The sequence below is a fragment of the uncultured Salinisphaera sp. genome, assembly GCF_964012375.1.
In the GTDB taxonomy this organism is placed as follows: domain Bacteria; phylum Pseudomonadota; class Gammaproteobacteria; order Nevskiales; family Salinisphaeraceae; genus Salinisphaera.
On sequence record NZ_CAXGSH010000019.1, the window covers coordinates 1 to 43,813 of the forward strand.

General features: G+C 64.6%; 34 protein-coding genes. 15 read left to right on the forward strand and 19 right to left on the reverse strand.

Features of this window, described 5'->3' with window-relative positions:
• From ABNU97_RS05160 to ABNU97_RS05175, 4 genes are all read left to right on the forward strand, one after another.
• Positions 1–946 (forward strand): acyl-CoA dehydrogenase (locus ABNU97_RS05160; RefSeq protein WP_348765680.1); only part of this gene is annotated, 946 nt, incomplete at its 5' end.
• Positions 943–1,611 carry a PIG-L family deacetylase gene (locus ABNU97_RS05165; RefSeq protein WP_348765681.1) on the forward strand — a complete coding sequence of 223 codons (669 nt, stop codon included), beginning with the start codon at positions 943–945 and terminating at the stop codon, positions 1,609–1,611. The genes ABNU97_RS05160 and ABNU97_RS05165, both read left to right, overlap by 4 nt.
• Positions 1,608–2,195 (forward strand): class I SAM-dependent methyltransferase, encoded by a 588-nt coding sequence (locus ABNU97_RS05170; protein WP_348765682.1) that lies wholly within the window; start codon positions 1,608–1,610, stop codon positions 2,193–2,195. Before ABNU97_RS05165 ends, ABNU97_RS05170 begins: the two co-directional genes overlap by 4 nt.
• Before the next feature lie 162 nt (positions 2,196–2,357).
• Complete coding sequence (locus ABNU97_RS05175) at positions 2,358–4,292, forward strand: MFS transporter (protein WP_348765683.1); 1,935 nt, start codon at positions 2,358–2,360, stop codon at positions 4,290–4,292.
• On the opposite strand, the gene ABNU97_RS05180 is transcribed toward ABNU97_RS05175, so the two are convergent.
• From ABNU97_RS05180 to ABNU97_RS05190, 3 genes are all read right to left on the reverse strand, one after another.
• Entirely contained in the window at positions 4,258–4,881 is a 624-nt protein-coding gene (locus ABNU97_RS05180) for a TetR/AcrR family transcriptional regulator (protein WP_348765684.1), read from the reverse strand. The two genes, ABNU97_RS05175 and ABNU97_RS05180, sit on opposite strands and share 35 nt — an antisense overlap.
• A 129-nt stretch (positions 4,882–5,010) precedes the next feature.
• A complete protein-coding gene (locus tag ABNU97_RS05185; protein ID WP_348765685.1) occupies positions 5,011–5,778 on the reverse strand; it encodes an SDR family oxidoreductase in 768 nt (255 codons plus the stop codon).
• Positions 5,779–5,827: 49 nt separating this feature from the next.
• On the reverse strand, positions 5,828–6,745 hold the full coding sequence (locus ABNU97_RS05190) for a LysR family transcriptional regulator (protein WP_348765686.1): 918 nt from the start codon (positions 6,743–6,745) through the stop codon (positions 5,828–5,830).
• Between the two features lie 577 nt (positions 6,746–7,322).
• On the opposite strand from ABNU97_RS05190, the gene ABNU97_RS05195 reads away from it, so the two are divergent.
• The 4 genes from ABNU97_RS05195 (at position 7,323) to ABNU97_RS05210 (ending at position 14,367) form a co-directional block, all read left to right on the forward strand.
• On the forward strand, positions 7,323–7,796 hold the full coding sequence (locus ABNU97_RS05195) for an NAD(P)H-dependent oxidoreductase (RefSeq protein ID WP_348765687.1): 474 nt from the start codon (positions 7,323–7,325) through the stop codon (positions 7,794–7,796).
• A gap of 396 nt (positions 7,797–8,192) precedes the next feature.
• Complete coding sequence (gene atzF, locus ABNU97_RS05200) at positions 8,193–10,010, forward strand: allophanate hydrolase (RefSeq protein ID WP_348765688.1); 1,818 nt, start codon at positions 8,193–8,195, stop codon at positions 10,008–10,010.
• Positions 10,010–13,645: an urea carboxylase gene (gene uca / locus ABNU97_RS05205; RefSeq protein WP_348765689.1), complete on the forward strand. Its 3,636-nt coding sequence runs from the start codon at positions 10,010–10,012 to the stop codon at positions 13,643–13,645. Before atzF ends, uca begins: the two co-directional genes overlap by 1 nt.
• A 2-nt stretch (positions 13,646–13,647) precedes the next feature.
• Positions 13,648–14,367, forward strand: a complete 720-nt coding sequence (locus tag ABNU97_RS05210) for a GntR family transcriptional regulator (RefSeq protein ID WP_348765690.1) — start codon at positions 13,648–13,650, stop codon at positions 14,365–14,367.
• Between the two features lie 51 nt (positions 14,368–14,418).
• Here the strand turns inward: ABNU97_RS05210 and ABNU97_RS05215 are convergent, their stop codons facing one another.
• The 8 genes from ABNU97_RS05215 to ABNU97_RS05250 form a co-directional block, all read right to left on the reverse strand.
• Positions 14,419–15,468, reverse strand: coding sequence for a metal-dependent hydrolase (locus ABNU97_RS05215; protein ID WP_348765691.1), 1,050 nt, complete (start codon positions 15,466–15,468; stop codon positions 14,419–14,421).
• Positions 15,469–15,931: 463 nt separating this feature from the next.
• Positions 15,932–17,572: a PQQ-dependent sugar dehydrogenase gene (locus ABNU97_RS05220; RefSeq protein ID WP_348765692.1), complete on the reverse strand. Its 1,641-nt coding sequence runs from the start codon at positions 17,570–17,572 to the stop codon at positions 15,932–15,934.
• Between the two features lie 366 nt (positions 17,573–17,938).
• Complete coding sequence (locus ABNU97_RS05225) at positions 17,939–18,982, reverse strand: putative solute-binding protein (protein WP_348765693.1); 1,044 nt, start codon at positions 18,980–18,982, stop codon at positions 17,939–17,941.
• A gap of 19 nt (positions 18,983–19,001) precedes the next feature.
• Positions 19,002–20,051, reverse strand: coding sequence for a putative solute-binding protein (locus ABNU97_RS05230; protein ID WP_348765694.1), 1,050 nt, complete (start codon positions 20,049–20,051; stop codon positions 19,002–19,004).
• Between the two features lie 289 nt (positions 20,052–20,340).
• The gene (locus tag ABNU97_RS05235) at positions 20,341–21,390 is read right to left on the reverse strand and encodes a hypothetical protein (protein WP_348765695.1); all 1,050 of its coding nucleotides are present in this window, start codon (positions 21,388–21,390) and stop codon (positions 20,341–20,343) included.
• Between the two features lie 151 nt (positions 21,391–21,541).
• Positions 21,542–22,474, reverse strand: coding sequence for an OmpW family outer membrane protein (locus ABNU97_RS05240; RefSeq protein ID WP_348765696.1), 933 nt, complete (start codon positions 22,472–22,474; stop codon positions 21,542–21,544).
• A gap of 1,013 nt (positions 22,475–23,487) precedes the next feature.
• Positions 23,488–24,006: a hypothetical protein gene (locus ABNU97_RS05245; RefSeq protein WP_348765697.1), complete on the reverse strand. Its 519-nt coding sequence runs from the start codon at positions 24,004–24,006 to the stop codon at positions 23,488–23,490.
• A gap of 249 nt (positions 24,007–24,255) precedes the next feature.
• Positions 24,256–27,399, reverse strand: coding sequence for an Ig-like domain-containing protein (locus ABNU97_RS05250; protein WP_348765698.1), 3,144 nt, complete (start codon positions 27,397–27,399; stop codon positions 24,256–24,258).
• Here ABNU97_RS05250 and ABNU97_RS05255 point away from each other — a divergent pair.
• Positions 27,398–27,700, forward strand: coding sequence for a hypothetical protein (locus tag ABNU97_RS05255; RefSeq protein WP_348765699.1), 303 nt, complete (start codon positions 27,398–27,400; stop codon positions 27,698–27,700). The two genes, ABNU97_RS05250 and ABNU97_RS05255, sit on opposite strands and share 2 nt — an antisense overlap.
• A 967-nt stretch (positions 27,701–28,667) precedes the next feature.
• Here ABNU97_RS05255 and ABNU97_RS05260 read toward each other — a convergent pair.
• Positions 28,668–29,735, reverse strand: coding sequence for an AraC family transcriptional regulator ligand-binding domain-containing protein (locus tag ABNU97_RS05260; protein WP_348765700.1), 1,068 nt, complete (start codon positions 29,733–29,735; stop codon positions 28,668–28,670).
• A 745-nt stretch (positions 29,736–30,480) separates the two neighbouring features.
• Between ABNU97_RS05260 and ABNU97_RS05265 the strand changes: the two genes are divergently transcribed.
• A complete protein-coding gene (locus tag ABNU97_RS05265; RefSeq protein ID WP_348765701.1) occupies positions 30,481–31,647 on the forward strand; it encodes a lipase family protein in 1,167 nt (388 codons plus the stop codon).
• A gap of 31 nt (positions 31,648–31,678) precedes the next feature.
• Here the strand turns inward: ABNU97_RS05265 and ABNU97_RS05270 are convergent, their stop codons facing one another.
• Positions 31,679–32,542 (reverse strand): arylamine N-acetyltransferase, encoded by an 864-nt coding sequence (locus ABNU97_RS05270; protein WP_348765702.1) that lies wholly within the window; start codon positions 32,540–32,542, stop codon positions 31,679–31,681.
• Between the two features lie 196 nt (positions 32,543–32,738).
• Here ABNU97_RS05270 and soxR point away from each other — a divergent pair, with 196 nt between their 5' ends.
• Positions 32,739–33,227: a redox-sensitive transcriptional activator SoxR gene (gene soxR, locus ABNU97_RS05275; protein ID WP_348765703.1), complete on the forward strand. Its 489-nt coding sequence runs from the start codon at positions 32,739–32,741 to the stop codon at positions 33,225–33,227.
• Positions 33,228–33,235: 8 nt separating this feature from the next.
• Here the strand turns inward: soxR and ABNU97_RS05280 are convergent, their stop codons facing one another.
• The 5 genes from ABNU97_RS05280 to ABNU97_RS05300 form a co-directional block, all read right to left on the reverse strand.
• Positions 33,236–33,988: a metallophosphoesterase gene (locus ABNU97_RS05280; RefSeq protein ID WP_348765704.1), complete on the reverse strand. Its 753-nt coding sequence runs from the start codon at positions 33,986–33,988 to the stop codon at positions 33,236–33,238.
• Positions 33,989–34,651: 663 nt separating this feature from the next.
• Complete coding sequence (locus ABNU97_RS05285; protein WP_348765705.1) at positions 34,652–35,065, reverse strand: hypothetical protein; 414 nt, start codon at positions 35,063–35,065, stop codon at positions 34,652–34,654.
• A gap of 83 nt (positions 35,066–35,148) precedes the next feature.
• The gene (locus ABNU97_RS05290) at positions 35,149–36,576 is read right to left on the reverse strand and encodes an MATE family efflux transporter (protein ID WP_348765706.1); all 1,428 of its coding nucleotides are present in this window, start codon (positions 36,574–36,576) and stop codon (positions 35,149–35,151) included.
• 77 nt (positions 36,577–36,653) lie between these two features.
• Positions 36,654–37,193: an asparaginase gene (locus tag ABNU97_RS05295; protein WP_348765707.1), complete on the reverse strand. Its 540-nt coding sequence runs from the start codon at positions 37,191–37,193 to the stop codon at positions 36,654–36,656.
• Positions 37,194–37,220: 27 nt separating this feature from the next.
• Positions 37,221–38,225, reverse strand: coding sequence for an NAD(P)-dependent alcohol dehydrogenase (locus ABNU97_RS05300; RefSeq protein WP_348765708.1), 1,005 nt, complete (start codon positions 38,223–38,225; stop codon positions 37,221–37,223).
• A gap of 213 nt (positions 38,226–38,438) precedes the next feature.
• On the opposite strand from ABNU97_RS05300, the gene ABNU97_RS05305 reads away from it, so the two are divergent.
• Entirely contained in the window at positions 38,439–39,578 is a 1,140-nt protein-coding gene (locus ABNU97_RS05305; protein ID WP_348765709.1) for a hypothetical protein, read from the forward strand.
• Between the two features lie 14 nt (positions 39,579–39,592).
• Here ABNU97_RS05305 and ABNU97_RS05310 read toward each other — a convergent pair whose 3' ends face one another.
• A complete protein-coding gene (locus tag ABNU97_RS05310; protein WP_348765710.1) occupies positions 39,593–40,450 on the reverse strand; it encodes an EamA family transporter in 858 nt (285 codons plus the stop codon).
• Here ABNU97_RS05310 and ABNU97_RS05315 point away from each other — a divergent pair.
• The 3 genes from ABNU97_RS05315 to ABNU97_RS05325 all read left to right on the forward strand — a co-directional run bounded on the left by ABNU97_RS05315 (position 40,449) and on the right by ABNU97_RS05325 (position 43,692).
• Positions 40,449–40,934 (forward strand): DUF6314 family protein, encoded by a 486-nt coding sequence (locus tag ABNU97_RS05315; protein ID WP_348765711.1) that lies wholly within the window; start codon positions 40,449–40,451, stop codon positions 40,932–40,934. The genes ABNU97_RS05310 and ABNU97_RS05315 overlap by 2 nt on opposite strands.
• 139 nt (positions 40,935–41,073) lie before the next feature.
• On the forward strand, positions 41,074–41,685 hold the full coding sequence (locus ABNU97_RS05320) for a 2-hydroxychromene-2-carboxylate isomerase (RefSeq protein WP_348765712.1): 612 nt from the start codon (positions 41,074–41,076) through the stop codon (positions 41,683–41,685).
• Between the two features lie 138 nt (positions 41,686–41,823).
• Positions 41,824–43,692 (forward strand): sigma-54-dependent Fis family transcriptional regulator, encoded by a 1,869-nt coding sequence (locus tag ABNU97_RS05325; protein WP_348765713.1) that lies wholly within the window; start codon positions 41,824–41,826, stop codon positions 43,690–43,692.
• Positions 43,693–43,813 lie beyond the last annotated feature (121 nt).

The following is a 43,813-nucleotide window of genomic DNA, read 5'->3' on the forward strand; positions in this document are numbered from 1 at the left end:
AGGCCTGGCCTTCGACGACCCGGCCGACGCATCCACCTATCGCACCCTGCTGCGCCGCCTCTATGCCGCCGGGCGCTTCGACCTGCCCCTCGGGCGTCTGTTCGAAGGCCATATCGATGCCCTGCAGATCATCAACCGCTATGGCGATACCAACGCGGCGGCCACCCTGCACGCAGCCGCGCGTCAGGGCGCTTGTTTTGGCGTATGGAACGCGCCGCTGGCCGGCGAAGCACTCACGCTCGCCCAGGACCGGCTCGACGGCGGCAAGGCCTTCGCCTCAGGCGCGGGGCTGCTCAGCCATGCACTGGTCAGCGCCGAGGTGCCAGACAGCGACGCCAAGCAGCTGCTGGTCGTGGATCTCGCGCGCACGCCGCCGACCCTCGATACCGAGTGGTGGCAGGTGCTGGGTATGCAGCGCTCGCATACCCATCTCGTGCGCTGGCACGACGCGCCGCTAAGCGACCACGACATACGCATCGGCCAACCCGGCGACTATGAGCGCGAACCCTGGCTCAGCGCGGGCGCGCTGCGTTTTGTGGCCGTCCATGCCGGCGGCATCGCCGGCCTGTTCGACGGCGTACGCCGGCATCTGGTGACCCGCGGCCGCCAGGGCGACCCGCACCAGGCCGCCCGGCTGGGGCGCCTGTTCGGCCTGGCCGACAGCGCGGCCGCCGTGGTCGAGCGCACCGCTGCGCGCCTGTATGAAACCGATGCCGATCATCATCCGGCGCTTGTGGCCAACGCCCGCAGCGCGGTGTTGGACGCCGGCGAACAGGCGCTCACCCTCGCCCAGCAGTGTGTCGGGCTATCCGCGTTTTTCGAAACCGACCCCCTGTGCGCGCATATGGCCGATCTGATGGTCTATCTGCGCCAACCTGCCCCCGACGCCCAGCGGGTGAAAACCGGCACGGCCGCGGCGGCCGGGCATATCGAGCTGTCGCTATGAACGCGCCGGATCTGGAACACATTGCACGCGCCCACGTCGTCGCCCCGCATCCAGACGACGAAGCCATCGGCGCCTTCGGGCTCATCGCCGCCCTGCGGGCACGCGGCACGATGGTCGACGTCACCCTGGTGACCGACGGCGGCGCCTCGCATCGTGAAAGCGAACGCTGGCCACGGGCGCGGCTGCGCGATACCCGCTATGCAGAAACGCAGCGCGTACTGCGCCGCGCCGGCATCCGTCACCAGGACCTGCGCTTTCTCGGCTATGCCGACGGCGATCTCGGCTTCGAAGGCCCGGCCACCATCGCCCGCCTGGCCCGCGATCTCGCCCGCCGGCCGCGCCCCGAGCTGATCGTCACCCCGTCGATGCACGACAACCATGCCGACCACCGCGCCGTCGCGGCGGCGGTCAAACGCGCCTGGCCAGCCTCCATCCCGCGGCTGTCGTATCTGGTCTGGCCGCGTATCGAACCGCACCACCCACGGCCACGCGGGCGTAATCTGCGCCTGCCGCTACGCCGCCGCGCGGCCATGAAACAGGCCGCGCTCAAACTCTATCGCAGCCAGTTCGGCCAGCTCGTCGACGATGCGCAGGGCTTTACGATCGGCCGCGATCTGCGCGTGCGCTTCGGCCATCCCGTCGAACGCTTCGGCCGCCGGCCATGAAATCCGCGCATCGCCAAGCCATCGACCTCGCCGGCTTCGAAGCCAAGTTCCGCGCCGGCCCGGACCCCTGGCACACGTTTACCGCCCGCGATGAAGCCATCAAGCGCCAGCGCATCCTGCGCGCGCTCGGCCACGGCCCCATGGCCCGTATTCTCGAACTGGGCAGCGGCAACGGCTCCAACAGCCAGGCCCTGGCCCGACGCGCACTCAAGCTGCACGCCTGCGACGGCAGCCCCAGTGCCACCCGGCTCACCCGCGATGCCCTGGCCAATGCGCCCCACGCCCACGCCTGGCAGATCGCCCTGCCCGCCCGCCTGCCGGGCACCCGCTACGAAGCCGTGGTCATCGCAGAACTGCTCTACTACCTCGAACCCCGCGCCATGCAACGCCTGGCCCGCGACGTCGCCGCCGTGCTCCCCCCCGGCGCCCGGCTCGTGCTCGCCCATCATCAGATCGAATTCCCCGACAACACCCAGCGCACCGCCGGCATTCACAAGAGCTTCATTCACGCCCTCGGCCGGCCGCTGAAACGGGTGCGAACCTTTCGCGCCCAGCGCTGGCGGGTAGATGGCTACCGCCTTTAGCCAAGCCGCGCCGCGCTAGCCGATACCGGTTCCCCCCGCCCACAAACGGTGGCGACGGCGTTCGCGGCGGCTCCGAGTGCCCGTTTAAATCATCAACAAGCTTGCCAGCAGATTCTTCCACTGCTATAAATTGAACACCGTTTAATTAATTCGGATCGCAGCATGGCTTCCGGGCAGTTCAGGCTTCTTGGCGAGCGGCGGTTTTCGCCGTTCTTCTTTACCCAGTTCCTTGGCGCGTTCAACGACAATCTGTTCAAGAATGCGTTGGTCATCCTCATCGCCTTTCAGGGGTCGAGCTGGGCGATGACCGAGGGCGGCATGAGCACGAACGTGCTGGTGAACGTGGCGGCGGCGTTGTTCATCCTGCCCTTCTTTCTGTTTTCGGCCACGGCGGGCCAGATTGCGGACAAGTACGACAAGGCCACGCTCATGCGCTGGATCAAGGCGCTGGAGATCGTGATCATGGCCGGGGCGGCGGTGGCCTTTGCCCTGCATAGCCTGGTGCTGCTCATGCTGCTGCTGTTCCTGATGGGCGCGCAGAGCACCTTGTTCGGGCCGGTGAAGTACGGCTATCTGCCGGCGCATCTGGACAACCGCGAGCTGACCGGCGGCAACGGCATGGTGGAGCTGGGGACGTTCCTGGCGATTCTGCTCGGCACGATTGCCGGCGGCCAGCTGGTGCATACGGTGGGCGATCGCACGATTGTGATCGGGGCAAGCGTGTTCGTGTTTGCGGTGCTGGGCTGGCTGGTGAGCCTGTTCATTCCGCGTACGGCGCCCAGCGCGCCGGACCTGAAGTTCAACTGGAACCCGATCACGGAGACGGTGCGCATCGTCGGCTATGCGCGCGAGAACCGGACGATCTTTTTGTCGATCATGGGCATCAGCTGGTTCTGGGCAGTGGGGGCGATCTATCTGGCGCAGCTGCCCAACTATGTGCGCGTGGACCTGGGCGGCGATGAAACGGTGGTCACCCTGCTGCTGGCGCTGTTTTCCTTTGGTATCGGCATCGGTTCCATGCTGTGCGACCGGCTTTCGGGCGGGCGGATCGAGCTGGGGCTGGTGCCCTTCGGTGCGGCCGGCCTGGTGTTGTTCGGCGTGGATCTGGGCTTTGCCGGCGTGGCCACCCCCGCCAACGAAGTGGGTCTGGGCGCGTTTCTGGCCCTGGATGGCAGCTGGCGGGTGCTCGCGGACCTGGGCCTGATCGGTCTGTTCGGCGGTTTTTATATCGTGCCGCTGTATGCGCTTATTCAGGAGCGCGCGCCGCGCGAGCGGCTGTCGCGCATCATCGCGGCCAACAGCATCATCAACGCGCTGTTCATGGTCCTGGCCTCGCTGTATGCGGTGGGCGCGCTCGCGCTGGGGCTGAGCATTCCGGGACTGTTTCTGGCCACGGCCATCATGACGGCCGCGGTGGTGGTGTTCATCTTCACGCTGGTGCCCGAGTTCACCATGCGTTTCATCATCTGGCTGCTGGTGAGCACGATCTACCGGGTGCGCAAGCGCGGGTTGGAGAACATCCCCGAGGAAGGCGGCGTGCTTCTGGTGTGCAACCACGTGAGCTTCATGGACGGGCTGATTCTGGGCGGCTCGGTACGCCGCCCCGCCCGCTTCGTGATGTATCACACCATCTTCGATATCCCGGTGTTGTCGTTCATCTTCCGTACCGGCAAGGCCATTCCCATCGCCCCCGCCAAGGAAGACCCGGAACGCCTGGAAGCCGCCTACGACGCCATTGCCCGCGAGCTGGAAGATGGCCAGGTGGTGTGCCTGTTCCCGGAAGGCGCGATCACCCGCGACGGCGAACTTCAGACGTTTCGTGAAGGCGTTGAGCGGGTGGTGCGACGCACGCCGGTGCCGGTGGTGCCCATGGCCCTGCGGGGCATGTGGGGCAGCTTCTTTTCGCGCAAGGGCGGCCCGGCCATGAAGCGGCTGCCGCAGCGGTTTCGGTCGCGTATCGAGCTGATCGCCGGTGAGCCGGTCGCGCCGGAACAGGTGGACGCCGCCGACCTGCAGCAGCGTGTGCAAGGCATGCTCGACAGCGGCGAGCCGGTGCCGGCGCCTAAGCGCGCGAACTCGCCGGCGACGTCCGGCTGACGAGGCCGGCCAGGTAGTGGGTGATCAGGTCGTCGGTCAGGTGTTCGGTCGCCTGGCCGCCGACCATATGCAGCTTGCCGGTGAGCGTGAGGATGCATACGCCGTGCACGCCGCTCCACAGCGACTGGGCCGCGGCATCGAGCGCTGCGCCTTCGGCACCCGACACCCGGGCCAGCGGCGCCATGATGAGCTCCACCAGCTGGGCGATACGGGTATCGATGAAGTCCGGGCCCGCCACGCCTTCCGGCAGGCGATGCTCGAAACAGGCCCGCCACAGGTTCGGGTGGCCGCGGGCGAAATCCGCATATGCCCGCGCGGCGCCCAGCAGCTGTTGTTCCGGGTCGTCGGTGGCGGCCACCGCGGCCTGCATGGGCAGCCGCAGGCGGTCGAGCGTGCGCGCGTTCACCTGCAGGATGAGATCGTCCAGATTGGCGAACACCAGATAGATGGTGCCCGGCGTATAGCCGATCTGCCGGGCGATGGCACGCGCGCTCAGCCCGGCCAGGCCCTTGTTCACGATCAGCTGCTCGGCGGCCTCGAGCATGAGATCGCGCAGCTGTTCGCGGGTGTGTTCACTGCGGCGTGCCATGGATTATCGCCCGACCAAATAGGGCCAGCATAGCGCGATAGTGAACGGCGTTCATTATCGGCACGGCGCCCCGACCCAAGCCGCCGGGCGCAAACCAGGGCGTGCCGTCATATCTTATGACGACACGCCCTACAGCGTAGACTGCAGATGCCCGCCGTCGACCGTGATCGTGCTGCCGGTCATGTAGCGCCCGGCATCCGAGGCCAGTAGCAGCAGCGGGCCGACCAGGTCATCGACATGGCCGAGCTGGCGCTGCGGAATCCGCTTGAGCATCTTCTGCCCGGCGTCGGTTTCGAAAAAGCCGCGATTGATATCGGTGGAGATATAGCCCGGCGCGATGGCGTTCACGCGGATACCGTAGCGTGCCCATTCCAGGGCGAGACTGCGGGTGAGCTGTTCCAGCGCACTTTTCGAGGCCGCATACGGGGCCAGTGCCGCCGCTACCCGATGGCCGAGAATCGACGTGATGTTGATCACGCTGCCCGGCTTGTCGGCCTCGCGCAGCCGCCGGCCGCATTCGGTGGCTACTCGCCAGCAGCCGTTCAGATTCACCTCGATGGTCTTCAGCCAGTCGGCCTCGTCCATGTCCATGGCCGGCGCGGCCGCGGCCACGCCCGCATTGCAGACCACGATATCGACCGTGCCGAACGCTTTTTCCGCGGCGTCGAAGCCGGCGCTAACCGATGCCGTATCGCTGACATCCATGGGCACGACCGTCGCCTCGCCGCCGGCGTCGCGTACCGCGTCGGCGGTGGTCACGAGCGGGCCTTCGCGACGCCCGCAGAGCACGACTTTCGCCCCGGCTTCAGCCAGCGCGGTAGCAAAACCGCTGCCCAGGCCGCCGCCCGCGCCGGTAATAAGCGCAATACGGCCGGTCAGATCGAATCGATCGGTCATGGGTATCTCCTGTTGTTGTTCGAAATCGCGGCAGTCGCCTGCCCGGCCGTCAGCTTAAATGTTCGCGGGCGATGGCGATAATGCGCTCGCGCAGCCAGCGGTGGGCCACGTCGTGGTGGTCGAGCGCGCCCCAGGTCATGCCGATATGAAATTCCGGCAGCTCCATTGGCGGGTCGAGCACGGCCAGGCCCAGATGCCGTGCCTGATAGCGGGCGATGCGTGCCGGCAGCGCCACAATCATATTGCTGTTGGCCACCAGCTCACGCGGCAGCTGATAATGACGGGTAAGCACGCTGATCTGGCGCGAGCGGCCCGTATCGGCCAGCACTTCGTCGATACGCCCCAGCCCCACGCCGGTCTGGGTGATCAGAATATGTTTTTCCGCAAGAAACGTTTCCAGGGTGAGCTCGCCGTTGGCCTTGACCAGCGCCGGATGATCCTTGCGGATCAGGCAGGCCATGCGATCGCTCCAGAGCTGCTGCTGGTGGAAATTGGCCGGCAGCTTGCCGAACCGGTTGACCAGCACGTCCGCCTCGCCCCGCTCGATCTGGTCGATGGCATCGCTGCCCGCGCTGAGAATATTGAGCGCGATGTTCGGCGCCTCGCGCTCGAGCACACCCACCACATGCGGCATGAGCACCGAGGCCGCATAGTCGGTAATGAGAATGGTAAACAGCCGCTCGGCGGTGGCCGGTTCGAATGCGCGGTTGGGCGCGATCGCGCTTTCCAGCTGGGCCAATGCGTTGCGCACCGGGCGCTGCAGTTTGAGCGCACGGTCGGTGGGCTGCATGCCGCTGGCGGTGCGTACCAGCACCGGGTCGCCCAACAGTTTGCGCAGGCGCCGCAGCGCGTTGCTCATCGCCGGCTGGCTCAGATCCATCGCCAGCGCCGCTTTCGTTACGCTGCGCTCACGCAGCAGCGCATCGAGAAAGACGAGCAGGTTCAGGTCGATATCCCGAACATTCATTGCATGAATACGTGCGCCGCAAAATCAGGCGCAAGCATAGCATCCCGAGCCGCGCAGAATCGCTATCGTCGCCGCGCCAAAAAACGGTGGCCGCAGTCGATGCAGCGATAGTAGTTGCGCAGGTTCATCATCTTTCTGAAACCATGTCGACGTAACGGGAGCACGCCAAAGCTTTCGCACTTGGGGCACCGCTCACGATTTTTCTCAACAACTTCGGCCGTCATGGCAGGTATTGACCGGTTGTGGCAACAGCAGACCTCTATGGGCGAGGCACAGGGGCAAGCGTACACCGTTTCCATCGAGCGTATGACAACGATTCATCCACAATTTAACTTGGCCGCGATTCAAATGCGGGCCGGCTCATTGCGGGTCAGATACTTAGGAAACGAATGCTGTATCTGCAAATTAAAATAAATTTCGCTCCACCCTTATTCCGATATTACAGAACGATTACAACGCTACAACAACGCGCATTCCGTGCTGCGCCGCCTGCACATACTGCCAGTCAATAGATCAGCGGGTTGGCTTTCGAACCCTCTTTTCTAAACAGCTTTATTTTCTTATAGGACTACAAAACATGAGCGATACCCGCCGTCACGTCGTCGTGATCGCGCACGCGCCCTCGCCCAACACCCGCCGCCTACGCGATGCGGTGCTGCGCGGCCTGAACAATCCGGATATCGACCACGTCAGCGCACGCTGGATCGCGCCGCTGGAGGCCGGGCCGGACGACGTGCTGGCCGCCGACGCAGTCATCCTCGGCACGCCGGAAAACCTTGGCACCATGAGCGGCGCGCTCAAGGACTTCTTCGACCGCAGCTATTACCACTGCCTCGACCATACGGACGCCCTGCCCTTTGCGGTCTATATCCGCGCCGGCCATGACGGCACAGGTACACGACGCGCCATCGAGAGCATTACCGGCGGGCTGCGCTGGAAGGCCATACAGGCACCGTTGATCTGCCAGGGCACTTTCGATGCGGCGTTCGAAAGCCAGTGTGAAGAACTGGGCCTGATGATGGCTGCCGGCCTGGAGTCGGGCCTTTTTTAACAGCAGGCATGATGAACCTGCACAAAAGATGAGCAGGCTGCACCAGATTGGCCCTGCGTGCCGGCACCCTGGCCACGGACGTCACGCCACCCGTTGCCGGCCTGGCGAACCGTATCCCGTAACCGAATTATCGACCCGACGCAGGAACGACGGCACGTGTCCGCCTGTTTCACCGCCGTCGAAAAACAGGCGTCGGCGCCTGGCCGCCGTGCATTTTCAATAGCTTAGCCGCCGCTGGCGGCCGCGATCGTGTACCCATTCGCGCGTGGCTAGTATGACGACCGGCCGCTTGTGGGGGCGCGTCGGTAGCGTCGCTTCGACCAGCTGAAGTCGGATCGACGCCGGGCTGGCATAGGCGTTGCTAAGCGGTTGTATACACCTCTGTATGCAGCTTCTATGACCATTTCGACCCTGGCCGACTGGCAGGCCACCTACGCCGACAACGCCCATACGCCCCGTAGCGCGCTTCATGCGCTACGCGACAGCCTGGGCAGCGACGACCCGGCATGGATTCATATCGTGAGCGGCGCCGAGCTCGACGCCCAGCTAGATGTCCTGGATGCCCGCCTGCAGGGCGCCGGCGGCCAGCCCTCGGCCCTACCGCTCTACGGCGTTCCGTTCGCGGTCAAGGACAATATCGATGTCGCGGGCCTACCCACCACGGCCGCCTGCCCCGCCTTTGCCTATACGCCCGAGCGCTCGGCCGCAGCGGTAGAAAGACTGCAGGCCGCCGGCGCCATCGTTTTGGGCAAGACCAATCTGGACCAGTTCGCGACCGGCCTGGTGGGCACACGCTCGCCGTATGGCGCCGTGCCCAACGCCTTCGACAGCCGCTATATAAGCGGCGGCTCCAGCTCCGGCTCGGCGTCGGTGGTCGCACGCGGGCTGGTGGCCTTCTCGCTGGGCACCGACACGGCCGGTTCCGGGCGCGTGCCGGCCGGCTTCAACAACCTGGTGGGCGTAAAGGCAAGCTGCGGGGCGATCAGTACGCGCGGCGTGGTACCGGCCTGTCGCTCGCTGGACTGCGTGTCCATCTTCGCGTTGGATATCGCCGACGCCGACGCCGTCCGCGGTGTGCTGACCGGCTTCGATGACGAAGACGCCTACTCGCGTAGCGCCCCGCATAACGTCGCCACGGCCAGCGCGTCGGCTACGCCGCGGCTGGGCGTGCCGAGCCAGCCCGAATTCTTCGACGACGACAGCGCACGGGCCGCCTTCGACGCGGCCGTGACCCATTGGAAAGAGGCCGGCGCCGAAATCGTCGAACTCGATTTCACCCCGTTTCACGAAGCCGCCGCCCTGCTCTATCAGGGGCCGTGGGTGGCCGAACGCTATGCCGCGGTGGGCGAATTCATCGAGTCGCATGCCGATGCGGCCGATCCGGTGGTGGCCGACATCATCACCGGCGGCAAGAAAGCAACCGCGGTCGATGCCTTTCGCGCCCAGTACGCCCTCGCCGCGCTCAAGCACAAGGCCGATGCACTCATCGACGGCGTAGATGCGCTGCTGGTCCCGACCGCGCCGAGCATCTATCGCCAGGCCGAAATCGCGGCCGATCCGGTCGCGCTCAACAGCCGGCTGGGCACCTACACCAACTTCGTCAACCTGCTCGATTATTGTGCGCTAGCCCTGCCGGGCGGTTTTCGCGACGAAGGCCTGCCGGTCGGTATCACCCTCATCGCGCCGGCCTGGCAAGACGACCGCCTCGCTGCACTCGGCGCCCACTGGCAAAACCACCAGCCCTGGTCGCTGGGCACGGGCAAACGCCTGGCCGCCCAGGTCGCGATCACGCCCGGTGCCGCAGCGGCCGACGACGTGGTCCGGGTCGCTGTCGTCGGCGCGCATCTGCGCGGCATGCCGCTGAACTGGCAGCTCACCGAACGCGACGCCCGCTTCGTGGAACAGACAGAAACGGCGCCGAATTACCGCCTGCTGGCCCTGGCCGGCACCACGCCGCCCAAGCCCGGGCTGATCCGCGGCGAGGGGGGCGCGGCCATCCAGGTCGAGCTTTGGGACGTGCCGGCCAGCGCATTTGGCTCGTTCGTTGCACTCATTCCTGCACCGCTGGGCATCGGCACCTTGCAGCTGGCCGATGGCCGGGAAGTGAAAGGTTTCATCTGTGAAGGCTGGGCCGCCGACACCGCCCGCGATGTCACCGCCTTCGGCGGTTGGCGGGCCTACATCGCAGATCAACAAGCAAAGGCGAATGACTGATGCCAGAACTCGATACCGTGCTGATCGCCAACCGTGGCGAGATTGCCGTACGCATCGCGCGTACGCTCAAGGCCATGGGCGTGAAAAGCGTGGCGGTCTATGCCGATTCGGATCGCGACAGCGGCCATGTGGGCGCCGCCGATCAGGCGATCGCCCTGGGCGGCGACAGCGCCGCCGAGAGCTATCTCAACGTCGAGGCCGTGCTGGCCGCTGCCCGCGAAAGCGGGGCCCAGGCGATCGTGCCCGGCTACGGTTTTTTATCAGAGAACGCCGATTTCGCCCGCGCCTGCGAAGACGCCGGTATCGCCTTTGCCGGGCCCACGCCCGAACAGATCGAACAGTTCGGTCTGAAACACACCGCGCGTGAGCTGGCCGAGAACGCCGGCGTGCCCCTGGCCCCCGGCACCGGCCTGCTGGACAGCCTCGAGGCCGCGAAATCCGCGGCTACGGAGCTGGGCTATCCGGTCATGCTCAAATCCACGGCCGGCGGTGGCGGCATCGGCCTGTCGCGCTGCAACGACGAGCCCGCGCTGGAAGCCGCGTTCGAAAAGGTCGCCCGGCTGGGCCAGAACTATTTCTCCGACGATGGCGTGTTTCTGGAACGCTTCATCGAGTCGGCCCGCCATGTCGAAATCCAGATTTTCGGCGACGGCAACGGCACGGTCGTGGCGCTGGCCGAACGCGACTGCTCGCTGCAGCGGCGCAACCAGAAAGTGGTGGAAGAAACGCCCGCCCCGCATCTGCCCGCGGCCACGCGCGAGGCGATGATGGCGGCCGCGGTGAGCCTGGGCGAATCGGTGAACTACCGCTCGGCCGGCACCGTGGAATTCATCTACGACGGGTCCCGCGACGAATTCTATTTTCTGGAGGTCAATACCCGCCTGCAGGTCGAGCATCCGATTACCGAAGCGGTGACCGGTATCGACCTGGTCGAATGGATGGTGCAGACCGCGGCCGGCACGCCGCCGGACCTGGCCGGATTCGAGGCCAAACCCCAGGGCGCGGCCTTCGAGGTGCGTATCTATGCCGAACAGCCGGCGCGCGACTTCGCCCCCTCGCCCGGCACGCTCACCGAAGTGGTGTTCGCCGAGGAGGCCCGGGTGGATACCTGGGTCGCCGCCGGCACCGAGGTGTCTGCCCATTTCGACCCGATGATCGCCAAGCTCATCGTGCACGGCAATACCCGCGACGACGCACTGGTCCGACTGGCCAGCGCGCTGGACGCAACGCGCCTGTCCGGCATTGCCACCAACCTCGACTATCTGCGCCAGATCGTGGCCGACGAACGCTTCGCCGCCGGCGAGGTTTCGACCGCCTTCCTGGCCGATTTCGACTATGCGCCGCCGTTTCTGGAAATCGTCAAACCCGGCACCTATACCAGCGTCCAGGACTATCCCGGACGTACCGGCTACTGGCATATCGGCGTGCCGCCGTCCGGGCCCATGGACGACTACGCCTTCCGGCTGGGCAACGCCATCGTCGGCAACCATGCCTCGGCCGCGGGGCTGGAATGCACCATTCTCGGGCCGACCATTCGTTTTCATAGCGACGCCACCATCGCTCTCACCGGGGCCAAAACCGCGGCCACGCTCGACGATGCGCCGGTCGATTTCTGGGCGCCGGTTTCGGTCAAGCGCGGCCAGACGCTGGTGGTGGGCAAGGCCGAATCGGGCTGTCGTACCTATCTGGCCGTACGCGGCGGCTTCGACGTGGCCGATTATCTGGGCAGCAAGTCCACCTTCGCCCTCGGCCAGTTCGGCGGCCATGCCGGCCGGCCGCTGCGCGCCACCGATATGCTGGCCATCTGTGATGCCGCCAAGCCCAATGCGCCCACGCCGGCGCCCACGCGTGCGCCAAAGGCCGCACCGCCCGAACTGGTGCCCGACTACGGTTCGCACTGGGAAATCGGCGTGCTCTACGGCCCGCACGGGGCGCCGGACTTTTTCACCGAAGAATCCATCGCAGCGTTCTTCGCCACCGACTGGGACGTCCACTACAACTCCAATCGTCTCGGCATTCGCCTGAACGGGCCCAAACCCACGTTCGCCCGCGAGGACGGCGGCGAGGCCGGCCTGCATCCATCGAATATCCACGACACCGAATACGCCGTGGGCAGCATCAACTTTACCGGCGATATGCCGGTAATCCTCACCCGCGACGGGCCGAGCCTGGGCGGCTTCGTCTGCCCGGTGACCATTGCCGCGGCCGAGCTTTGGAAGGTCGGCCAGGTGGCGCCCGGCGATACCATTCGTTTCGTGCAGCTGGGCTTTGACGAGGCCGCCGCCCTGCAGCGCGAGCAAAACGCGGCCTGCGACGAACTGACCGTGCCTAAAGCGCGCCAACCGCTGGCCCTGCCGGCGCCGGCAGACACGGTCTCGCCCTGCGTACTGGCCGAACGCCCGGCCGAGGGCAGCCGCCCGGCGGTGGCCTATCGCCAGGCCGGCGATCGCTACATTCTGATCGAGTACGGGCCGAACGTACTGGACCTGCGTTTTCGATTGCGCGTTTACCTGCTCATGCAGGCGCTGGAAGCCAATCCGGTGGAGGGTATCCTCGAGCTGTCGCCCGGCGTGCGTTCGCTGCAGGTCAACTACGACGGCCAGCGTATTCATCAAAGCGATCTGATCGATGCGCTGCTGGCGATCGAGGCCGATCTGCCCGAGGTGGACGAGCTCAAGCTCAACACCCGCGTGCTGCATCTGCCGCTGGCGTTCGAAGACAGCGCCACGCTGGACGCGGTTTCGCGTTATCGCCAGTCGGTACGCGATACCGCGCCCTGGCTGCCCAACAACGTGGACTTCATCCAGCGCATCAACGGGCTGAAGACGCGCGAACAGGTACAGGAAACCATCCTCGCGGCCAGCTATATGGTGCTCGGTCTGGGTGATGTCTATCTCGGCGCGCCCTGTGCCGTGCCGGTGGACCCGCGCCATCGGCTGGTCACATCCAAATACAACCCGGCACGCACCTATACCGCCGAGGGCACGGTGGGCATCGGCGGCGTGTACATGTGCATCTACGGCATGGACTCGCCGGGCGGCTATCAGCTGGTCGGGCGCACCCTGCCCATCTGGAACAAGTTCGGTCACAACGCCCAGTTCGAGCCCGGCGAACCCTGGCTGCTGCGCTTTTTCGATCAGGTGCGCTACTACCCGGTCGACGAAGACACCCTGGCCGATATGCGGGCCGAATTCCGGGCCGGCCGGCTGCATGCCGAGATTACCGAAGAAGTCTTCGATTTCGCCGAATACCAGCAGTTTCTCGACGCCAACGCCGAGGATATTGCCGCCTTTCGCGAGCGCCAGAGCGAGGCCTTCGCCAAGGAGGTCGAACACTGGCAGGCCCAGGCCGATGCCGAGCCCGAGGCCAAGGCCGGCCCGGCGGCCATGCCCGAGGACGACGCCATCGACGGCGAAGCCGTGACCGCCGATGTTTCCGGCAACGTCTGGAAACTGCAGGTCGAGCAAGGCGCGAGCGTCGAGGCCGGCGATCCGCTGGTGATCGTCGAGGCGATGAAAATGGAGTTCGCGGTGGATGCCCCCTGTGCCGGCACCGTCAAGGCCCTGCGCTGCAAGCAAGGCACGCTGGTGTCGGCCGGCGACGTCCTGCTCGTGATCGAGCCGGCCGGTGGCTGACCATGGCCGCGGTGCAGCACGCCCCTTCGGCCAGCCCGGCCCGGCGTTCGAATCTGGCCGACCGGGTCTATGCCCGGCTCAAGGCCGAGCTGTTCGACTTCGAACTGATGCCGGGCGATCCGATTTCCGAAAACGAAATCGCCGAACGCACGCAGGCAAGCCGCACGCCGGTACGCGAGGCGCTGTTCCGGCTGCAACGCGACGGCTATGTCGAGGTCCGCGAACGCGGCGGGTGGTACGTCAAACCGCTGGATTTCACGGCCTTCGACGAACTCTACGATGTGCGCATCACGCTCGAATGCGCGGCCGCCGCGCGCCTGTGCGCGCTCGACCACCGCCCGCCCGAGCTGGCCGAACTTGCTGCCGTCTGGCAGATCGAACGCGCCGCCCGCGAAACCGACAGCACCACGCTCTGGCAACTCGACGAGCAGTTTCATGCCGGCCTGCTCGCCGCCGCGGGCAACCGCGAAATGGCGCGTATCCACGGCGACGTCACCGAGCGCATCCGGCTCGTGCGCCGGCTGGATTTCGTTCGGCCAGCGCGGGTGGATGCCACCTACGAAGAACATGCCGAGATCCTGTACCGCCTGGCCGACGGCGACGCCGCAGCGGCGCAGCGAGCGCTCGAACGCCATATCCGCGCCAGCCGGGATGCGGTACGCCAGATCACCCTGCACGGCCTGTTCGAAGCCCGCGAAGCACTCCGTAGCGGCGCTCGCTGACGCGCCCGACCGCCTGCCAATCCTCGCTACGGGGGGCGACAATCCGATCGATCAGCCCCCGGGCGCGGCACCGATGATACGCCGCCAGAAGTCCCGCCACGCGGCCGCGGACGTGTCTTGCGGCGGGCTGAACTGCTCGACGGGCCCGACGCGCGTACCGTGGGCGTCCACCGTCGCTTGAATGCCCCATATGCCCAGTACCGAATCCCCCGGCAGGCCATACCGATAATCGAGCGCCTGTACGCGCACGGCGCCATCATCCAGGCGCTGTTGTCGCCAATAGACCCGCTCCATGGCGAACCAGTCGAAGATCTGGGCTCGCCGGGTCGCCGCCACCGCCTCGATAGCGGGCGAGCTGTTGCGTTCAAAGCGTTGCCATACGATATCGCGTTGGCTCAGCACGGAATGAAAACCGATCCAGATCGCATCCGGTTGTTCGACGACCACGCGACGCAGAAACGGCTGGAACAAGGTGGGATAGGCGCTTACGTTGGCCGACGGGCCGAGCTGGGCGCGGGCCACGGACTCGACGCGGCTATTCATCGCCCAGCCGCCCAGCGTATAGGCGGCGACCAGCAACAAGGCCACGGCCGCCGTGTCCTGTGCAAGCTGCGCGCGCCGGCGTACGACCAGACCTACCCCGATCGCCGCGATCAGAATCAGGCTGTAGACCGGGTCGATGATAGGCATCGCCGGAATGGCGAACCGGGTGTCGGTCAGTGGATAAAGCCACTGGGTGCCGTAGTGGGTGAACACATCGATGATGGGGTGCGTGATCAGCGCGAGGATGGACAGACCGCACCAGGCACGCAGGGCACCGTCGGCGACCCACGGGCTGTCCGGACCGTAGCGCCGCCGATGCCAGGCCCAGACCAGCCAGCCAATGAGCAGGCCGGCCAGCGGGCCGAAAAAGATGGAATGGGTCAGCCCTCGGTGGTAGAGCCAGCCCGCAAACGGCCCGGCCACCCAGCCGACGATCGAGTCGAGGTCGGGCAGCAGCGCCACCGCCGCGCCCACGGCAAGCGCGCGTCGGCCCAGGCGTCGTCGAAACCCGGCCTGGGCCACCGTGGCGCCGAGCAGCATCTGTGTCACCGTATCCATCGAATCACCATCCTGTATGGCCGCAAGCGCCCGTCAGCGGCACTACCCGCCGAATGGCGACCCGCGTTGCACTTGCTGAAGCGGTGCAGTCGAAGCCGACCGAGTCACGGCCGGCATCGCGCTCCTTAAGGAAGCTCTGCACAACCTGTCACGGCCGCGCCGGCGTGCTTTGCGCGTGATTGACAGACAAGTGAGAGCGTAGCGTGCCCAAGCCAATAACAAGTGGCACGGTAGCGAACACGGACGCCGATCAAGCGAGCGCAAAGCCCGGGGCCGCAAAGGGTTCGGCCTCACAGACGCCGCGACTGCGTTGCCAGGCTTGACCTGCCAAAAAGGCAGGCGCTGCGCTTGGACGCCTTGCCGCACAGTCTGTGAGGACGCGAACGCGACCCGCGAGAGGTTGTGCAGAGCTTCCTTAACATCGACTGCCGCCACGCGCATATCGGCACCGGCACAGCGCATCTCAAGGCGCGGGGGTGACACGCAACAGCTGGCCCCGCGGGCTGTCGGTGAGCAGATAGATGGCGCCGTCGGGGCCTTCGCGTACGTCACGAATACGCTGCTCGAGTTCGCCGAAAAGCCCTTCGACATCCTCGGCGCGCTTGCCGTCGCCCGACAGCGTCACACGCCGCACTTCCCGGTTGACCAGCGAACCCAGCAGCAGATTGCCTTGCCACTGCGGGAACATGGCGCCGCGATAGAGCATCAGCCCCGAGGGCCCGATTGACGGCGTCCAGTCCAGCAGCGGCGCAACGGTACCCGGGTAGGTTGTGAAGGGCGTAACCCGAGCGAAGGTGTAATCGAGCCCGTTAGTCACCAATGGCCAGCCGTAGTTGGCGCCGGCGTCGATGATGTTGATTTCGTCGCCGCCGCGCGGGCCGTGTTCGTGCATGATCACGCGCTGATTCGCGGCATCGAAGACCAGCCCCTGCACGTTGCGATGGCCGATGCTGTAAATCTCGGGCCGTGCCGTGGCGTCGTCGACGAACGGGTTGTCGTCCGGCGCGCTGCCGTCGCGCTTGAGCCGTACGATACTGCCGATATGCGTGGCCGGATTCTGGGCCTGTTCGCGGTAATCGAAACCGTCGCCCAGCGAGAGGAGCAAGGTGCCGTCGTCCATCCATGCCAACCGCCCGCCGAAATGGGCGTTGCCGGCCTTGGCCGGCTGGGCACGAAAAACCACCCGCACATCCTCGAGACCCTCAGTGCCGAGAATGGCCCGTGCCAGGCAGGTATGGTTTGCCGATGCGGTGCCACAGGCATAGCTCAGAAACAGCTCACGATCGGCGTCGAACGTTGGCGACAATACGATATCGAACAGCCCGGACTGACCCGAGGCATAGACCTCGGGCACACCGGCAAGCGACGCCACCCGCGTTCGGCCATCCGCTTCCAGCCATCGGATACGGCCCGGGCGCTCGGTCACGAGCATGCTGCGATCGGGCAAAAAGGCAATGGACCAGGGATGTTCCAGCCCCTCGCTCACGGCGTCAATTCGATAGGACGTATGCCCCTCGGCCGCGGCATCCGCTGTCTGTGCGCGCAGGGGCGGCGTGTTCCCAACAAGCCCCGCGACCGCGATGACCGCGAGCCAGCCGGCCACTCGGGGCTGGCCGGGCCGCCTTCGCGCGCCGTCACCAAGGGCAGCGAACATGGCGCCGGCCACGCCCGCGCTGGCCAGCATGAAAAACAGGCCGGGCAAGCCACGCGTGGCGGCAATGAGCGTGGGCATGGGCGAAAACGCGTCGACGACCTTGAACGTCACCCACAGCGCGAGCATGGCGCTCGACACGGCCAGCGGCAGACGAAAACGCGACCCGACATAGCGCAGCAACGCCCGCGACAACAGCTGTGCCACGACGAATCCGGGCACGAACATCGCAGCATAGATCGGTGCGAACGTCGCCAGATCGTGCAGCGTGGTGGCCAGCCACGGGCCGACCGGGATCGTCGCACCCAGCGCAACGAGGGCGACCAGATTGATCTGGGTCTGCACGATGCTGCCGAGAATCACGCCCACGAGCGAGGCAATGACAAGACGCATCGCCACCACGGGCCATCCGGATTGACAGGTCACGAAAACACCGCCGGGTCTGCTCTGCATGGAAAAATCGACGCCAGGTCGCATGGCGGCCCATACGACCGGCCGCGCCCGTCGATTTCGCCCTTCCACGCTTCAACAAACCCAGAATAACCAATCGGGCGGGCCGCCTGGCGACCGATCGAAACGCGCTCGCCAACGGGCGGCTTCACGATAGGCAACGGATCGGGCGACGCCCCACAGCTTTATACGGCAACAGCGTCTGCAAAGACGCACACGGCCCGTTTCGACGGCGGCGGTTGTTGTCGCGACATTTGGATTATTGTCGGCCAGCGCGGCCGGTTGGCCCGGTTACGACCCCTGACCCGCAGGCGAAACGATTGCGCGGCCTGGGGCGGGCTTAAAGAGGAGCGCCCAATACCGCACCCCTCAACGTATGGCCCCGCCTTCGCTGTTCTGGCTGCACTCGGCCACGCTCGGGTCGGTGGAACAGCGCACCTTCTTGAGCAGCCGCTGCATGCGGTGGTCGTACCAGCCCTCGTCCCATAGCCGCTGGCGGATTTCGCCGAGCATGCTGCGGTACTTGGTCTCGCGCTCGCCGTCGATGCGCACCCAGTAGCGCTCGGGAATCTCTTCATCGGACTGGCGGATCCGCGCGATCACGCGATCCCAGGCGTTATCCACCGCCCAGCGACGCGAGGCCGGGGCAAAATCGGCCGGGAACCGATCCCGATGCACCACCATCTGTAGCGACAGCATGCCGAGCACGAAATCGGCCACGCCGCCGTTCTCGCCCAGACCCTTGTAGAGCTCCAGCGGTTTGTAGGCGATGGCCGGGGCATAGGCCATATCCACGCTGTGGTTGTTGAACAGTGGCCCGAAGCTGGCGATGGTCGCCGGCACCGGCGATGCCCCGGCCACGTTGGCGACCACCCGTGCCTGTTTGTCGTAGCCAATCACGGCAACCTTTTTGCCGGCGGCGGCCTGCAGGCTGTCGAGAAAGCGTTTCTCGCGGGAGAACAGATACACCTTGCCGCCCGGCACCACGCCGGCGATTTCGTAGTCGTCCGTGCGCATGAGTGGCGCGGCCTTGGCGCTCGCCATCACACGGATCGCGGTATGCAGCTGGTCGTAGGTCTGCAGGCCGCCGACCATATCCAGGCTGCCCGCAAACGGCACGAACTGCTTCATGCGGATGCCGGTCAGCCCGGCGGCGTCGCAGCGTCCGGTCTTGAAATCGGCGGCGACCACGTCCTCGCTGGTGTAGGCGCGTAGATCCAGCGCCACGCCGTGTTCGCGGGCGAAGATGACGTAGTCCTTGAACTGCTCCATCACCGGCCCGCTGGCCCCGACCGGGTCGTAGACACAGATTGAGCGTGTGACCACATCGTCCGCGGCGCCGGCCGTCAGTGCGGCACAGGCCAGCATCCCGGCCGCCGCCCATTTGCCCAGAACCCGTGTGATTGCTGACATGCTCTTATCCTATCCAGCCCTAGTTCACCGGCCCGCCTTCGGTGTCCAGGCTGCATTCGGCCAGGCCCCGGTCGCTGTTGCAGCGTACCTTCTTGAGCAGCATCTGCATGCGATGGCTGTACCAGTTCTGGTCCCACAGCTTCTGGCGTACTTCGCGGAACATGTTGCGGTAGTTGGTGGTGCGCTCGCCGTTGATGCGCACCCAGAACCGATCCGGAATCTCGGATTCGGCGCCGGTAACCTGGCGCAGGGTGGAATCGAACATGTTCTCGAACACCCAGCTGCGCGATTTCTGTGCGAACTCGTCGCTGAAGCGGTCATCGCGGGCCACCAGCTGGCCGGAGAGCATGCCAAGCACGAAATCGGCGATGCCGCCGTTCTCGCCCAGCCCCTTGTAGAGTTCCAGCGCGTTGTAGGCAAACGCCGGGGCATAGGCCAGGTCTACGCTGCCGTTGTTGAACATCGGCCCGAACGAGGCGATGGACGCGCCCACCGGCGATGCGCCGGCCACGTTGGCCAGCGTCGATGCCTGCTTGTCATAGGAAAGAACCGCGACTTTCTTGCCGGCGATATTGTTGATGCTGTCCAGCCAGGACGCGTCACGGGCGAACAGGAAGGCCTTGCCCAACGGCACCACGCCCAGCACCTCGTAGCCGCCCTCTTTCATGTACGCCGCGGCCTTGGGGCTGGACATCACCCGAATGGCGGTGCGTTCCTGATCGTAGGTCTGCAGCCCGCCGGCCATGTCGAGGCTGCCGGCGAACTTCACGAACCGAATGGTGCGTACGCCGGTGAGCGCGGCAATATCGCACTGGCCGGCCTTGAGATCGTTGGCGGCCACGGCTTCGTCGGTATAGGCCCGGGTATCGAGCTTGTAGCCCCAGGCATTGGCCTGCAGCACGTAGTCCTGCAGGGCCTGAAAGATAAACCCGTTGGCCCCGATGGGGTCGTAGATGCAAAAGGTACGGCGCTCGGTCTGGGCCGATGCCGTGGTGGCGGCAGACAAAGCCGCTATAAAAAACGCGGCAAGCAAGCCGCGGCGCGCGAGAAACAACTTCAGCTGGGTCATGACAGGACTCCGGTTCGTTCTAATCGAGGGTTTTCGGCCGGGATTGGGCGAACGTCGACGTGGCTCGGCGTTCGACGACGATCGCCTGGCAGCCACAGCGCGAACATACCCATGCCGTCGTGCGATCTTCATCGAGCGGCACGGCCTTGATGTCTGGCGCACCACAACGCCGGCACGCCGCGCGACGGGGGGCTCGTTGCCCGCCGGGTGCCCGACGGGCCGGCGTTTTCACGCCGAAGCTGTCGTTCACCGGCTTAGTGCCCATGGCCGTGCGCGAACTCAGCCCGCGCTATTCCAGAAAGCTGCCGGCATCAAAGTCGTCGTCGCTGGCCCCGCTCGAGTCACCCGGGAAGCTGCCCAGGGCGATCAGCGGCGTGCGATGGCCTTCGGCCTCCATCCAGATACGATCGCTCAGATACTGCGCCTGGCTGTAGGCCACCTCGTTGAGAATCTGAAAACGTCCGGCGGTGTCGTTCTGGTTGTAGATCTCGGCCACGGCCTTGATGGCCTGTTTTTCGCGGGCGGTATCGGACTGGCCGTAGGCCGCGATGGCATACAGCATGGCAGGCAGCGCCATGCCCTGTTCGCGGCCGATGGCGACCGAGCGTTCGAGCTGGCCCCAGGGGTCGGCGCCGTCGGGCTGGTTGCCGGGCACCGACAGCCAGACCACTGCTTCCAGCGCCTCGGGCAGACCCCACCACTTGCGGTTGTCCAGGCAGGAGACCGCACGTCCGGCCTCGGCCGCGACGTTCTGTGGAATACCGACCGACGAATTGGCCCGGATATCGCTCAACAGCCCCTGCACCGAGGTGAGCACGCCGGTCATGAACTGCAGCTCGTCGAGGTCGGTGCCCATTTCGTTGCTCAGATCGGGGCAGCTCTGGCCACCGAATTCGCCGTAGGCATCGACGGTATCGCGATAGACCTGATAACGGCGCAGCGCGGTGATGCGCTCCCAGCGCTGGGCGATGATCCGATCATCGCGGGCGGTATCGGTCTCGCCGTTGTGCAGGGCGCGCAGCACCAGCAGGTGGGCATCCTGGGCCTGGGCTTCCGAACACATCGCGGCCAGCAGATTGGTGGACAGCAGCGTACGCGACGGCCGCGAAATCACCCGCGAAAACGAGCCCATGAGCTGGGAGAGCGCCAGCCCGGTACCGCAGGTGGTCTTGTCGAGATCGCCGCTCGACAGCGCGTAGGGCACGGCCTCGTCCAGCGAGTAATGATTGAGCGTATGCCCGACCGGCTTGTAGATCAGCCCACAGCCGGACAACAGCACGGCGGCCAGCCCGGCCGACGCGGTGCCCAAGACAATTTGACGGGCGGTTTTGGTGTTCATGTCGTGCCCCTTTTTCATGTGGTTCGTGCTGCGAACCCATCCGAATAAAAGATGGGCCGACGCCTGTGCGATGAAGTGGCAGAGGAGACTGAATTCACTTCACGGGGAGATCGGCGCCGGCCCAAACCGAAAAGCAATTCCGGGCGTGCGGCTAGAATTGAATGCCGAAAGACGCCTGGTACAGAATCGCTTCGAAATCGTTGGTGCTCGAGATCGTGCCGATATCGATGGGCCCGAACTGATTGGACAGATTCGGCGCGCGCACGTTGATGTTGTTCAGCTCGGCCTTGACCTCGGCACAGCCGATGTACTCGGCCGACAGGCTGAAGAACAGCTGATCGGTGATATCGACATCCACACCCGCCTTGGCGGTACAGGCCAGCGGCTTGCTCAGGTAGAGCTGTGGCTCGTTCTGCGAGTTGAGAAACTGGTTGGAAATATCGGTATCGAAGGTGTAGAGATACATCGCGCCCACGCCCACGAACGGGCGCACCGCGGTATCCACCCACGGCCGATAGACGAACGAGATATTCGGCGGGAAAGTCTTGAGCGTGCCGATGTTTTCGCCCAGCGGCGGTACGCCGGTGGCAATGGCATTGCCGGTGCCGTCGTCCAGCACGGTGGGCACCAGCGACTCCGACGCCGCACGACCGGTAACCTGGAAGTCCAGCTTGATCGGCGCCGAAATGGTTACCTCGGCGGCCAGATGCCGGCCCGTCCAGGGCATGTACAGGCCGATGGTCCCGGCCGGGAAGGTCTTGTCGCCGAGGCTGGAGCCCGTATTCTCCAGGGTCGACGTGCCGGGCCCGAACGCCTGTGCAGCCAGGCCCTGGGCGTCTTCCACCTTCAGATTGCTGGAATCGCCCTTGTAGGCCAGATGGCCCACCCCCAGGCGGATATAGCTGTTGTTCTTGATGAAGTCGAGCGCGTCGCCGAACAGCGTGTTGGTGTCTTCCTGTAGCTGCATGTCGCGCATGGCGCCGCCGCCGCCCTGGGCATACACCGGCGCCGAGAGCGCCAGCCCCACGCAGGCGGCCATCGCGCCGGCCGCAGCCCGGTAGGTGAATGAAGTCGTCGTGGTCATAGGTCTCCCCCTTTTTATCGTCCGCTTGTAATGCGTTGTGCCGGTCGAAGGCAGGCTGCGCCGTTCACATGCCTTGGCATGTGCGTCGGTACGGATGTGATCGGAATGCCGCCGATGGGCGGGCCGGCCCGTGGCAAGCACGCGGCGTCGCATGCAGGACATGGCTGGGTCGGTAGCCCCCTCGTCGATTCGCCGATCGCGTCGCTGGCCCTGTGGCCTCCCCTCGTGATTGCAGAACGCGTTAGACAGGATTCATAAAAACGGCGGCGACACGCCCTTACAAGGACGCGACTGACACAGGCGGATGTCAGTAGCGTCCCCTAATCGCAAACCATTGTTTTGTATTTTTATTTACCAGATATTCCGCCCGCTTTTTACGCCAACAAAACAACACGGCCGCAACAAAACCACGTTGTGCAATGCGGCACCGCGCACGCATAAACACCGAACGAGCGATAAAAATTCAAAGTCGCGCGCCAGGCATGTTGCAGCGCGCAAGCAGCGGCAGGTTCGCCGATGGCCCGCGAGCCAACATCAGATCGGTGCAGAACACGCTGGGCCTGCGCGCTAGATCGCGGCACGGATGACGCCTTTCGAATAGCCCAATTCTTGATTGTGTAGGAAACTTCGCCGGCCGCATTAGGGCAAGAAACTGGGCCGCGAATGGACGCGAACAAGCGCAAATGAAACGGAAGGTCGGCAGCGGAGAGTCGGGGTGATCGGCGTCTCAAAGCAGATGCTCAGCATCTCGCCCAATCGAAACGTGACGTAAGCATTTCATCGGCATTTACGTCGGGCGCTGAGATCGCGCACTGCCCCTGCGTTAGGCGCACCTAAACCCTGCGCCTCAGTCAGGCTTCACCTTCGCGGGCTGCCGGTACAAGCGTCGAATATACCAACGCAAAAAGCCCGACACGCGCATCGCACGTGCCGGGCTTGAGCGGGCCCTGGCCTGTGGCGCAACGTTCACGCGCCGCGAGGCTGGACCTTATTCACAACGCCAAGTCTGGGACTTACTGCGTGACGTTGACGTCGTTCTGGGCGTTGACCGTGCCCATCACCGCGCAGCTGCCGATATTGGCGTTGAACGTAAACGAAGACGGATCGCTGATCGGGTCGCCGTTCGAGAACATGGCCGGCACAGTCGCGGGCGACGAGGTGCAGTTGCTCCCTGCGGCCTTTACGACAACATTCTCGAACATCAACGGCACCGACTCCGTCGGATCCGCCGGGATTTGGTCGGCAGAAACGTTGGCGGTCCAGGGAAACTCGAATCCTACTCGGCGACAGAGGAAGCCGCCGGTCGCCGCACCGTCAGTGACGGTTACGACCACACCACCATCACCACTTTTCTGTACATCCCCGGTCAAGGAGAGCGTGCAGGCCGCGCTCAAGAACGATGCGCTCAGGGTGGCAGGGCCAGAGAAAGTATAGGTACCCACCCCGGGCGTCACCGTGGCTGCCTGGGCAACACCGATGCTGCCGAGCATGACCGCACTGCCGATAACAGATTTCTTGATTACATTTTTCATAATGACTCCTCCCTGGAGTTTTCGCGTTTGTTGCGTTGTGCAACGTTTATTAATCCCGGCATTTGCGGCGCCTTGTGTGATAAACGCTGCACGTGTTGATCACTTCGACAGACCGCTTTTGCCGAGACCACGCCGATTTCGGGCATCGGCATGTTCATTGAGAGCAGATACCTGCTGTTCGAGTGCCCCATTTCGCTGCGCAGACACGGCGCTTTTGGCGCCGGCTGCGACAAGATTGCAGGCGTCAGATCATTTGGACGGGTCGAACGACAACCCCCCATGCAACGCCGGCCCAACAAGCTGTAACGTTTGATAGCCGGGGGGCGTGGGCGCCGAGAGAGGAATGGTTTCTCCGGGAAGAAACCCTTCAAGTCCGACCGTTATCGCAAATTCCTGCGTGTTGCGTGTGGAAATCACGAGCCGACCGTTCTGCTCGAAGGCCACCGGCCCAAATACCGGCACCTCAATGTCCTGTTGTGGGATATTTAACCCTTGCCCACCGACAAGACCAGTATCCGGCCCATTAACCGTGAGCTGTAGCGCCGCAACAAAACAGGGCGCATAGTCATAGTCGAAGGCCGGCAGCTCGCCCGAGGCGGGAAACGTGCCACTACATTCCGGGACGATATAGCCGCGCTGGGACTGGTTGGTCGCCGCGCCGTCGACAATACGATTCGGAAACCGCAGCAGTAAGCGGCCTGTTGGCGTCAGATAGCCCGCAGGTATCGATGTGATGGTGGTGAGCCCGCTTGGCGGAAGGTCCACGGGAATACAACTGGCCGGCGTCCCGGTCCCGACAACGGGCGCATCGTTGCTCAACCGAACATCGGACACATCGCATTCCGAACCGCTGACAGCGGGACGTAGGGCAATCGGCCGGTCGCCGCCGAGAAAACCTGCTTCTGCTGGAGCGAGGTCCGACCCGAAGAATGCTGGCGCGATCGTGTTGAGCGTACGGGAATAAACCACATTCGCCTGCTGCGCCCGCTCGCGGCCTAAAGTGTCGTTAAAGACGGGCGCAGTAGCGGCGCGATCATTACCGGTATTGAAACCGCCGATTATTTTGGCTGCTATATCTCCTGCGCCGAATGTCGCTTGATCATAAGCCGTATTATCGTAAAGTCCGTTGCCGTTGTTATCCGTTTTTGGCAAGGCACGCAGAGTGGTGGCGTAATCCATTGTCGGCGCGCTGCCAGTAAACGGCATCAGGATATCTGGGCCGCCCTGCTCTTCGTTCGTGACATAGCACTTGACTTGGCCCGCCAGAGGATTCGTGGGATCCTCGTCAAAGGACGGCACATCCTCGCCGCAGCCTGGTACATCGTCGCTATCAAGCGCGTTTGTGGTGCCGTCAGGAGCCGTCCCCGTTGCTCGCAGGGGGTCCGTGTTAAGCGCCAAGCCGCTTTGACCTATGATCGTCTGCCCGCTGGTGCAACTGTTGCCTGCGGCGACGCTATTGTCGTCGCCGTTGGCACGCCCACAAATCACGATCCAGTAGCGCTGTTCGGACTCAAACGGCGCGGCCGGCTCGAAGGTAAAGCCTTCGGTGAGCGCCGCACCGGCGCCACCCAATGTGGACAGCGTGCCGTCGACAGCGCCTAAGCACTGACCGCTGTCATCCATGCGCTGGATTGCGACGGTGGCATCGTCGTTCGTATTGCCGGACCCGCGTACGAGACAGCCATCGGCCAACGCGATAGAGGCCGTGCGTACCGGCTTGGAGAAATAGGCCTGGATGGGCGCATTGGCCGGTTGCGACGCGACCGAGTAGACACGGGCCGGACTGGCCTTGCGCGTAACCGGTTCCGTACCGAACGTTGGAACTGACGGGGCGGGTATTACCGTGTCCTGCGCAAAGGGTGTATCGCCGACACAGCGGCCCGCGGTATCACCGCCGTCCAAATAGTCGCCGCTTTCAGCCAGCAGCGGACAGGCCTGGCCGGGGGTGAGCGCGGTAATGAACGGCGCGGTCTGGAATACCGCTTCGCTCGTGTTGTCGTCCACGTCGGTCGGTTGGCCGGATGCGTCGGTTGGAACCACCATCGGCTCGGTCGTGAAGGTGACCCGGCTGACGATCGTGCTATCGGGGAAATTGCCCGCCAACGGGTTGCCGGCCAGGTCGGTTACGCCGCCGTCAACCGTGAGCGTGTAGTTGGTATCGGCCTGGAGCGGCTGTTTCGGCGCGACCACCACACTGGCCCCTTCGGCGCGCAGATTGACGGGCACCGTCATACCCGTGCCGTCGTCGGCCGCCAGCGAGATATTGCCGGCCAGGCTGACCGGATCGACCGGTTCCGAAAAAAGGATGGACGCTTCGCCGTTAAGCGGGAAACTGTCGGCCCAGGGGTTGATGAAGTTGTATGTGGAATCCGGGTTGCCGCCTGCCCCTTCGCCGGTGGCGATCACGCGACGCTCGTTCAGGGCGGCAATACAATCGGCTTCGGTAGCCGAGAGCGTGGTCGTTCCGTTGAAGTCGCCCACGATCGCACCGCTTTCGAAGGGCAGATTGCCGGCGTCGTCAACGATGTTGAACGTATAGCTACACGCACTCGGGTACTGCGCCGTAATACGCGGCGGCGTGGCGTCGTTGGCGACGGTGACTCGCGTGCCGGCGCCGGGGTTGGGCAGGGTCAGTTCCAGCTCGAAATCGGCGGTGGCGCTGCCATCGCGGTTGACGGCGACCGGGAAGCTGCCCAGCGCGGTGAGCTTGATGTCGCCGTTGGGCTGCGGAACGGCCTGGCCGGCGGCGACAACGTTCATCACCGTCTGGTTGAAGACGCCGTTGGAGAGCGAGTCGATAGCATCGCCCGATTCGACATCGGTGCTGATGCCCAGATCCAGGCGCAGCAGTACCAGAGTGGGGCCCTCGATACCGGCCAGCGGCGCGTTGCCGGCGAGATAGATATCGCCGTCGTTGATCAGGCGAGCCTGAATGGGGCCGCTGGTGACGGGTGTGTCGATCGCGCCGCCCAGGCGCAGGTCGATGCCGTCGAGCTCGAACTGCTGGCCGGCCGGCAGTAGTGCCGGGAAGAGGTTGTTGTAACGCCCGCCGGAGGTGGTGCCGGCCAGACGTGTGAGCAGGCCGCCGCGGTTGGCGTTGTTGCGGGCGTCGAGTACGTTTTCGCCAATAAGCTGCGAGCCAATGCGGGCCACGTTGCGGGCGCCGCCGTTGAGGGCGTTGTCGCCGTTGCCGCCGGTGATGGTGAGCGTTTGTACGGTATCGACGCTGCTGCCGGCACTGATGGCTACCGGGTTGACCCGGAAGCTGTCGTTAAGCTCGGCGCCGGTGACCGAGCGCAGGCCGTCGAAGGCGACGGTATAGCGCTGTCCGGCGACGAGATCGCTGCTGTCGTAGTCGCTGGCATTACGGGTGTTGGGGGTGCCGTCGCCCATGTCGCTGCTGGGATCAAACGTCATGCTCGTGCCTTGCACGGTCAGCCGGCCGGCCACGGGGCCCGTGGGGCCGGTGACGGCGACGGTGCAGTCCGTGCCCAGCGTTTCGCCGGCCAGACACAGGTCGGCACTGCCGGCATCGACCGCCTGGCTGAAGCCGGCACGAATGGGGTTGAACTCGGTGAGCGGTACGCGCCGGTCGCCGATGGTGCTGCGACGGGTGACGGTAAAACTGTCGCTGCTGCTGCCCGAAGTGCTGAACGAAAACAGCGTGTTGCCGGCGGCGTTGACGACGCTGTAGTCGGCTTTGGGCTGTAGACTCGCACGCTCGATGCCGTCGTCTTCAGAGGCGACGCGCAGGCGGAATATGTTGGGCTGGTCGCTGTCGCGTTCAACCGTGGTCGGCACGGTTTCGCCGTCGCGCACGAGCTTAAGGCCCGGGTCGCTGCCGATATCGCCGCGAAAGGCCACCGCGATCTGCGATTTCACGTAGACATCGTCCTGGCCGTTGAGCGGGTAGCTGAACGCCAGGCTGGAATCGGCACCGCCGCCGACGATATCGCCGGGGTTGGGGCCGTCGCCGCCCTGGCCGCTATCGCCACCCCCGCCCGAAGAACAGGCCGTGAGCGAGCCGGCCACGCACAGGCCGATAAACATCGCGCGAGCCACACACACCGCGCCCGACCGGTTGCCGGGCACCGTGAAATCCCCTCGTTTTTTGATCATAAGCGTTATTGGCCCTGTGGCCATCTCCCCGTTTTCGTTGTCCTGTCCCGGAAGCGTTCCGGGCTGGCCTTTACAGGAACCGAGAGGCCATGCCGGGTACAAGGACGCGACTGACAGGCGTAACTGTCAGTCGCGTCCCCCTATCGACATAACGCTGTTTCGTCTGTGTTTTTCACCACACCGCAGCCAGGATTTTTTTCCCGTAATTCGCGTTTGCTGCGCTGCGAGATCGGGGCGTTCGGTGGCGAAATGCGCGCTATCGATTGCCGCGCGCGGGCGCCGCCGCGAACATCGAAAGCGTGTTTCGCTGGCGCCAATCCGAACATGGGTCAGCCCTTGCCGAAGCGCGCGACGATGCCCGCCGATCGCGCCGGCAAGTGCAGCGCGATCGGCGTTTCGCATCGAGTTAATCGGCGCCGGTGTAATGAGTACGGGCGCGGCTATGCGGTGGGGTGGGCTCTCGCATGCATGGGCGATCAGTCAGGTGATCGCGCTCGCCGACCGGCGACATCGATCACGCGGCGCCGCGCCGGGTGGCTGGCTCAGCTGTCGATGGACATCATCCGCGACAGCACCTGCCAGGGGTCGGCCTTGCGCGGGCACTGGTCGCACTGCGCCTTGCGGTACGCCCCGGGCGTGATTCCGCTCAAGGCCTTGAACGCACGACGAAAGGAACGCTCGCCGGAAAAGCCCAGCATATCGGCAATCGTTTCCGCCCCTGCATTGGACTGGGTCAGCAGCCGACAGGCCATGTTGAAGCGTACGTGCTGGACAAGCGTACGAAACGAGCTGCCTACCGCGGCCAGTTCGCTACGCACATGGCGGCCATGATCGCCAATATCACGGGCGATATCGTCGAGCTCGATATCCACGCCTTCGGAGCCCGGCAATCGCCGCATGATCGCGCTGCGAAGTTGATCGATCATGTCCTGACGTTTCAGGCTGGTGAACTCGCGGTCGGCGTGCTCGCAATGGATCTTGAGCATGTCCGGATTCTGGTACTCGCTTTCCAGATCGAACAGGGCGGCATCGAAACGGATTTCGCTCTTGCCGCTGCCAAACGATACCGGGCAGGCGAAGATACGGGCATAGTCGTCTCGCGCCGGGCCCGGGTCGCAGCATAGACGCACGCTCTGGGCAACGAATGCGCCCTGGGTCATATGGGCGAAGAAGTCGATCACGCCATAGACGAAGCAAACCTCGGAGTGACGCAGCACCGAGTCGCTGCCGTTGGTGCCGGTAATACGAACCACGCCCTGGCTGCCTTCGATGTCGATGGCGCCACGAAAGGCGTCGCTGACCAGCCGGTCATAGCGCAATGCCAGCCGGCAGGCCTGGCCGAAGGTTCGACAGCTCAGAAACAGGTACTCGATGGCGCTGTTGCGAAACAGCGGCAGGTGCGGACACAGATGGATACCGATATCCGGATCCCCCGAAACCTGCTCGACAGCACGCCAGAAATTGACCTGCCAGGCATGACGCGAGCGCCGCGAGGGATCGCTCATCTGCTCGCAGGAAAACTCCAGAACTTGATCGATCGCATCCAGATCGATGTTGGCGGCAACCAGCGCGCCGTAAATCAGACGTAACAGCTCCTCTGAATCACGCATCCCCCACCTCTTTTGTTTTTCATCACGCAACTCTTCGGTCGCATGAAGCGACGTTATTGGGTTATACAGCTTCTTGCAACATGCGATCCACCTCGCCGATGAGCGCCGGTTAAATCGGCAACCTGTTCGAAGACCGCTCCGAAAAGATCTACTCCGTGGGTTATAGCGGTGCTTGTCTTCGCTTAAATCCGGACTAACTATTTGCTTTCATGCGTTTTTTTACGAGCGACAAGCCTTGGTCGGCAGTTAACGCTGGCGTTGCCTCGCAACTGCCGAGATCGGCAATCGCGCACGGCGATCGCGCGCCGCGCAAAGCATTCGGATCGATAGCCGGCCACCAGCGGCTCTTTTCGAAACTGTATTTCGTTTTATTGGCGTCTTTTAACTAAAAAAGGGAAAATTTCCCGATAACGAACACTTTTATCGCGCGGACGAAGGCACCGCCTGCGCGCTGCTGGCAACCCTTTATGCATGCGCCTGGCAGTGGCCCGTGAACGACCGGCCTGCAAAATCATCGCGCGCGATATAGCATGCGCGTCCCCAGTGCAGCGGCCCGGCGGGGCCAGGTTTTGAGGATGGCATTCGATTGATGAACAGTTTCCGCTTGTTTGGGCCAGCCGCGTTTCAGTGGGCCACACTGGCCGTGCTCATTTTCGCCAGCGGGTGCGCCTGGCACCCGCCCGCCTACGACTTCGCCGTGCCGCCCCGGCCTGTCGCCGACACAGCGGCGCACTTCGCGCAGCCCGTGGCGCCGTTTTCTGAACCATCGGACGACGCGTTTCATGCCCAGCCGGTACCCGCCGAACTGGCGGACATGGCGCCGGGTACGGTGTTGCGTTATCGCCCGATTTCGCCCGAGGCGTATTACTTTTTCGGCGTCAACGCGCGTGCCTGGCAGGTGGCTTACGTCACAGCCGACGGCAACGGTAAACCGCAGGTCGATATCGCGACGCTTCTGGTACCGGACGACCCGAAGCCGCGGCTATTGTCGTATCAGGTGGCCTACGATGCGCTCACGCGTCGCTGTGCGCCGTCTTACGAAATCCTCAGCGGTTCGATGGTCGAACACATGCTTATGGACAAGGCGCTACGGCGTGGCTGGGTGGTGGTGATCCCCGACTACGAAGGCCCAGAAAGCCAGTTCCTCGCGGGTCGCAATTCCGGCCAGGGCGTGCTCGACGCCATTCGTGCCACCCAGAACTTTCTGCCCGATAACTGGGTGAATACCGATACGCCGGTCGCGCTGTGGGGCTATTCCGGCGGCGCGTTCGCCAGCCTCTGGGCCGCCGAAATCGCGGCCGATTATGCGCCGACGATTCCACTAGTGGGCGTGGCGGCCGGCGGGCCACCGGCCGATCTGGCCAGTTCGGCCGAAGCGGTCAACGGCGGCATTTTTGCCGGCATGTATTTCGCGGCCGTGGTGGGTCTGTCGCGCGCCTACGATTCCATCGATACCGAAAAGCTGATGAACGAAGACGGCCGCGAAATGTTGAAGGACGTGGGCGAGAGCTGTATCGGCCAGGAACTGGCCTGGGTGAAGGATCCGGTCCTGTCCTATGCGTTCGATGACATGCAGGACTACACCACGGTGGACAACTTTCTTGCCGTCCCGGCGGTGCAGAAGGTGACCGCCGAAAACCGGCTGGGCCAGCAGGGCTTTGCCGCGCCGCTGTTCTACTACCAGGCGTTTTTCGACCAGGTCACGCCGCGCCGGGATGCCAAGACACTGGCAGCCACCTACTGCGCGGCCGGCGTGCCCGCCGTGCGTTTCAGCTATGCGCTGGGCGAGCACATCAGCGCGACGCTGACCCATGCTTCCGCCGCCGTGGATTATCTGGCCGCTCGATTTGCCGGCGAGCCGCCGCCCAACGAATGCGCCGAACTAATGCAGATGCTTGCCGCGCCCGACTGAGTCGAGGCCGGACCCGGCCCGCGTTGCGTGGTTAGCCGCCGCCGTCACCCCGGGCGACGATGGCGGCGATCATCGCCAGCCAGGTGTCGCCAACCGGCAGGCCGAAGGTTGTGGCAAGCGTATCGGCCAGCGCCGTCTCGTCGAGGACCCGTTCCTGCGTCGTGCCATGGGCAAAACGGGTGGTGAAGCGATTATTGGATAGGCTGTAGCGCACCTCGTCTTCGGTGCGGGCGATCATGAGTTCGCGCTTGAACAGTGATCGGGGATGGGTGGCGACATAGTGGTTGGCCATCTCGAAATCGACCGGCTGCCAGTCGAAGTCGAGTATTTCGTAGAGCGGCCACCAGCCCTCCTGATAACGGTTTTCGAGCATGTAGCCGTCGCGGGTTTCGACCAGCCGAAACGTACCGAAGGCCGTATGTTGTGCTTGGTCGGGGCGCCACGCCAACGGCTGGTTGGACAGGAAGCCACCAAAGCCGACATCCACCAGCCACAGCCGCCCGTTCACCTCGACCTTGAGCGATGCGTGGGTGGCGGCCGGGGCGTGGCTGCCGCCATGAATCCACACCCGCGCCAGATGCGGCTCCAAGGCAAAACCGAGCGCCTGCAAGACGCGCCGGAACAGGCTCGTATGCTCGAAACAATAGCCGCCGCGGCGGCCGTGAATCATCTTGCGGTCGACCGCGCCCGGGTCGAGGTCGACGCCCTCGCCCAGCATGACGTCGACGGCTTCGAACGGGATCGAGGCCATATGCCGTCGCATGAGTGCCTGCAAGACCTCGAAGCTGGGCACCCACGGGCCGTGGTAGCCGATACGTTCGAAATAGGCACCCAGGTCGATCGCCTCGCTTACAGATTCGCGCTGCTGCGCATCCGCAGATGAACTCGGTTTCATCGGTCATAACCCCTGGTTGATCCGACGCCTGGCTCGACAAACGCCGTACACGGTGCATGCACGGCCGATGCCATGATCGTGCAACAAATCGAAGCAATGGCACCAGCATGCAACCTGAAGTAAACTTGAGGTCAATGTGCCAGGCGGTTTTTTTCAACCCACGGCCTCGGCGCCCATTCAAGGCCTAAAATCACGCATGCCCCCGGACCCGTCCATACCGCTTCGCAAAACGTTATCGGTAGGCGAAGTCGCCCGGCGCAGCGGCGTGGCGATATCGGCGCTGCACTTTTACGAAACCAAGGGCCTCATCCACAGCCGTCGCAACGCCGGCAACCAGCGTCGCTACAGCCGCGATGTGCTGCGCGTAGTCGCGCTCATCAAGGTGGCCCAGCGTGTCGGTATTCCGCTGGCGGACATCGGCCGGGCGCTGGCCACCCTGCCGGACGGCCATGCCCCGTCGGCCGAGGACTGGCGGCGATTGTCGGACGGCTGGAAAAATCAGCTCGAAGACCGAATCGACCAGCTTACGAAGCTGCGCGATCAACTCGACGGCTGTATCGGCTGCGGCTGCCTGTCGCTGCAGGCCTGCCCGTTGCGCAACCCCGACGATATCGCCGCCCAGGCCGGGCCCGGCGCCCGCCTGTTCGACGCCAGCGCGCCGGGTGACGATGCATCAGGCGATTGACGCCGCCTTCAGACCCAACGCCAGCCGCTATGAAGCGTGTCGAGGTCGCTCGATAACGACCACACCTCACCGGCCACGCCCAGTTCGGCAATCGACAGCCACCCGCCCATGAAGGCGCCGGTATCCAGCCAGCGCGTATTGGCATGGGCCATGGCTTCGTGCATGGGTGTATGCCCGAAATAGATCACGTCGACGCCGTCCACGGCGATCTGCCCCGAACCCCGGCCGTTGAGCGCGTCGGCCCGATCGCGATTCCATAGCAGCATGGACAGCGCTTGGGTATCCGCCGAGCCCGCCTCAAGCAGCGCACGGGTACGCTCGAAGCTATTGTCGCTCACGTTGGCATGCACCAGCGCGGCCACCCCGCCGCCGGCCAGATTCACGGCCGCTGCGAGTGGCAGCTGGCGCACTCGCTCGGTCAGCGCATCGGCTGCCCGTGCATCGACGGCATCGAACCAGTCACCGCCGTTCATATGCCAGAGCGCGCGGTCCTGTCCGCCATGGTTGACCGCATCGAGCAGCATCTGCTCGTGATTGCCGCGAATGGCATGAAACCAGGGCGCATCGATGAATTCGGCGGCGCGCTCGCTGTCCGGGCCGCGATCGATCAGATCACCGACCGAAAACAGGCGATCCTTCGCTACGTCGAACTCCAGCCGCTCGAGCAATGCATCGAGCATGTAGAAGCAGCCGTGGATATCACCCACCGCGTAATCGCGGCCGGCGGTATTGGCGTCGAAATATTGGATACGTGGGCCCATGGTCATCGCTCTTGCGCGTGCACTCGGTTATTCCCGGTGTTGGCCAAAGACCGCACCATGCCAGACGCCCGGCGCTACCTCCTAGTCAGTGCCTTGCTCGTACGTGGATTGGATTAGACAAGGAAATCCAACATCGAACGCGGCCTGCGGGGCGTCGATTCGGCCACGGCGCTTCACGCCGGTTACCAGGCGCTTCCGTGTTGGCTGACGACCTGCGGCCTAAGCCAACCTACGCGTCCCCCCGGCGAAGCCTTGAGGCCCGGCGGTGGATTTGCGAAGCGTAATTCAACATGCAGCGCAGCCCAGCGAGCCAACCCGGCCCGGCGCTTCGCACCGACGACGGGGCAGGTTCGGACGCGGTGATTCACGACAATACGTGGCCTACCTGCGGGGATGGGTCGTTCTACGTATTGGCCTCATTCATCGCCGCGCCAGAATTGCACGCGTCATTCACGCCCGGATACCAGCATGGCCGAAAACGACAACGATCGCAGCAGCATCAAGGATCCGGAACAGTACGAAGCGATGCGAGACGAGGGTATGTAGGAACCTCCGATCGGCTGCACGCGGGTCGTGCCGGCGTCGTTGCGCGTGGCTGGCAAGACAAGAATGAGCTGATCGAGGCCCTGCGCTCGCACTGAGCTCGGGCCGCGTTCAAATCGATCAATAGAAATCGCCGTAGCCGCTGCGCGCGCGGCGCATGGCGTAGGCGATCCATGCCAGGATGACGAGCTGCAAGGGCAGCCGCGCATACAAAAGCCAGGGTGCGAACTGGCTGAACTGTTCCGGGTTCTGGGCCATGTAGATATTGGCGGGGAATACCGCCAGCGTGAGCAGCAGCAGCCCGAAACCCGCGAGCCGGCGGGTACGCCGCATGAGAATACCGATCGCGCCCAGCAGCTCGCCCAGGCCGCTGATCGCCACCATCAACGCCGGCATGGGGATGTAGTCCGGCACGATGGCCAGGAAAAAATCCGGGAACATGAAATGCCCGATGCCGCTGGCCAGAAAGAACAGGGCAAGCCCGAGCAGGGCCAGCAGATGGGATCTGGAATGGGTGGACAGGGCATGGCTCATGAACGGGTCTCGTCGAATCGCGAAAAAGCGGGCTCGCCGCATAGCCTACGCGCTGTCGCCGGCTTTGCCATGCACACAGGCAGCTAGCGCAGGGTGGTGTTGGTGACGCTGCCCGGCCGGTAGCGCGACACCGCGCTTTCCGGCGCGGGTTCTTCGATGACGTTGCGATGTTTCCAGGTGCCGCGCGCAAACCAGATCACCACGATCAGCGCGGTGAGCACGTTCTGGATCGGATAGGCAATCCAGATGCCGGTCGCGCCCAGCCCGCTGCGCTCGGCCAGCAGCCAGGCCAGCGGAAACTGCAGCATCCACTGCGACACCAGCGCGATGGCCATGGCCACCAGCGTATTGCCGGAGCCGCGAAACGCGCCGGTGAGCACGATCTGGGCCCCCACCACGCCATAGGCCAGCGCGGTGATGCGTACGAACAGGCTGCCGGTTTCGATGACCGCCGGCGCGTCGGGCACGAACAGTGTCACGATGGGCTGTGCGAACACGAACGTCACCACGCCCACCAGCGACAGCAGCACGAAGCCGATCGCAGCACTCAGCCAGGCGGTGCGTTCGGCGCGGTCGATACGCTGGGCGCCGATGTTCTGGCCGATCAGCGCAGAGCTGGCCTGCGACAGGCCCAGCGCCGGGATGATCACGAAGCTGAGCATGCGCGTGCCAATCCCGTAGGCCGCGAGCGTGATCGTGCCAAAGCCGGCCACCAGCACCGTCATGAGCATCAGCCCGAGCGCGCGGGTGGACTGCTCCACGGCCGCGGGCAGCCCGAGCTTGAGCAAACGCCAGATCAGAGCGAACTCGGGCACTAAATGGCTACGCCGCAGGCGGATGCCGTAGCGCCCGGAAAACAGCATGGCCAGGCCCACCACCGCGGCCAGGCCCTGGGTGACGACCGTGGCCAGCGCGGCGCCGCTTACGCCCATACCGGGCACCGGCCCCCAGCCGAGGATGAACAAGGGGTCGAGCACGAAGTTCAGGGCCACGGTGCCGGTGACGATCAGCAACGGCGTACGCGCATCACCCACCCCGCGCATGAGCGACTGAAAGATCACATAGGCAAACAGAAACGGCAGGCCAACGAACGACACGCGCAGATATTCCGTGGCCAGCGGCAGTACATCCTCGGCCGCCCCCAGAAAGGCGACCACCGCATGCGCGCCGATCACGCCAAGCACGGCCAGCACCAGCGATACGGCGCCCACCCCGATCAAGGCCTGGGCAGAGACCCGATTGACCATCGCGGTGTCGCCGCGGCCCTGGTACTGGGCCACGAGGATGGTGCCGGCCACCGCCAGGCCGAGCCCCAGCGAGATCAGAAAGAAAATCACCGGAAAACTCAGCGACACCGCAGCGACCGCGCTCGCGCCGAGCCGGCCGACCCAGAACGTATCGATAAGCTGGTAGGCGGTTTGCAGCAGGTTGGCGAATACGATCGGCACGGCCAGCGAGAACAGCGCGGCTACGATCGAGCCCTCGGTGAGCGTGGGCGCTACGCGTGGCATGCCTTGTCCGGTATATCGCCGGCCGCCAAGGCGGGCTCGCGCCAGGCGCCGTATTGGCTAGACGACCCGCGCATCCTTCACGCCTGCGCCGTCAAGGTGAGGCGTTCGTAGTCCTTGCATACGCGATCGGCCGCGATGGCGCGTCCGTGCATGACGGCATACACGCCCGGTGCCAGCAGTCGTGCGGCCATGAGTGCCTGGGCCACATTCTGCAGCCCGTCGCTCGCGGCAACCCGGTAAGGACGCATGGCGCCGGTGAGCACGACCGGCAGCGTCGGCGAGAGCGTTGCATGCAGCGCCCTCGCGGTATCGGCCAGCGTATCCGTGCCGTGGGTGACAACCACCGCGTCGACCGTTTCGTCGGCGCATGTCCGCTGTACCGCAGCCACGATCGCATGGCGGTCGGCGTCGGTCATGTCGAGCGAATCCTTGGCCATGAGTCGTTCGACCCGGACCGCCACATCGGGCATGTCGAGACGGCCCAGCAGGTCGTCGATCACCGGCTCGGCCAGTGACAACTGGCCCGAGCGTGCATCGTAGCTTTTCTCGAGCGTGCCGCCGGTGGCGAGCACGGTCACACGGAACGGCGAACGGTCGACAGATTCGGTGGGGCTCATGCGCGCGGCTCGATACTCTGCAATGGCTTAGATGGTAATACCGATCTTGCCGAAATGCTGGCCGCTTTCCTGATAGCGGAATGCCTGCGCCAGTTCATCCAGGGCAAAGCAGCGGTCGATGACCGGCTCGATCCCGCTGGCCTCGATCGCCCGCACCATGTCCTGCTGCTGGGCACGGCTGCCGACGGTGATACCGGTCATGTTGAGGTTGGAATAGAAGAACGCCGCCGTGGGCACCTTGCCAGCCAGGCCGGTGAGTACGCCGATAAGGCTGATATGCCCGCCCATGCGACAGGCGGCGATCGACTGGGCGAGCGTGCCCGGCCCGCCGATTTCCACCACGGCATCGACGCCGCGCCCGTCGGCCAGTTCCTTCACGGCCTTGCCCCAGTCGGGATTCTCCACGTAGTTGATTGTGGCGTCGGCGCCCAGCGCGCGCAGGCGTTCGAGTTTGGCGTTCGAGCTGGAAGTCGCGATCACCCGTGCCCCGGCCGCGCGTGCGAACTGCAGCGCGAAGATCGACACGCCGCCGGTGCCCATGGTCAAAACGGTATCGCCGGGTTTGATGCGCGCCTCGACCATCAGCGCGCGCCACGCGGTGAGCGCGGCACAGGGCAGCGTGGCCGCCTGCTGCGCGCTGTAGCCCGTCGGTGTACGGGTGAATGCCGTCACCGGGGCGGTGACATATTCGGCGGCCATGCCCTCGCCGCTGTCGCCCGGCGTGCCCTGGCGTTTGGCCGGCGTGATGGCACCGTCCTGCCAGTTCGGAAAGAAAGTCGATACCACCTGATCACCCACGGCGAACTCGCTTACCTCGGCGCCGGCTTCCACCACTTCGCCCGCGCCGTCGGACATCAGCACCCGGCCGTCGGGCACGGCGATACTGCCGTTGGCTACGGCATAGTCGTGGAAATTCAGCGAGCTGGCGGCGATGCGCACACAGACCTCGCCGGCCTGCGGCGAGCGCGGTTCCAGCGCAGTCGTTTCGATGCGATCCAATCCGCCCGGTTTGCGCAGTACGGCTGCTTGCATGTCACGGTGTCCTTAACGAAAATTTTACGCTGCCGGCATCCGGCTTTTAGCATAGGGCCGACCTTAGCAGTTCGCCGACGCCAACAGCGCGCAGCAATCCAGCGATCTGCTAGATTGTTGCAGCGATTTGGCACGAGGGGCGGATCGCGCTTCGCGGTTTTCAGACGATGTCGTAAGTCGCGCTTTTCTATACTTTCCGTCCCGAGGTTTGGTATGTCGCCGCCTGTGCTGTCTGCGCCCAACGCTTATCATGCAACCACCGCCGAACGGTGTGCATGGTGGCTGGCCAGCCTTTTTCTGGCCCTGTTTCTGAGCTGTCTGCGCCTGACCACGACGCGCCCGTTCGAACTCACGACCTTCAAGCAGCTGGTGCATTTCGAAGCCGTCGAGCCCTTTCAGCACCGGGTGCTGCTGCCGGCGATCGCGGCCGCGATCCAGCAGGTTGCCCCCGTGGGCGAAACCCTGCTGTTCGCACTCATGGAAGTCGCGGGCTGGATGCTGCTGATCGCCCTGGCCTACCGCGCCCTGGTGGTATTCAACGTCGGGCGCAGCGAGCCGGTACGCCGTCTGCTGGCCTTCACCGTGCTGGTGCCCATGTTGCTGCACCTGATCGCACCCGATCTTCAGATGGCCGCTGCCCTGTCGTCGGACGGCTCGCCGCTGGATATCGGCGGCTGGGAACCGCGGGCAATCTTCTACTACGTTTACGATCTGCCGGCCGCGATGTTCACGCTGGCGCTGATTCTGTTGATGGTGCGCCTGACCCGGACCCCCGATCTACGCAGCTTTGCGCTGTACCTGGCGGTATTCGCCCTGGCCACCCTCAATCGCGAAACCACGCTGTTCCTGGTGCCGGCGTTCGCTCTGGTGCTGTGGCCGGTGGTGGGCTGGCGGCGTAATGCGCTGATGGTGGCAGCCCAGGCGGCCGTATTTCTGGCCATCCAGCTACCGCTGACCGCGCTGTTCGCGGGCAACACCAACCCCAACGCGCATATGGGCAACACCGCCTACGAGTTTCACCTGCTCTACAACCTCGAGGCGCTATCGAACCCGTTGTATCTGGTTACCTACATGGCCCGGTTCACGGCCGCTCTGTATTTGCCGGTGCTGCTCTGGCACCGCTATCTCGACCGGCGGCTGGCGATGAGCCTGCTGTTCTTCGCCCTCCCTCTGGCACTGGTGGCGATCGTGGTGGGCCGCATGGTCGAACAGCGCATCTTCATCGAGATCGTGCCGCTGGTCTGGCTGGCCGCCTTGCAAGTCATTGCCACCCGCACCGCGGGATTGGAAAGCCCGCCCGAGCACGTCCACGCGGCGACCGGAATCGCCCAGCGCGCACGGCCGCCGGGCTGAAGCATCGGCGCGGATCAAGCGCGCGCCGTCTGTCCGCGCCGACTCAGCCACAATGCCAGCACGATGATCGCGGCGCCGGCCGCCAGGCGCAACAGATCCGCGTCGTGGTTCCACAGCAGCAGGTTCACCGCCAGCCCGGCCGGTATGAGGGCGTTGTTCATCACCGCCAGGGTGGCCGCATTCACGCGGGTGGCGCCGATATTCCAGGCATAGAAGCCAAACCCCGAAGCGCCCAGGCCAAGCCATAGCAGCACGCCCCACTGCAGCGACGTGCCGGGCAGCGCGTCGGCATCGCCCAGCAGACAGAACAGCAGCAGCGACAACGGCCAGGCGCCGGCGAAGAACCAGCCAAACAATGCACGCCGTGGCAACTCAGGGGGCAACGCCAGATGCAGGCGTCGATAACCCACCTGGCCGGCGGCAAAACACAGATTTGCCCCCTGCACGATCAGAAAGCCGTGCCAGTAGTCGGCGCTGATGGGCTGGTAGCGAATCACGGCGGCACCGGCCACCGCGCCGAGGGCGGCGAGCAGACAGCGGCTGTCGAAGCGGCGCTCGAGCGCGTCCTCGAGCAAGGAGATATAAATGGGCGTGAAGATGGTGAACAGCAGTACCTCGGGCACGGAGAGCCAGAGGAAAGACTGGTAGAAAAAGAAATACATCAAACCCAGTTCGACCGCGCCTACGGCCATCAATCCCGTGGCCAGTCGCCAGCCCAACCCGCGCAGGCGCATCATGGGCGCGAACACCAGCAGCGCGAGCGTGATGCGCGTGAGCACGGCAAAGGTGGCATCGACCTGGCCGGACAGATAGACACCGATCAGACTGAACGAAAACGCCCAAAGCCCGGTTACGCCAACCAGTATCCCCATGCCTCGATCTGCTCCGTACAACGTCGGAAAAACCGCGATTATAGAACTGCATTCGCGCCTGGCGGATATTCGTCGGCTGCGCTTTGAAGCCGAACCCGGCCCGGGTTCGCACACCGGCTGGGCCGGCCACGGCGAGGCCGAGGTGGCCGTGAGCGTCGACGCAGACGGCCTGCGCTTTCACGAGAGCGGCCAATTCACGCCCGCTGCCACCGGCACGGCGCTGTCTTTTCGAAACGTCTATCGATGGGTTGTTCACGACGACCGTATCGCGTTGTGGCACGAGCGTTTCGGCTGCGAGGCCGCCGTGTGGTTATTCGATCTCGTGGCGGCCGCCCCCGACAAACTCATCGCGGCCGAACGCCACCTCTGCGGCGAGGATCGCTACGACGCGCGCCTGCGACTCGTCGAGCACGGCTTCGAGCTGGGCTGGTCGATTACGGGGCCGCGCAAGGACGAAAAGCTGGCGTATCGGTATCTTTTTTAAGCGGTAATACGTCGTACCGATAGGCGACAGGACCGAAATTCGGCATTCTGGCTGCGGCATATGCTGGCAACGGCCGCCAGGCGGCGATCGCAAGCCGATACGAGGCCGTGGATACCCATAAACATAAAGAGATATGACCATGGCCGAGCAACACGCTAACAAGACGCTGGAATTCTTCTTCGATTTCGGCAGCCCCAATGCCTATTTCGCCTACGTGCGGCTGCCCGGCGTGCTCGAACGCACGGGCGCACGACTGGTATGGCGCCCGATGCTGCTGGGCGCGGTGTTCAAGGCGACCCACAACCAGTCGCCGGCGCTGATCGAATGCGCGCCCAAACGCGAATACCTGTGGCAGGACATGCAGCGCTTCGTCGACCGCTACGATATCGATTTCCAGCGCAACGACGCCTTCCCGATCAACACCCTGCCGCTGATGCGCGGCGCGATTGCGTATCTGGGCACGCCCAATTTCGAGCCTTACGTCAGCGCGATCTTCCATGCGCTTTGGGCAGACAACCGCAACCTCGGCGACAGCCATGAACTGAAGTCGACGCTCACCGAAGCCGGTCTGGACATCGCCAACTTCGAGGCTCAAATCGAAGACAGCACGACCAAGCAGGCGCTCAACGATGCCACCGCCGCCGCCGTAAGCCTGGGCATCTTCGGGGCGCCGAGCTTTATCGTGGACGGCGAACTGTTCTTCGGCCAGGACCGGCTCGACTTCGTCGAGCGGGCGCTGACCGAGGGCTGACAGACTCGCGTATAGCGGTTGCAGCCGGCGCCGATGCCCGCAATAGTGGGCCACTCAATCGCAAGCCGTGGGCGAGATGCCGAGATGACACAGCCGCACAGCGAAACCGTTCGCCGGGTTATTGACTCCGGCCATGCCATGGCCCAAGAAAGCGGTGAGCGACTGATTCGCCAGTCGTGGCTGCGGTGCGCGCAAGAATATGGCCTGGAGCCCGAGCACAACCCCGGCATCCGCCAGGTAAGCGCAGGCGATCTGCAACAGCGCCGACAGCGACTGGGCGAATATCTGGATATCGCCCGTACCGGAATGGACCAGCTGTACGGCCATATCGCGGGTCAGGGCTATACCACCATGCTGGCCGACAGCGACGGCATTACGCTGGAATGCCGCAGCGACGAGCGCGCCGACCCGGCTCTGCGGGCGGCCGGGTTGCGTGCGGGTACCGTCTGGAATGAAAGCGTGGTCGGGACCAACGGCATTGGCACCTGTATTGCCGAGCAGCAAACGCTGACCTGCCATCGAACCGATCATTTCTATGCCGGCCATCTCGATCTGAGCTGTACTGCGGCCCCTCTCCATGATCCCTATGGTCGTGTCGCTGCGGTACTGGATATATCCGCGTTGTCGGTGCCGGGCGCGCGCGCCGGCCAGCAGCTGGCCTGGCATCTGACTTCGCTGTATGCCCGTCTGATCGAAGATAGCTATTTCAGCCATCACTTTAGCGATCACTGGCTACTACGCCTGGGCCGCAATGCGGCGTTCGTGGACAATCATGCCGACCTGATCCTCGCGCTCGACGACGACGGCCTGATCGTGGGCGCGAACACCGGCGCACGTCAGATACTTCAGCCACCCAGCGGTCAAGACCCGGTAGGCCACGGGATCGGCGCGTTCTTCCGCGATGGCAACGCGCGTGTACACGCACTTAAAAAACGCCAGGACAGCGTACGTATTCGCAGCTGGAGCGACGACAACTTCCATGCGGCGATGTCGCAGCCGCGCCGCGCTGCCACGCGCGGGCGCGCAGCTCGGACAAATGCACGCGCCGGCGCGCTACAGGCCATCGCGGGCAACGACGCCACAATGCAGCGCCTGATTGCCCAGGCGACGCGCCTGGCGAGCAAGCCCATCGACCTGCTTATCCAGGGTGAAACCGGCTCCGGCAAGGAAGTGCTCGCTCGCGCACTGCACGCAGCCAGCGACCGCTCGAACGCTGCGTTCGTCGCTATCAACTGCGCCGCCCTGCCCGAGTCGCTGATCGAAAGCGAGCTGTTCGGCTACGCCCCCGGCACGTTTACCGGCGCACGCCAGCAGGGCATGAAGGGCCTGCTGCAACAGGCACAAGGCGGCACCCTGTTCCTGGACGAGATCGGCGACATGCCGGTGGCGCTACAGACACGCCTGCTACGGGTGCTGGCCGAACGCGAAGTATTGCCGCTGGGCAGCGATACGCCGATTGCGCTCGACGTGCGCTTCATTACCGCGACCCATCGCGATCTCACCACGCTGATCGCGGCGGGGAGCTTTCGCGAAGACCTCTACTACCGCCTGGCCGGCGGCACGCTATCCCTGCCTGCGCTGCGCCAACGCAGCGACGTCGACTGGCTGATCGACCGCCTGCTTGAAAACGAAGCCGAGGCGCTGGGGTGCCGCGCCCGCCTCAAGCCGGAGGTACGCGAGCGTCTGCTCGCCCACGACTGGCCCGGCAACATACGCGAGCTGCGTAACGTGCTGCGCTTCGCGCTCGCGCTGGCCGACGACGACGGCATCGATATGGCCGACCTGCCGGCCTCGCTGGCGACGACCGATACGGCCGTGCTGACCGACGAGCGAGTCACGCCGCCCGCCGACGAACAAACCGAGACACCGCGTGAACGCCTGCTCGCCCATCTGCGCGAGCAGGACTGGAATATTGCGCAGGTGGCGCGTGATCTATCCGTCGCCCGTTCGACCGTCTATCGGCGCATGGCCCGGCTGCAGATCGTCGACCCTCGATACCGGCACTAGATACAGCGGCAATCGCCATTGCTGTACGCATGAAAAAGGCCGCGTCGGATGACGCGGCCTTTGTTGCTAAGGAACCTCTGATCTATTCATCCACGGTCGCGTTTGAGTCCCAAAAGGCCGC

Coding starts and splice junctions, on each gene's coding strand:
- ABNU97_RS05235 (WP_348765695.1), bottom strand. CDS start 21,390: ATGAACACCAAAACCGCCCGTCAAATTGTCTTGGGCACCGCGTCGGCC.
- ABNU97_RS05175 (WP_348765683.1), top strand. CDS start 2,358: ATGGCTTCCGGGCAGTTCAGGCTTCTTGGCGAGCGGCGGTTTTCGCCG.
- soxR (WP_348765703.1), top strand. CDS start 32,739: ATGCCCCCGGACCCGTCCATACCGCTTCGCAAAACGTTATCGGTAGGC.
- ABNU97_RS05180 (WP_348765684.1), bottom strand. CDS start 4,881: ATGGCACGCCGCAGTGAACACACCCGCGAACAGCTGCGCGATCTCATG.
- ABNU97_RS05280 (WP_348765704.1), bottom strand. CDS start 33,988: ATGGGCCCACGTATCCAATATTTCGACGCCAATACCGCCGGCCGCGAT.
- ABNU97_RS05195 (WP_348765687.1), top strand. CDS start 7,323: ATGAGCGATACCCGCCGTCACGTCGTCGTGATCGCGCACGCGCCCTCG.
- ABNU97_RS05240 (WP_348765696.1), bottom strand. CDS start 22,474: ATGACCACGACGACTTCATTCACCTACCGGGCTGCGGCCGGCGCGATG.
- ABNU97_RS05320 (WP_348765712.1), top strand. CDS start 41,074: ATGGCCGAGCAACACGCTAACAAGACGCTGGAATTCTTCTTCGATTTC.
- uca (WP_348765689.1), top strand. CDS start 10,010: ATGCCAGAACTCGATACCGTGCTGATCGCCAACCGTGGCGAGATTGCC.
- ABNU97_RS05305 (WP_348765709.1), top strand. CDS start 38,439: ATGTCGCCGCCTGTGCTGTCTGCGCCCAACGCTTATCATGCAACCACC.
- ABNU97_RS05295 (WP_348765707.1), bottom strand. CDS start 37,193: ATGAGCCCCACCGAATCTGTCGACCGTTCGCCGTTCCGTGTGACCGTG.
- ABNU97_RS05270 (WP_348765702.1), bottom strand. CDS start 32,542: ATGAAACCGAGTTCATCTGCGGATGCGCAGCAGCGCGAATCTGTAAGC.
- ABNU97_RS05300 (WP_348765708.1), bottom strand. CDS start 38,225: ATGCAAGCAGCCGTACTGCGCAAACCGGGCGGATTGGATCGCATCGAA.
- ABNU97_RS05170 (WP_348765682.1), top strand. CDS start 1,608: ATGAAATCCGCGCATCGCCAAGCCATCGACCTCGCCGGCTTCGAAGCC.
- ABNU97_RS05210 (WP_348765690.1), top strand. CDS start 13,648: ATGGCCGCGGTGCAGCACGCCCCTTCGGCCAGCCCGGCCCGGCGTTCG.
- ABNU97_RS05290 (WP_348765706.1), bottom strand. CDS start 36,576: ATGCCACGCGTAGCGCCCACGCTCACCGAGGGCTCGATCGTAGCCGCG.
- ABNU97_RS05285 (WP_348765705.1), bottom strand. CDS start 35,065: ATGAGCCATGCCCTGTCCACCCATTCCAGATCCCATCTGCTGGCCCTG.
- ABNU97_RS05255 (WP_348765699.1), top strand. CDS start 27,398: ATGTCGCTGCTGGGATCAAACGTCATGCTCGTGCCTTGCACGGTCAGC.
- ABNU97_RS05245 (WP_348765697.1), bottom strand. CDS start 24,006: ATGAAAAATGTAATCAAGAAATCTGTTATCGGCAGTGCGGTCATGCTC.
- atzF (WP_348765688.1), top strand. CDS start 8,193: ATGACCATTTCGACCCTGGCCGACTGGCAGGCCACCTACGCCGACAAC.
- ABNU97_RS05250 (WP_348765698.1), bottom strand. CDS start 27,399: ATGGGCGACGGCACCCCCAACACCCGTAATGCCAGCGACTACGACAGC.
- ABNU97_RS05315 (WP_348765711.1), top strand. CDS start 40,449: ATGCCTCGATCTGCTCCGTACAACGTCGGAAAAACCGCGATTATAGAA.
- ABNU97_RS05325 (WP_348765713.1), top strand. CDS start 41,824: ATGGCCCAAGAAAGCGGTGAGCGACTGATTCGCCAGTCGTGGCTGCGG.
- ABNU97_RS05230 (WP_348765694.1), bottom strand. CDS start 20,051: ATGACCCAGCTGAAGTTGTTTCTCGCGCGCCGCGGCTTGCTTGCCGCG.
- ABNU97_RS05165 (WP_348765681.1), top strand. CDS start 943: ATGAACGCGCCGGATCTGGAACACATTGCACGCGCCCACGTCGTCGCC.
- ABNU97_RS05190 (WP_348765686.1), bottom strand. CDS start 6,745: ATGAATGTTCGGGATATCGACCTGAACCTGCTCGTCTTTCTCGATGCG.
- ABNU97_RS05310 (WP_348765710.1), bottom strand. CDS start 40,450: ATGGGGATACTGGTTGGCGTAACCGGGCTTTGGGCGTTTTCGTTCAGT.
- ABNU97_RS05225 (WP_348765693.1), bottom strand. CDS start 18,982: ATGTCAGCAATCACACGGGTTCTGGGCAAATGGGCGGCGGCCGGGATG.
- ABNU97_RS05185 (WP_348765685.1), bottom strand. CDS start 5,778: ATGACCGATCGATTCGATCTGACCGGCCGTATTGCGCTTATTACCGGC.
- ABNU97_RS05215 (WP_348765691.1), bottom strand. CDS start 15,468: ATGGATACGGTGACACAGATGCTGCTCGGCGCCACGGTGGCCCAGGCC.
- ABNU97_RS05260 (WP_348765700.1), bottom strand. CDS start 29,735: ATGCGTGATTCAGAGGAGCTGTTACGTCTGATTTACGGCGCGCTGGTT.
- ABNU97_RS05220 (WP_348765692.1), bottom strand. CDS start 17,572: ATGCAGAGCAGACCCGGCGGTGTTTTCGTGACCTGTCAATCCGGATGG.